This is a genomic window from Pseudarthrobacter sp. MOO14 (genome assembly GCF_058267675.1).
The window spans coordinates 3,337,916-3,394,640 of record NZ_CM177849.1 but is presented as its reverse complement, the minus strand read 5'-3'; the positions used below and the strand labels follow the sequence as shown (position 1 = coordinate 3,394,640).

Sequence of the window (56,725 nt, the reverse complement as noted above, 5' to 3'; positions counted from 1 at the left end):
TACAGGAAGGCTGCTTCGTTCGAGGTGCGGCCGCTGGTGTAGAACGTGGCCTGGTTGGGGTCCGGGAGGGACTTGAGCTTGTCAGCCATGACCTGGAAGGCGCGCTCCCACGTCACCGGGCGGTAGTGGTCCTCCCCCGCAGCCTTGTAGACGGGCTCGGTGAGCCGGCCCTGCATGCCCAACCAGTATTCGGACCGCTTCCGCAGTTCGCTGACCGGATGCTCTGCCCAGAATTCGCTGCCGACCACCACCGGGGTCGCCTCCCAAGTGACGGCTTTGGCACCGTTTTCGCAGAACTCGAACGTCTTGCGGTGGCCGGGATCAGGCCACGCGCAGCTCATGCAGTCGAAGCCGTCCTTCTGGTTGAGGGCCAACAGGGTTTTCCGCGACCGTTCCACACCCATGTGCTGGACCGCCGGCTGCATCGAGTGGTAGACGCCCGGAACTCCCGCGGCCCAGGTCTTGGGGTGGCCGGTCACCTCGAGATCGGACTCTTCCGGTTCTTCGACCTTCGGGTTTTCGCGCGCCACAACATGCTCCTTGTTCGCCGGCTCCCGGAAGGACCGGCTGGATTGGCGGATATGTCACTCCACAGTTGTTGAGCATTCCCGTGAAGTCAAGCACCAGGGCCCTGGCGTAGGCTGGTTCCCACGGCTGAAGCAGGCGGCCATTGTTTCCTTCCGTGCGGAGCCCTTTTTTCATGTCCGACGAACCTGCCCTTCGCGCCCTTGCGGCCTCGTCCTTCTCCCTGGACAACCTTCGGGAAGGCCAACTGGCCGGCATGGCCGCCCTCACCGGGGGCCGCGACGTCCTGGCCGTCATGCCCACGGGGTACGGAAAGTCCGCCATCTACCAGGTCGCAGCCCTGCACCTTCACAACCTCACCGGGCGTCCCGCCGTCGTGGTTTCTCCGCTGATCGCCTTGCAGGAGGACCAGCGTGAATCGCTGGTTGCGGATCTGGGGCCGGATGCCGCCGTCGCCATCAATTCCGCACACAGCGACGCCGACGTCCACGCCGCCTGGCAGTCGGTGGAGGACGGCAGGGCCGTGTTCGTGTTCCTGGCCCCGGAGCAGCTGGCGCGGCCGTCAACGGTGGACCGGCTCAAGGCTTTGGATGTGTCCCTGTTCGTGGTGGACGAGGCCCACTGCGTCTCCTCCTGGGGCCATGACTTCCGCCCGGACTACCTGGGCCTGGGCACGGTCCGGGAGCAACTGGGCAACCCGCCCGTGGCCGCGCTGACCGCCACGGCTTCCCCTCCGGTGCGCGATGAGATCGTGGAGCGGCTGGCCATGAAGGACCCGCTGGTCCTGGTCCACGGCTTCGACCGGCCCAATATCAGCCTGGCTGTGGTCCGGCACCACAAGGACAAGGACAAACGCAAGGCGGTGATGGGGCAGGTGGCGGACCTGGCCCGGACGGGAAAGGGCCTCCTGTACGCCGCCACCCGGAAAGACACCGAAGAGTACGCGGCGCGGCTGGCGGCAAAGGGGCTGCGCGCCGAGGCTTACCACGCCGGCCGGCGCGCCGCGGACCGGGAACACATCCACGAGCTGTTCCTGCATGACCAATTGGATGTGGTGGTGGCCACGACTGCCTTTGGCATGGGCATCGACACGCCGAATGTCCGCTTCGTGGTCCATGCCGACATTCCGGAATCACTCGACGCCTACTACCAGGAGATAGGCCGCGCCGGCCGCGACGGAAACGCCGCCGCCGCCGTGCTGCATTACCGATCGGAGGACCTGGGGCTGCGGAAATTCTTCAGCAGCCGCTCGCCCGATCCCGGTTCGCTGCTGGCGGTCCTGAAGGTCCTCAAAGCCGCCAAGGCTCCCGCGCCGAAGTCATCCCTGGCGGAACTGACGGGCCTCCCGGCCCGTCGCATCACGGCGCTGGTCAACCTGCTGGAAGAGATCGGTGCCGCAAGCAGCGGGAAACGTGGAGTCCGCCTGACCTCCAAGGCCAAACCGGCAGCGCTGGTGCAGGACGCCGTGGAGCTCGCCGAAGCCCGGCAACGCGTGGACCAGTCCCGGCTGGGCATGATGCGCGCCTACGCCGAGGCGGACGGCTGCCGGCGGCGGTTCCTGCTGGGCTACTTCGGCGAGGACATGCCTGAACCGTGCGGAAACTGCGACGCGTGCACGGCGGAAGTCCACCGAGCAGCTGCGCCTCCGGCCGGCAAGGACACGGACGACGACGGCGGTCCGGCGTACAGCGCCGGTGCACCGTTCCCGCCACAGTCCGCAGTGGTGCACAAGGAGTGGGGGCCGGGCCTGGTGATGCGGGAGGAGGGGGACGTCATCACGGTGCTGTTCGAACAGGAGGGGTACAAGACGCTGTCGCGATCCGCCGTCGTGGAGCACCATCTCCTGAAGCCCGCTTAGGTAGGCTGGGGTAACCTCCGACGAAAGGCCCGCCGCGTGGAAACCCCTGCCTACGCCTGGATCCTGACCATTGTGGTTATCGCAGGGCTGCTGGCCTTCGATTTCTTCTTCCATGTCCGGAAGGCCCACACCCCGTCCCTGAAGGAATCGGCCGTCTGGTCCGCCATCTACTTGAGCATTGCGGTGCTGTTCGGGCTGGCTGTCCTCATCTTCGGCGGGCCGGACATGGGCACCGAATACTTCGCGGGCTATGTCACGGAAAAGGCCTTGTCCGTTGACAACCTCTTCGTATTCCTCATCATCATGGCCAGCTTCAAGGTGCCGCGCGCGGACCAGCAGAAGGTGCTCCTGTTCGGCATCATTTTCTCCCTGGTCGCCCGCACCGCGTTCATCTTCCTGGGCGCCGCGCTGATCAACAGTTTCGCCTGGGTCTTCTACATTTTCGGGCTTATCCTGCTGGTCACCGCGGGCCACCTGCTCAAACCGGATGACCACGACGACGACTCCGACGGCGTTGTGGTGCGGCTCGCCAAGAAATTCCTGCCGGCCTCCGAACACTACGACGGTGACAAGCTGTTCACCGTGGAGAACGGCAAGCGGGTGCTGACCCCCATGCTGCTGGTGATGGTGGCGATCGGCGGCACGGACATCCTGTTCGCCCTGGATTCCATTCCGGCGATCTTCGGCCTGACCCAGAACGTGTTCATCGTCTTCACGGCCACGGCGTTCTCGCTGATGGGCCTGCGCCAGCTGTTCTTCCTCATCGACGGCCTGCTGGACCGGCTGATCTTCCTCTCGTACGGGCTGGCCGTCATCCTCGGTTTCATCGGCGTGAAGCTGGTCCTGCACGCCCTGCACGAGAACACCCTGCCGTTCATCAACGACGGCGAGCACGTCAACGTGGTGGAAGTCAGCACCGGGGTTTCCCTGGGCGTGATCCTCGGCGTGCTGCTGCTGACGATCCTGGCGTCGGTCTTCAGCCCCAAGGGCAAAGCCAAGAACGCTGTCTCCGGGGCCAGGCGGCACGCCGTCGAGTACCTTGACCTCAACTACGAGACCGACATGGCGGAACGGGACAAGATCTTCGCCAAGATGTGCCGCGAAGAAGACCAGATCCGCAAGCTTCCGGAAAAGTACAAGCGGCTTGTCCGGCACGAAACGGAGTTCCTGGAACTGCTGCGCAGCGCCCATGAGGAGCACGACAAGGCCCAGGTCAGGGCGGCCGCGGCCGAAAGCTGAACCAGGGCCGCCGCTGCGGGGCGGATTACCGGCCCAGCGCAGCCGCGCCGCCTGCCAGGCTGGTGATCCGGCCCCAGTCCTTGGCCGCGACGGCGTCTGCCGGGGTGAGCCAGCTGCCGCCGACGCAGGCCACGTTGGGCAGCTTGAGGTAGTCCGGCGCGGTGCCCGGGCTGATGCCGCCGGTGGGGCAGAACCGGACGTGCGGGATGGGCGCCCCGATGGCGGCCAGGTAGGACGGCCCGCCTGCAGGCCCGGCGGGGAAGAACTTCATCGCATCCAAACCGGCCTCCAGGACGGCCATTACCTCCCCGACAGTGGCGACGCCGGGCAGCACCGGGACGTCCAGGGACAGCATGTGGGTGAGCAGCGCGGGGGTGACACCCGGGCTTACCAGGAACGTGGCCCCCGCCTGGACTGCGGCGTCCGCCTGCCCCGGCGTGAGGATGGTGCCGGCGCCCACCAGGATGTCCGGCACCTCCTGGGCGATCAGCTTCAGCGAGGTCAGTGCGGAGTCCGTGCGCAGGGTCAGCTCAATGATCTTCACGCCGCCGTCCACCAGGGCACGGGCCAGGGGCACCGCATCCTGGGGGTCGTCGATGGTGACCACCGGGATGACAGGTGACACGCGGAGGACGCCTGATGCGTCAGCCATGGTGGATCTCATTTCCCAGGCCGTCCGGCCCGTTGGTGTCGATGGTGCGGCAGTCCTCAGGGAAGGTGGCTGCGGCGTGGGCAGAGGTCTGCTCGAACGTGGGGATGAGGCCTGTGCCGCCTTTGCCTCCGACCACCAGCGAGGAAGCCGCCGCACCATACCGGACCGCCGTCGGGAAGTCGTCGCCCAGCACCAGGCGTGCGGTGAGCGTGCCCACAAACGCGTCCCCGGCGCCGGTCTGGTCCACTACCGCGGGCGCCGGAATGGCCGGTACCCACGCGGACTGCACGCCGGTTTCGCCGGACCATTCGAGCTGGACGCCCGTGGCGCCGCAGGTGACAGCTACGTTGGCGGCCCCCATCGAGCGCAGCTTCGCGGCCGATGCTTCGGGCGAGGAAACTCCCAGCAGGGCTGCCGTCTCGCCCGGGAAGGAGGGCGTCACCAGGAATGCCTGTGTGGCAAGTTCGGTCAGTGCCGCCGCCGCGTCCACAGCGGTGGTGAGCCGGGGCCGGTAGTTGGGGTCGTAGACAAAGCGTTTGGCTGCGGACGCGGCCTTGACGACGGCGGCGCGCGCCGTCGTCGAAATGGCGCAGGTGATGCCGCCCGCCACCACCGCGCCGGCCGCGCCGAAGACGTCCGGGTCGACATCGTCCGGCCCAAGGGTGGACCCGACGCTGCCGCTGCGGGCGTAGGTGAATTCGCGTTCGCCGTCGGGGTCGCTGTGCACCAGGTAGACGCCCTGCTGCCCGCGACGGAACGTCAACTGGTCGGTGACGATCCCCAGCTCGGCGATCCGGGCCGCGATGGCCTGACCCAGGTCGTCGTCCGTGAGCACGGACAGCAGGCCCACGCGGGCACCCGCTGCTGCGGCGGCTGCAGCGACATTGAGGGCGTCTCCGGAGATGCCCAGCCGTGCTGGTACGCCATGGCCGAAGGGCTGGTCGGTGGCGACTTCGATGAGGATCTCCCCCATCACCACCACGTCAAAGGATTCAAAGGCTGCAGTGTTCACCAGTCGTACACCGATCCGTCCAGGCGCCGGTTGACAGGCGCGGTCTTGGGGTCGAAGGGAAACCGCGCGGAGGCGCCCCCGTTGAACTCTACGCCCAGCCCGGCGGGCCGCGCCCGGGTCCATGCACCTGTCCCTCAAGGTGCTGGAAAGCGCGCAGCCCTTTTTGTCGGCCCTCCTTGCTAGGTTTGATTCCAGGCCGGGGGAACCGACTCCGGGCCCGCAAACAGTTGGGGAGGCCACGTGTTTCTGCTGGACGCTGCCGGTCATGATGCCGGATCCGACGCGCCGCCGGACCTGGTCTTCTCCGCCAGCGACCTTGTGGCGGCCTCCGAATGTGAGTACCGCACACTCCGGATCCTGGACGAAAAGCTGGGTCGTGCTCCCAAAGCGGAGTTCCCCGTGGACGAGATGCAGAAGCGGGCCGGCGAACTGGGCGACCGGCATGAACAAACCGTGCTGGCCAGCCTGGTGGCCAAGTATGGCCCGTGGGATGCCAGCCGGGGTTCGGGTGTCTACTCCCTGGAACGCGGCCTGAACCTGCGCGGTGAGCTGCAGGCAAAACATGCTGAAACCGAACTTGCCCTTCGCTCCGGGGCCGACGTGGTGTTCCAGGCAACTTTCTTCGACGGCGAGTTCCTGGGCTACGCCGACTTCCTGGTCAACGAGGCCGCAGGCACCGGAAACCCGGGCCGGTACGAGGTCTGGGACACCAAGCTTGCCCGGCACGCCAAGGTGGGGGCCCTGCTGCAACTGGCTGCCTACGGCGACCAGCTTCTCGGGATGGGGCTGGATCCCTCCCCCGTCGTCACGCTGGTGCTGGGGACCCGTGTCGGCGACGACTGGCTCCGAAGCAGCCATTCCCTGCCGGACCTGCTTCCGGTCTTCCGCGAACGGCGCCGGCGTTTCCGGTACCTGACGGCCGGCCACCGCGCCAAAGATGCCCCTGTGCAGTGGCAACAGCCCGGCATCGTGCATTGCGGCCGCTGCGACTACTGCGCCGAGCAGGTGACCCGCCACCGGGACCTCCTGATGGTCGCCGGGATGTCCGTCGTCCAACGGCGGAAGCTTCATGCCGCCGGAGTCACCACCATTGACCAGCTCGCGGCCATGCCCGCCCCGGATGCACGGGGGTCACTGGCCCGCCTCCGCGCGCAGGCCCGGATGCAGCTGGGCTTGGACACAGCCGCAGGATCCCGCACGTTCATGAAGGACGGGCAGCCTCATACGGTCTCCTATACCGTCCTTGCGGACCACGCCGTCGGTTCGCTTCCCGCTCCGAGCGCCGGAGACATCTTCTTCGACTTCGAAGGCGATCCGCTCTGGCAGGATCCAGCCACCGGTGCCTGGGGAATCGAGTACCTTTTCGGGGTCATCGAGGCCCCCGGGACGGACGCCGCCAAGGAGCCCGCATTCCGTCCGTTCTGGGCGCATTCCCGCGCCGGTGAACGCCGCGCCTTCCTGGCTTTCCTTGACTACGTGGAGAAGCGGCGTGCGACGTACCCGGACATGCACGTCTATCACTACGCCGCCTACGAAAAGACAGCCCTGCGGAATCTTTCCCTGGTGCACCAGGCAGGCGAGGACACGGTGGACGATTGGCTTCGGCAAGGACTGCTGGTGGACCTCTACGCCACGGTCAAGCATTCCATCCGGATCTCCGAGGCCTCGTATTCCATCAAGAAGCTGGAACCGCTGTATATGGGAGACAACCTGCGGTCCGGGGACGTCAAGGATGCCGGCGCCTCCGTGGTGGCATATGCCGCTTACTGTGCCGCCCGTGATGCCGGCCGCCGGGACGAAGCCGATGCCGTCCTGGCGTCCATTTCGGACTACAACCGATACGACTGCCTTTCCACCCTGCGGCTCCGGGACTGGCTGCTGGAGATCGCCCCGACGGCGGTCCCAGACACCCGGTCCGCCCGGCTGCCGGTGAACACCGCGGAACCGGCACGGGCCGGTGGCCCGCTGGCCGCCACCACGCCTATCGGAAATCCCCCGCCCGACGACCTCCCGGACGCGCCGGACGAAACCCCCGAGGAACTGCAGCTGCGCGGGTACCTCTCGGCCCTTCCCGATGACCGGCCCTGGACCGATGATGAGCGGGCCGTCGCCATGGTGGCAGCGGCCACCGGCTACCACCGGCGTGAGCGGAAACAGTTTTGGTGGCAGCATTTCGACCGCGTCGAAGCGCCTGTGGAGAACTGGGCGGACCAGCGGAACGTGTTCACAGTGTCATCGGCGGAGGTCATTTCGGACTGGGCCCTCGCCAAACCACGGGAACGGATGCGGACCAGGGTCTTGCAGCTCCGCGGCACCATGACGGAAGGTTCGGATTTCCGGGTCGATTCCAACTGGTGCCGGCTCTATGAAGCCCCCGGGCCTGAGGGCATGGCTGCCCCGAATGCAACACCACAGGCCAAGGCCTATGCCTTCAAGACCCGCATCCACGACCTCGCGGCGGCGCCGGACAACCCGGAGCACACCATCATCACTATCTCGGAGCGGGAATCCGGAAAGGTGGCCGCGTACCCGCACCTTCCAATAGCGCTGACCGAGGACACCCCCATCCCAACAGACAACATTGAGGCCGCCATCGCGGAACTTGCCAGGACTGTCGGCTCCACCGTGCCCGGACTGCCCGCACAGCCGGGCTTGGACATCCTGCGCAAGGTGCCTCCGCGGTTCCGCAGCATGGGCGCCCCGGCCGGGGTCCGGCACCTGCCGGACGGCACCGTCGACTACGCCGGAGCCATTGCCGCATCCCTGCGGGACCTCGATACCTCATACCTGGCCGTTCAAGGACCCCCGGGAACGGGCAAGACCCACATCGGCGCGCATGTGATCGGCGAGCTGGTGCGGGCGGGCTGGAAGGTGGGGGTGGTTGCGCAGTCGCACAATGTGGTGGAAAACCTCCTCTGCCGTGCCGTCGAGGCGGGCCGCGTGGACCCTTCGCTTGTGGCCAAAAAGCTCGCCGCGCCCCACTCTGTCCCGTGGACGGCAACGGATGAGCGTGATGTGGGACGCATGCTGGCCGCACCCGGCGGCTGCCTGGTGGGCGGCACCGCATGGACCATGACCGGCAAGGAAGTCCCCGCCGGGTCCCTGGACCTGCTGGTGATCGACGAAGCCGGCCAGTTCTCGCTGGCCAACACCCTGGCGGTCTCCCGCGCGGCGAAACGCCTCCTCTTGTTGGGCGATCCGCAGCAGCTCCCCCAGGTCACCCAAGGGGCACATCCGGAACCAGTGGACGAATCAGCCCTGGGCTGGCTCGCCGCGGGGCATGCGACCCTCCCCGCAAGCCTGGGCTACTTCCTCGCCGATACCTGGCGGATGCACCCGGAGCTGTGCAGGGCAGTTTCGAACCTCAGCTACGACGGCAAGCTGCAGTCCGCACCGGCCGCGGGCCAGCGCGAACTCGATGGGCTGCCGCCCGGGGTGGAGACGGTGTTCGTCAACCACAGTGGCAATGCTTCAGCGTCCAACGAAGAGGCGGAGGAAGTGGTGCGGCAGGCGCGCCGCCACCTCGGCCTGAAGTGGACCTCCGGCCCGGACGCGGGGTCACGCCCGCTGGAGCAGCAGGACCTGATGGTGGTGGCCGCCTACAACGCCCAGGTGCATTTGGTCCGGAGAGCGTTGGCCGAAGCCGGGCTGCCGGAGGTGAAGGTGGGCACGGTGGACAAGTTCCAGGGCCAGGAAGCCCCGGTAGTGTTCGTCTCCATGGCGTGTTCGGCGGTAGCGGAGGCTCCGCGCGGCGCGGAATTCCTGCTCAACCGGAACCGCATCAATGTGGCAGTCTCGCGCGGGCAGTGGCGGGCCGTCATCATCCGCTCCCCCGGGCTCACCAGCTATATGCCGCACAAACCGGCGGCACTGGAGGAACTCGGCGCCTTCATCGGCCTCAGCCCGCGGGAGTAGTCGCGGCGGGCGCCGGGGCGCAAGCTTGGGACGGGGCGGTCAGTGCGCCCGGAAACCGCGGAAGTGTCCCCCGGCCCGGGACGTTGACCCGTCCACCCGTTCCACCCGGCCCGGGGTGCTGCCGGAGTTGAGCCACTCCAGGAGCTGCCGGACCTTGGGCTCGGGTCCTTCGGCCACGACTGACACCGATCCGTCGTCGCGGTTGGCCACCTCACCGGACAATCCCAGTTCCTCCGCTTTGGCCATGGTCCAGTACCGGAAGCCCACACCTTGGACCATGCCGAGCACCCGGGCATCCAGCCGCACGGCATCCCCAGCCGAACCGTCCTTCGGTGTCCCTGCGTGCCTGCCCATGGTGTTCCTCCTCGGGACCGGCCAACTTCCTCCCGGCCGCGGCACCTAACGCACTGAAGGCGCGGCTTCCTGCCAGGGCCGGGAGGAGATACCGGCTAGTTGATGGTGATGTCGCGGGTGGCGTGGTTGTAGCGGATGGTCACCGTGCCGCCGGCGTGGTGCAGTTCGTGGTTGGGGCCGTCAAACGCACCGAAAGCACCATAGTTTTCGTCCCACGAGCGGTTCAGGGCGATCTTGAAGGTGTAGTAACCGGCAGGAAGCTCGGCGCTCTTCTTCCAGAGCTGGTCCAGGAAGTCGAACTCCATCTGCGCTTCGTCGTACTGCGGCGCCCAGTTCTCCGGTGCGCCCAGGATGGTGTTGAAGTCACCGGCCAGTGCCACGGCCTCCGGCTGCGGGTGGGTTTCGACATCCGGACCCTCGAACGGTTCGGTTGCGGGCACCGCGGTTTCGGCCTTGGCCTTCGCCGGCGCCTTCTTCCGGACAGCCTTCACCACAGGTTCCACGGCGTCTTCGATGGCCTTGGCGGCCTTGCCCACAGCGGCGGCCGCCTTCTTGGCCGGCGCTTTCCTGGCGGGAGCCTTCTTCGTCGCTTTGGCGTCATCCTTGGCGGGAACTTCCAGGACGGAAGCAGCTGCGGAGACCGGGCGGACAAAGCCTTCGGGAGCGGTGGGGACCGGCGTGTCGGCAGGGACGGGCGTGCCGGCGTCGAGCGCTGACGCGAAGGAAACCGCGTCAGGGAAGGCAACCGTGGCGCGCATCCCGTCCTCGGTGATGGTCCAGCCGGTACGGCCCTTGACCAGCCAGCCGGCCTTGACCAGTTTGGCGGTCGCCGAGGTAAGGGTCTTGTGGCCGCGGGGAATTCCGCCGCTGAGGAGTTCGGCTTCGTGCTCGTTGAAAGGCACGCGGGCCGTTGCTTCCGCCAGGACCTGGCCAGCATTCAGTGCATCGCCGGACCACACGCCTTCGGTCAGGACATCCAGGACGGTCTTGAGACGAAGATAGGTGTTTTCTGCGGTGGACTTGGCCATGATTCCCCTTATATAAAAGCGATCGGTCTTAGGCATCTTGCCAACTGCCTATTAAATCGCGCGACTTTAATTGGTTAACTCTGCGTGTCGTGACCGACTATGAAGCGGATAGTCCCGCAAGTGAGGCGGAGGTCTCGGGTAAGGGCCGGCTGCATAACCCTCAAGCGCTGACATGGGTGCTGCCTTGCACTCCCCAGACACGCCTGCGGCTCTCAGTTTACCGGCCCGGGAGCCGCACTGTTGCCCGCGGCACAGCGGGTGCTCAGGCGGTGGCTTCCCGGCTGTTCAATTCCTCCAGCAGCTCAGCTTTCCGCTCCTCCGAGGCGAAGGAAGAGTGGATGGAATTCGCCGCCAGGCGGGCCCTGTCAAAGTCGGACAGCTCAAACACCGCGGTCAGTTGGGCGAAGTTGTCATCCACGTAACCGCCGAAGTACGCAGGATCGTCCGAATTGACCGAGACGTTCAGGCCCGCGGCCAGCATGGCGGGCAAGGGATGGTCAGCGAGCGTGTCCACTGCCCTCAACCGCACGTTGGACAGCGGGCAGACGGTGAGGGGAACCCGGGCATCAACCAGGCGCTCCACCAGGTCGGCGTCATCCATGCAGCGGATACCGTGGTCGATGCGTTCCACGCCCAGGAGGTCCAGGGCCTCAATGATGTACGACGCCGGGCCTTCCTCCCCTGCGTGCGCCGTCAGCCGGAGGCCGGCCGCGCGGGCCTTTGCATAGAGCCGCTTGAACTTGGAAGGCGGGTTTCCGACCTCGGCCGAGTCCAGGCCGATGGCTCCGATGGGAGCGTCCATGGCCAGCAGCCGCTCCAGGACTTCCATGGCCGAGTCTTCCGGAAGGTCCCGGAGGAAAGCGGCAATGAGCATGGTGGAGATGCCGTAGTCCTCCCGGGACGTGGCCAGGACCGAGGCCACGCCGTTGACGCATGCTTCCAGCGGGACGCCGCGGGACAGGTGTGCCTGGGGGTCCATCATGATTTCGGCGTGCCGGACACCGGCGGCGGCCGCCCGCTCAAGGTAGGCACGGGTCATGTCCGCGAAGTCCTGCTCGGTACGCAGCACGGCCATGTTGGCGTAGTAGAGGTCCAGGAATGACTGCAGGTCCGTGAACTCGTACTTTTCGCGGAGTTCTTCCAACCCGGAGTAAGGCAGGACAATGCCGTTGCGCTCGGCCAGGGCAAAGATGAGCTCGGGCTGAAGCGTACCTTCGATATGCAGGTGCAGTTCGGCCACCGGGAGGGGCTTGGTGGGGACCGCGGGTTCCGCGGGGACCGCTTCGGATTCGGGCCTGGTGCTGCCGCCGGCGTAGGTTTCCATCCGGACAGGATAATGCCCGGCGGCCGAATCACCACTAGAGTCAAACCAATGCAGAACGCCAAGCACACTGATGACCTGCAGGACCCGGCTCCCAGCCCCGCCGCGGACGGGTTTGTCCGGGTCCGGGGAGCGCGCGAGAACAACCTTCGGAACGTCGACGTGGATGTCCCCCGTGACGCGATCGTGGCGTTCACCGGCGTCTCGGGCTCGGGCAAGTCGTCCCTGGCGTTTGGCACCATCTACGCCGAGGCGCAGCGGCGCTACTTCGAATCCGTCGCCCCGTATGCCCGCCGCCTCATCCAGCAGGGCCACAACCCCAAGGTGGAGCTGATCAGCGGGTTGCCGCCCGCCGTCGCACTCCAGCAACGCCGCGGCGCCCCCAGCAGCAGGTCCACGGTGGGGACCGTCACTACGCTCTCCAACTCGGTGCGGATGCTCTTCTCGCGCGCCGGCACCTACCCGGAGGGCAGCCCACAGCTGGACTCGGATGCCTTCTCCCCCAATACGGCCGCGGGTGCCTGCAGGGAGTGCCACGGCCTGGGTGTGGCGCACACCGTCACCGAAGCCTCGCTGGTCCCGGACCCGTCGCTGAGCATCCGCGAGGGTGCCATCGCCGCGTGGCCCGGCGCCTGGCAGGGTAAGAACCTGCGGGATATCCTCACCCACCTGGGCTACGACGTCGACGTTCCCTGGCGGAAGCTGCCCAAGAAGCACCGGGACTGGATCCTCTTTACGGAGGAGCAGCCGGTGGTGGAAGTCACTCCGCAGCGCGACCGCGTGGCCAAACCGTACAAGGGCCGGTTCTGGAGCGCCAGGAGCTACGTCCTCCACACCCTGGCCGATTCGCAGAGCGCGTCCATGCGCGAACGCGTGCTTGCATACATGGAATCCGGTCCGTGCCCCCTGTGCGGTGGCAGCGGCCTGCGGCCTGAGGCCTTGGCAGTGACGTTCGCGGGGCGGACGATCGCCGAGCTCAACGCGGTACCACTGACAGAGCTGGCGGGCATCATCCGCCCCACCACCGAGCTGGCCTCAGCCGGGACGGCGTCCAGGAAGCAGTCTTCCGGCGAAGCCAACGAGGTGGCCGTCGCCATCACCCGCGACCTGCTGCAGCGCGTCACCGTTTTGCTGGACCTGGGGCTGGGCTACCTGGCCTTGGGCCGCTCCACGCCCACGCTCTCCCCCGGCGAGATGCAGCGGCTGCGGATCGCCACCCAGCTGCGCTCCGGGCTGTTCGGCGTGGTCTACGTGCTCGATGAGCCCTCTGCAGGGCTCCATCCTGCCGATGCAGAGCCCCTTTTGGAGGTGCTGGAGCAACTGAAATCTTCCGGCAATTCGGTGTTCGTGGTGGAGCACAACATGGACGTTGTCCGCCACGCCGATTGGCTGGTGGACGTGGGTCCGCGCGCCGGCGAGGGCGGCGGCGAGGTGCTCTACAGCGGTCCGGTGGACGGGCTGGCCGGGGTGGAGGACTCGGTCACCAGGCCGTACCTGTTCCCGGATCTCTCCGGTCAGGAAGCGGACGACGACGCCCGGGGCCGTGACCGCGAACCGGCAGGCTGGCTGGAGCTGCGGGACATCAGCCGCCACAACCTGCAAGGCCTCGACGCTGAGTTCCCCCTGGGTGTCCTGACCGCTGTCACAGGCGTCTCCGGGTCCGGCAAATCCACGCTTGTCAGCCAGGTCCTGGCCGAGGTGGCAGGAGGCTGGCTGCGTCCCGACGGGCCGGGCGCCGTTTCCACGGGCGCAGCCGACGACGGAGTGGACGAAGGGGAGCTCAGCGCCCCGCTCAGCGTCGGCCCGGTGTCCGGACTGGAACACATCGACCGGCTGGTAAAAGTTGACCAGAAACCGATCGGACGGACCCCGCGTTCCAACTTGGCCACCTACACCGGACTCTTCGACGCGGTCCGGAAAGTCTTCGCCGCCACGGACGAAGCCAAGGCCCGCGGCTACGGCGCCGGGCGATTCTCCTTCAACGTGGCCGGCGGACGCTGCGAGACCTGCCAGGGCGAGGGGTTCGTGGCGGTGGAACTGCTGTTCCTGCCCGGCAGCTACGGCCCATGCCCGGAGTGCGGCGGGTCCCGCTACAACCCCGAAACCCTTGAGGTGGAATATCACGGCCAGAACGTGGCCCAGGTCCTGGCCATGACCGTGGACGCCGCCTCCGAGTTCCTGTCGGACGTTCCTGCCGCGGCGAGGAGCCTTACCAGCCTGCGCGACGTCGGCTTGGGCTACCTGCGGCTGGGACAGCCCGCCACGGAGCTTTCCGGCGGCGAGGCGCAGCGGATCAAGCTCGCCACAGAACTGCAGCGGGCGCAGCGCGGACACACCCTCTACCTGCTCGATGAGCCCACCACCGGGCTGCACCCTGCGGACGTGCAGCTGCTGATGGCACAGCTCCACGGCCTGGTGGACGCCGGAAACTCCGTGGTGGTGGTTGAACACGATATGGCCGTTGTGGCCGGTGCTGACTGGGTCATTGATCTTGGGCCGTCCGGAGGGGACAAAGGCGGCAGCATCATGGCCGCGGGCACACCTGCGGCTGTCGCGCAGTCCGTGGAAAGCCGGACCGCTCCCTACCTGGCAACCGCACTCGGCCAGGAAACTGCCAGCCAACACCCGGCCCAGTCCCGATTTGATAACGCCAAGGCTATGTCTTAGCGTGAAATGCATGCCCGTTTGGCGGGCTTTTTGATTGCCCGGTGCTGCCTCCACCAGAACTGCCCAGCGGCAGCCACCGACGTTGACCTCTATTTGTCAGGGGTGGGCAGTAGCGCGACGATCTCCGGGGACGGAACCAGCGCTGGTGGCCCTCGGGAGCATCACATCATGAACAACACCAAATTCCGTACTGCCGCACGCCGTGGAATCACCCTTGCCGCCGTCTCAGCGGCAGGCCTGGCCCTCTCCGCCACCGCCGCAAACGCGGCAACCCCCACCTCCACCTGGGACTCACTGGCCCAGTGCGAGAGCGGTGGCAACTGGTCCACCAACACCGGCAACGGCTTCTCCGGCGGTTTGCAGTTCACCTCAAGCACGTGGGCTGCCTACGGCGGCACCGGCTCGCCGGCGGACGCCAGCCGCGAACAGCAGATCGCGGTGGCCGAACGGGTCCAGGCTTCCCAGGGCTGGGGCGCATGGCCCTCCTGCGCGTCGCAGCTCGGCCTGAGCGGCGGGGGCGGTGCACCGGTGCAGAGCGCGCCCGTCCAGAGCGCCCCGGTCAAGCAGGCCACGCAGGTGCAGAGCGCTCCTGTGCAGCAGGGACCGCGGCACGCAACGTCCGTTCCGCTCAGCGGTGAAACCTACACCCTGCAGGCCGGCGACACCCTGAGCATCGTTGCCCAGAAGCTGGGGATCCAGGGCGGCTGGCAGCACCTTGCCGACGCCAACCTGGATACCATTTCCGATCCGAACCTGGTGTTCGAAGGACAGGTCATCCAGCTCCCCGCGTAACGGCAGCGGCCTTGGCCGCACCGCCTCCCAAGGCGCCACAGACAGGTCGGCGATAGACAAATTCCGTTGACCAAAGACGACGCCGGCACGCCCCCACAAGGGGTGTGCCGGCGTCGTTCTTTTAAGCCGGTGTCCGCTGCCGCGGCGGGGACGCGCCGGTCAGTCAGGCGGCGGGCAGTTCGCGGACGATCCGCACCTTCCAGGCGGAGTCGTCGCTGGTATCCAGCAGCGCCACCGTTCCGTGCGCCAGGTTCAATGCCACCCGCTTGACGGCCAGCAGTTCCAGGTAGAGGTGCTCGTTCATGCGGCTGGGGGTGTCGATCATGTACTTCACGGCGTCGCGAACCTTGCGGTAGTTGGCGCTGCGTTCGCGATGCATGTGCAGTTCCAGCGCGGAGCGCTGCTTGAGCCGGGGCTCGTGCCGGTTCAGCAGTGTCACGGCGCTGTGTACCGCGACGACGAGGGTGAGCGAGACGGCGTAGATCCACCATCCGCTCGAGAGCAGGAACAGGGGCAGGTTTCCGATGGCGACCAACGCGATCACCACGCGCAGGGCGGCTATCCGGCGGACGGTCCGGGCGACGGCGGCCATGCCGTCGCGGAAACGGTGTTGGTCCTTCCGGGCGGCTGCGGGATCGATGGTGAACTCGTCGAGGACCAGGATGCCCTGGGCTTCGGGGCCGAGCATCTGTCCGTAGCGGGGCAGCGCCGGGCGGTCGGCGGCTGTGGACTTTTCAGGTGTAGATGTCATGAGTGAGCTTCCAAAACGCTGGGGTGGTTGCCGAGATCTTAGTGGTTTAACCTGGGAGCCGTATGTATGCGTCCATTATCTGGACAAGCTTGGTGGCGGAGACCGCGCCACGGGCCGGCCAGGGGTGTGGCCGCCGGCACAGCAATTGGCACTTCCGCCGGCTGCCGTCAGACTGAATGGATGCAAACTTTCCTCCCGTACCCTGACTTCCGCCAAAGCGCCGCAGCCCTGGACACCGCGCGGCTGGGCAAGCAGCGGGTTGAAGCGCTGCAAACCCTCCGTGCCCTGGTGATCCCCGAATACGGCTGGCAGACCCACCCGGCGATCCGGATGTGGATGGGCCACGTTCCTGCCCTCACCATGTATGGGCTCGCGATGGTGGACGAGTGGATGGAACGGGGCCACCCGGATAACACACGGGCCAACATCGCCGAGTTCGCGCCGCAGGCAGCCCACCCGGACTACGCCGCCAGGATCATCATGCCGCCGTGGCTCGGGGAGCCCGACTTCCACCTGAGCCACCGGTCCAAGCTGGTGCACAAGGAACCCAAGTTCTACGCCTCCGTTTTCCCGGACGCCATTCCGGCAATGGACTACGTCTGGCCGGAGCCGCGGCACGAGTTCCTGCCGCAGGAGCCGGACGGAGACCTGTTGTGGATCCTCCGCGACCCTCACGACGACGTCGACCCGCAGTCGCTCACCACGGTGGCACTTCCGCCGGTGAACCGAAACGCCTCCGCAGCGGCGTCAGCCGGGGACGATGGTTACGCCCCGGTCTATGTTGACGACGGTTCCCGGCGTCCGTCCCGCGCCCCGAAGAAGGCGCCGCCCAGGCCCCAGGTGAAGAAGCCCACCCGTAAACGGCAGGCGCAGGAGGAGGCATTCCGCACCCTCCCAGGGAAGACGCCCGTCGCTGTCCCGCTGGAACACGGGGCAAAGTTCGCGCTCGGCCAGGTAGTGGGCCGTCCGATCACCCTTGATGACGGCCGCTTTGGCAGGACTTTCGAGGTTTTGGAGATCATGGACCGTTCGGCATTCGCCTACCCCGCCCTGCTGCAGGACCCCCGGGTGTTCTTTCCGGTCGAGGCCCCGTAGCCATGACTGTTTTGCTGGCAGGGTGCGGCGACCTGGGCACCGAGGCGGGCCTGCGGTTCGCCGCCCTTGGCCACAGGGTCATAGGGTGGCGGCGGTCCCCCGAAAAACTGCCGGCAGCCATCGAGGGAGCCGCGGCAGACTTGGGATCCGCAGACCTGCCGCCGATCCCGGCGGACACCACCGCCGTCGTCATCGCTGTTGCGGCTGATGCCCCCTCAGAGGAGGCATACCGTGCTGCGTATGTACGCGGCGTGGCACATGTGCTGGATGCGCTGGAGCGGGACGGCGTGACACCGGAACGTGTCCTCTTTGTGTCTTCCACGGCGGTGTACGGGGACGCAGCGGGCGGCTGGGTGGATGAGGCCACGGAGCCGAACCCGGGTGGTTTCTCCGGGAAGGTGCTGCTTGAGGCCGAGGAGCTCCTGCACGGCCGGCTTTCCGGCAGGAGCGCCACCACGGCCCTCAGGCTGGGTGGCATCTACGGACCCGGCCGGACCAGGCTGATCGACCAGGTGCGGAGCGGCTCCGCCGTCATTCCGGACGATGTGCGCTACACCAACAGGATCCACCGGGATGACGCCGCGGCGGCGATCGTGCACCTGGCCACCATGGCGGATGTCCCTGCTCCGGTTTACGTCGGCGTGGACGACGAACCGGCCGATCTGGGTGCCGTACTGCGTTTCCTGGCGTCCGAACTCGGGCTGCCCAAACCCCAGGCGGGCGATGCTGGTCCCGCCCGCGGCGGCAACAAGCGCTGCCGGAACGACTTGCTCCGAAGCACCGGGGTCAACTTCACGTTTCCCACCTTCCGGGAAGGGTACAGGGACGTCATCGCAGGGAACGGCAGCCGCCATCCGTAGCCCGGCCCCGTGCCCCAGTCGGTTCCACGTCGGGCGGCACATGCCAGGCTCTAAGTGAGGCAGGGAATGGAATTCAGGCAGATCATTGAAGCCACCGGCCAGCTGGTCGATTTTGCAGGGGTTGCGGTCATGGTGGTTGGGGCGTTGGTGTCCCTCCCGCTGGCGATCCGCGGTTACCAGCCGCGGCAGGTCCCGGCCGGGGCGAAGAGACTGAGCTTCTACCGCTCCTACCGCCAGTCGCTGGGCCGTTCGATCCTCCTGGGCCTTGAATTACTGGTCGCTGCGGACATCATCCGCACTGTCGCGGTCACTCCGACGTTCGAAAGCGTCGGGGTGTTGGCCGTCATTGTGCTGATCAGGACCTTCCTCAGCTTTTCCCTGGAGCTTGAGATCACGGGTCGCTGGCCTTGGCAAAAGGACCCGGCGGCAGCCCACCCCGGAGCCTCCGCCCCTGCCGGATAAAGGCGCCTGGGACCGCGCCGTCGGGCCCATCCCTGGCAGGGGCTAATCCGCGCCTGGGAATAGAGGTTTGCGCTATGCCCCGCCGTTACCCTTGCAACGTCCGTTAGGCTTCAGCCATGGCTGAAACTCTTCGCACCAAAGCGTCCGAACTGCTCCGACTCCATCAGGCCCCTGAGATCCTTCAAGTGGTCAACGTGTGGGATGCCATCACCGCCAAAGTCATCACGGACGTCCCGGGCACCACCGCTCTCGCCACGGCAAGCCACTCCATCGCGGCCTCGCTGGGCTACGAAGACGGCGAGAACATTCCCGTCGACGAGATGATCGCCGCCGTTGGCCGCATCGCCGCCGCCTCGCATCTTCCCGTCAGTGCCGATCTGGAGTCCGGCTACGGCAACCCCGGGGAGACCACCCGCAAGGCCATCGGCGTCGGCATCGTCGGGGCAAACATCGAGGACCAGATGAGGCCGCTGGCGGATGCGGTCAACCAAATGTCAGCAGTGGTGCACGCCGCGTCAACGGAAGGGATCGATTTCGTCCTTAACGCCAGGACCGACGCCTTCCTCAAGGGCAAGGACCGGGACGCCGGCGAGGTGCTGCCGGACGCCATCGCCCGCGGCAGGGCCTTCCTGGACGTGGGTGCCACTACAGTCTTCGTGCCCGGGCTGCTGGATGAGCCTACCGTCACCGCGTTGGTCGAGGGTATTGGCTGGAACAAGGTCTCCGTCATCAACGTCCCCGGGTCCCTTCCCCCGGCCCGGCTGCAGGAACTGGGTGTTGCCCGCATCTCCTACGGTCCGTGGACACAGCGCGTGGCACTGACCGCACTGGCCGACACCGCGGCCGCGTTGCTCGCCGGCGGACAGCTTCCCGAGAACACGCGTCCCTTGAACTAGGAGCGTCGGCGGCCGTGTCCAGCGAAGGAGTCGATTGACTGTGACCGGAAGTGCAAGTGCGGCAGGAGTGTGGCCGCGGCCTCCGGAACTTCCTGCGCCGGTGTTCTCCGACCAACGCTGGCTTGAGGCCGTTTTCCTTCACTGGCGTACCCCGGAGGCGGAGGCAGCGGCGTTCATGCCTGAGGGAATCCGGCCGGACGTGTTCGACGGCAGTTCCTGGGTGGGTTTGATCGGCTTTCGCATGGAGCAGGCGGGGCTTGGGCGCGGCCCAGGCGTTCCGTACTTGGGCAGCTTCAACGAGGTGAACGTCCGGCTGTACTCCCGTGAGCCGGACGGGACCCGCGGAGTGGTGTTCCTGAGCCTGGATGCGAACCGGCTGCCGGTGGTCCTGGCCACACGGGCGGCTGCCATCCCCTACGTCTGGTCGCGTATCCGGCAACGTCCGCCCTTTCCGGACGCCAGGAGCCGAACACAGCATCCCGGCGGAGACGCTGCCGGGTCCACTGATGAATTTCCAGTCGGCTACACCGTGCGCCGGTTTGGCAGCACGGGAGCACGGAGCGACTTCGTGGTCGTCCCCAAGCTCCGGGAGCCGGCCACTGATTCCCTGTCTGTCTTCCTGACCGCGAGGTTCGGGATGCACGGCCGCTTTTTGGGCCGGACCGCCTACGTGCCGAACACCCACCAGGCGTGGCCGCTCTTCCACGCGGAGGTGCGGCAGCTAACCGATGGACTGATTGGAGCTGCCGGGATCACTGTTGACGGGCCGCCGGATTCAGTGCTCTATTCGCCGGGAGTCCGGACCAGGTTCGGACGGCCCCGCATGATCGGTGGGCCCGGATAACAGCGTGTCCGGGCTCACCGCAAGGCTGCTAAGCCAGGCCGGCTTTCCGGAGCGCCTCGGCCATGGCCGTATTGCTGCCGGGCTGGGGTTTGGGAGCCGACCGGACAGAGCCGGGCGCTCCGGCCGCTTGCTTTGGCTGTTGGCGGTCGGGGCGGCCACCACGCTCGCCGCGGTCAGGTTTTCCGCCGCGCTCAGGCTTTCCAGTCCGCTCCGTCTTACCGGCGCCCGGGCCGCGCCGCCCCGAAGCTGCCCCGCCGCCGGCCGGTTCGTCGTCGAGCCTTAGGGTCAGCGAAATCCGCTTCCGTTCCGGATCAGCCTCCAAGACTTTGACGCGCACCACTTGCCCGGACTTGACCACCTCGCGGGGGTCGGAGACGAACCGGTTGGCCAAGGCCGAAACGTGAACCAGTCCGTCCTGGTGCACTCCCACGTCCACGAACGCCCCGAACGCCGCAACGTTGGTCACCGTCCCCTCCAGGACCATGCCGGGCTTGAGGTCCGAGATCTTCTCGATCCCCTCCGAGAAGGTGGCTGCGGCGAAGGCGGGGCGTGGGTCCCGGCCGGGTTTATCCAGCTCGGCCAGGATGTCCTTGACCGTGGGGAGCCCGAAGGTATCGTCGACGAAGTTCCGGGGGTCCAGGGATGTCGCGGGCGCCGACCCGGCGGCCACCAGAATCTTCCTCGCCAGGGCATACGATTCCGGGTGCACGCTCGAGGCGTCAAGCGGTTCCGCTCCCCCGGTGATCCGGAGGAAGCCGGCGCATTGCTCGAACGCCTTGGCGCCCAGCCGCGGGACCTTCTTCAGGTCGGTCCGCTTGGAGAAGGGGCCGTGTTCATTGCGGTACGCCACGATGTTTTCACTCAGCAATGGTCCGACGCCAGCCACCCGGCTCAGCAGCGCGGGTGAAGCTGTGTTGACGTCCACGCCCACGGCGTTCACGCAGTCCTCCACCACTGCGTCAAGGCTCCGGTCCAGCTTGGACGCTGTCACGTCATGCTGGTACTGGCCCACGCCGATGGACTTGGGATCGATCTTGACGAGTTCGGCGAGTGGATCCTGCAGGCGCCGGGCAATGGACACGGCGCCGCGGAGCGAAACGTCCATCCCCGGGAGTTCGGCGGCGGCGAGCGCCGACGCTGAGTAGACCGAGGCGCCGGCTTCCGACACGACGAGCTTTTGTGGCTTTCGGTCCACGTCCGGCAGCAGCTTGATCAGTTCCGCGGCGAGCTTGTCCGTCTCGCGCGACGCGGTCCCGTTGCCGACCGCCACGAGTTCGACCGAGTGCCGGCGGGCCAAGTGCACCAGGGTGGTTAGGGCTTCGTCCCATTTTCGCGCCGGCGCGTGCGGGTACACCGTGTCCGTGGCGACGACTTTGCCGGTACCGTCCACGACGGCGACTTTCACTCCGGTCCGCAGCCCGGGGTCCAGTCCCAGGGTGGCACGGTTCCCTGCGGGGGCGGCCAGCAGGACGTCGCGCAGGTTGGCGGCGAACACCCGCACCGCTTCGTCCTCCGCAGCGGCGAACATCCGGCCCCGGAGGTCGGCGGTGAGCCGGGCAAGGACGCGGGAACGCCATGCCACCTGGGCGGTCTGCAGCAACCAGGCGTCGGCGGGACGGCCACGGTCAGCGACGCCGAGGAACCTGCCCACCGCGGACTCGTAGCGTGCCCGGGCGGCGGTCAGCGCGGCGTCGTCGGAGGGATCGGCTTCGGCGAGATCCAGGTCCAGGATGCCGTCTTTCTCGCCGCGAAGCAGCGCCAGCACCCGGTGGGACGGCATCCGGTCCGGGGCCTGCGCAAATTCGAAGTAGTCAGAGAACTTCTGGCCCTCGGATTCTTTGCCCTTCTTGACGCGGGACACCATCCGGCCCTGGCTCCACAGCCGGTCCCGCAGGGTGGCGGCAAGATCCGGATCCTGGGCCACCCGCTCCACCAGGATGGCCCTGGCGCCGGCGAGCGCGGCGGCGGCATCGCCAATGGAGTGCTCACTGTTGAGGTACTTTGCGGCCTCCCGTTCAGGGTGGAGGTCCGGGCGCTTCAGCAGCGCGTCCGCGAGCGGTTCCAGTCCGGCTTCCCGGGCAATCTGGGCCTTGGTGCGTCGCTTGGACTTGAACGGCAGGTAGATGTCCTCCAGCCTGGACTTGGTGTCCGCCGCCAGGATCGCCCTGCGGAGTTCCGGCGTCAGCTGGCCTTGCGCCTCAACCGCTTCAAGCACTGTTCGACGCCGGTCCTCGAGTTCGCGGAGGTAGCGGAGGCGTTCGTCGAGGTCGCGGAGTTGGGTGTCGTCGAGCGTCCCCGTGGCTTCCTTGCGGTACCTGGCGATGAAGGGGACTGTTGACCCGGCGTCGAGCAGTCCTACCGCCGCCTTCACCTGCCAGGCCTTGACCCCCAGTTCATCGGCGATCTGGCCGTAGATGGGGTCCTCGGCGGTCACGGCTGAGGAGGTGGAAGCGGGGGAAGGCACAGGCTGTTGGGTCACCAGAACATCTTGCCCTACCGGCCCGCATGGCTCCACCGCGGCCGGCACTGACCGGCAAGCGCCAGCAAAAGCGAGTATTCCACTCGGGCCCGCAAAGTGCTGTAGTGGTCTTGCAGTCACTGGCACCCATGCTCGAGGAAGAGGCCACCATGCGGGAACTGCTTGTCGTGTTTCAGGAGGGGTTTGAAGAAGCCAACATCACCGTGACGGTCAACGGCAAAGTTGTGCGCAGGGACATGGATGTTTCCACCAATCCGTTGCTGGGCATCGCCTCTGAAGTTTCGGTGGAGCTTCCGGCCAAGGGCGCCCAGGTGGGAGTTGAAGTCACCAACCGCGGGCTCAAGGCCATCACCAAGGTCAGCGGCAGGCCCAAAAGCGTGCTGGTCTCCATTGAGGACGGCAGGCTGCTGATGCGGGAGGGCACTGGCCGTGAGGCCGTGATGTGAGCCGGATGCCGACTCACAAAGTGGCTCTGGCAGGAGTCCATTCGTTGGAGTATCATCTGATCACCGCCGGCTTCCGAGGGAGTCCGGCGGGCCACATAAATTCTCAGCCGGAGGCCGTCGGATGGCCTCGCGGCACTGCTGCCCGGGACCAGCACCCCTGACAGCCAACGACGGCGGCACCCACGCTGGGTGCCGCCGTCGTCGTTTGATTTGGGTTGGCCGGGGAAATGCCTAGCCCTGGTACACCGGGTAGTCCGTGTAGCCGGTGGCGCCTTCTGCGTAGAAGGTGGACGGGTCCGGCTCGTTCAGCGGAAGGCTTTCCTTCCAGCGGCGGGCCAGGTCCGGGTTGGCGATGGCCGGGCGTCCCACCACCACGGCGTCCGCGTGGCCGTCGGCCACCAGGGTCACGGCTTCTTCTTTCGTGGTGATCACGCTGAAGCCGGTGTTGACCAGGAAGGGGCCGCCGAAGCGTTCGCGGAGGTCCTGGACCAGTTCGCCGGTGGGCTCGTGGTGCAGGATGCTCAGGTACGCCAGGTTGAGCGGCGCGATGCTGTCCACCAGGACCTCATAGGTGTCACGGACATCCGCTGCATCCGTTTCGGAGATGCCCTGGACGTTGTGCTCGGGGGAAATGCGCAGGCCCACCCGGTTGGCGCCGAGGGCTGCCACCACGGCGTTGACGGTTTCGATGACGAAGCGGGCACGGTTCTCCGGTGATCCGCCATAGCTGTCAGTGCGGACGTTGGAATTGGGGGCCAGGAATTCGTGCAGGAGGTAGCCGTTGGCCGAGTGCAGTTCCACGCCGTCGAAGCCTGCCTCGATGGCGTTCAGTGAGGCGTTGACGAATTCCTGGATGACCATGGGGAGTTCGTCGGTGGTCAGCGCGTGCGGCACAGGGTACGGCTTCTTGCCTTCGGGAGTGCGGACGACGCCGTCAATGGCCACCGCGCTGGGGGCGACGATTTCCAGGCCCCCGGTGATGTCCGAATGGGAAACCCGTCCGCCGTGCATGATCTGGGCGAACATGTGGCCGCCCTCGGCGTGGACGGCATCCGTTACCTTCTTCCAGCCGGCGACCTGTTCCTCGGTGACGATTCCGGGCTGGCCGGGGTATGCCTGGCCGGCGGGAGTGGGGTAGGTGCCCTCGCTGACGATGAGGCCCAGGGAAGCGCGCTGGCGGTAGTGTTCCGCCAGGAGCGGGCCCGGGACGCCCTTTTCGCCTGCACGGAGGCGGGTCAGGGGCGCCATCACCAGGCGGTTGGGAAGTTCGAGTTCGCCGAGGGTGAGGGGGGAAAACAGCATGCGCAGTTCCTTTCGAAGGCTGGAGACGTACTGTTCATGCCAACTGTAGGGCGCGTGCAACTATTCCTTCTGGGACCGGGATCACATTCTTGGACTTTGGGCGTTCGGATCCGGGAGCGGGCTCAGCGCGGTGTCACGGCACCTGGGCAACCTTGGCCTTGGGGGTTGGCGTTGCAGTCGTCCGCGTAGTTGCGGGTGAGCGAACGCCAGACGCTGATGCCTTCCGGCGGGGCGCTGAACTGGCCTTGGCCCGGGATGGGCAATGGTGGACCGGAATTCACCGAGTACGTGCCTTGGAAGGACGTCGTCAGCACCACCTGGAAATCCCCGGTTGCGGCGTAGGCGTGGCTGGTCCGCGTCTTTTCTCCCCACCGATCCTGCGGGAGGGGACCGCCCATAGACGGCTGGGGGCCGAACACAGTCCCGTCACCGTAGTTCCAGGTGTACTGGACGGGTGTTGCCACGACATGGACCTGCTGGCCGAACATGGTGATGTCGAACTGCTGCTCAACGGCCTCCGCGTAGAAATTGGTTTCGGCGCCACGCAGAGTATTGGGGCTGGGCTGGGCCACGACGCTGCCCGCATTCACAGGCAGGTTCTGGAATTGCCGTTGAATGTCCGCAGCGATCCGTGGCAGGAGATCCTCCGGTTTGGCATCGTAAAGGCAGGTGGGGCCTGAGTGGTGTGCCCAGACCGCACCGGGAACACCGCGTGGCCGCGAGAGCCACATGACCGGAATACCCTTGGCGCCGTCTTCCCTGTCCTTGCAGTCGAGCTGTCGGCCAAGGCAGGGCGTGTCGAAGTCTCCGCCGCCAAGGTGGCACTGCAGCTCGTATTTGTACTCGTTGGGGTCAGAAACAACGGCGCCGGGTTCAGGCGGAACCATGTGACCGGTTGCTGGATCCATAGTCCAACCGTCAATATCAATGCCTACTTCACCAAAGTCAGCTTCAAGACCATCGTCCGCAAATACGGGAGAGACCGGCGCGCAGATGGCGCAAAACAAAATTGCCAGTAAAACTACAAGACTTCGCGGCCCTGACTTGAGCATCAGCGTATCGGGTGCAGGTCGTTGACGCGCCAAGCGCCATCCACGTAATTGGCTAATAGTACGTTGCCGGTATTCGACCCATTGCTCGCGGCTCTGAATTCCTTGCCGCCAGTCTCGTAGTAGCTAATTGGAGACTGCAACACCTGCAATATGACCTGGAAGTTGCCGTCGCTAGACCTCTCAAAAGATGTAGTGATGGCCGGGGTAGTGATTTTTCCGCCAGCCAACCATCGACCGCCTTGATAGTTGGTGGTTAGAGAAGCGGTGAGTTTCGAGCAGTATTCGCAGTTTCGGTCCGTGACTGACTGCAATCCGGAAACGTCCCCGGTCTGATAGGCGGAATTCAGCAGATCGAACCAGTACTTAGCAAACGCCTCGAGCCCTTCCTTCGTCTCCGTCTTTGCCACATCAGGAAGCATGGGGACGGGGACGTTCTGGGCGGGGCCGGATGCGTCGGCCGGCTTGTAGACGGCGCTGGGCGTCGGGGTTGGAGTGGCCGCGGCGCTTGGCGTGGCGCTCTCCGATGCAGCCGGCGAGGTTGTGCCTGGATCTGCGGGTGATGAGCCCGCGCAGCCGGCCAGCAGGAGCGAGCCCGCAATCACAAGGGCCCCCGCGGTGGACCGCTGCGGACGGGACCAAAAAATGCGCGACGTAAAAGGCTTCTGTAGTGTCATGGGCCGCTATTCCCCCAGTAGTTTCAAGACGGCTTGCTCCGAACAGTGACTTAAGGGTAGCCCAGGTCACAATGTGGCGCTAAGACTTATCCACAGGCCAACGTCCTCGGTTCTACCACCAGCCCGCAGCGCGGAAAAGTCATAAAGGAAGCCGGCGCCATACGGCACCGGCTTCCTTCCTAAGAAAAGAATGAACTGCTATTTCGCGGCCGGCAGCACCAGTTCGCCTGTCTTGTCGGTGGACAAGGCGAGCGACGAAACGTACTGCGGTCCGCCGTCGGGGGCGTCTTGCGCTGAGCGCACCATGTCCGGCCGTTCGAATTCCATCCCGGTCACGTGGCAGAGGAGCTTGGCGTCGCTGGGGTTGCCGTCGGCGTCGAACATGGGGAGCTCAATGCCGTCATCCGTGCGCCGCAGGTAGTACCTCCCCCGGGTGAGCACCGCGAGGACCGGAGGAAGGACCAGCGCCAGGCCCACGGCGAAGATCGGCGAGTACGGCTGGATGGCGGCCCCGAACGCCCCGAAGAAGACAGCGATCGAAACACCGGCTGACACCAGCATGGACACGAATCCCACCGGGTTCACGGCGTACAGCATGCCGCGGCGGAACTCCGGCACCTTGGGCGAGATCTTGAGCAGGTACTTGTTGATAGCGATATCGGACGCCACCGTGACCACCCAGGCCATGGCGCAGTTGGCGTAGAACCCGAGGATGGTGTTGAGGAAATCGAACATGTTCGCTTCCATCAGGACAAGGGCGATCAGCAGGTTCACCACCACGAACACCATCCGGCCCGGGTAGGTCTTGGTGATCCGGGTGAAAGAGTTGGTCCACGCCAGCGAGCCTGAATAGGCGTTCGTCACGTTGATCTTGATCTGGGAGATGACCACCAGCACCACCGCCAGGGTCATGGCCAGCCAGGCCGGCATCATTTCCTGGTAGACGCCCAGGAACTGGTGAACCGGCTCGTTGGCCGTTGCCGAAGCGGCGGGGTCGAGCGTGGCGATCAGGTAGATGGCAATGAACAGCCCCACGATTTGCTTGATGGCACCGAAGATCACCCAGCCCGGACCGGCCAGGATGACAGCCCGCCACCAGGCTCCCCTGTTGGCATCGGTACGCGGCGGCATGAACCGGAGGTAGTCGATCTGCTCAGCGATCTGCGCCATCAGCGACAGGCACACCCCGGCGGCAAGCATGACGGATGCCAGGTTGGGGCCGCCGTCCCCGGACGCGCCGGTGTACGCAAAGAAGCTGTCGATGCTCGCGGGGTGGGAGAAGAGCAGGTAACCCACCGGCACCACCATCAGGAGCAGCCAGAGCGGAGTGGTCCACACCTGCAGCTTGGCAAGGGTGTTCATCCCGTAAATGACCAGCGGAATGATGATGATGGTGGACGCGGCGTAGCCCATCCACTGCGGAATTCCGAGCCCCAACTCCAGGCCTTGGGCCATGATGGAGCCTTCCAGCGCGAAGAAAATGAAGGTGAACGTCGCGAAGATGACGTTGGTGACCACGGACCCGTAGTAGCCGAAACCGGAGCCACGGGTGATCAGGTCCAGGTCGATGTTGTAGCGGGCAGCGTAGTAGGCCAGCGGGAATCCGGTGGCGAAGATGACGACGGCGGCCACCACAATCCCCAGGATCGCGTTGACCGTTCCGTAGGAAATGCCGATGTTGGCGCCGATCGAGAAGTCTGCAAGATACGCGATGCCGCCCAGCGCGCTGGTGGCCACCACCCCGGCGCTCCACTTGCGATAGGAACGCGGCGCGAACCGGAGCGTGTAGTCTTCCAGGCTTTCCTTGGTGGCGTTGAGGGCGGCGGTGTTGCCCGCCGTCGTGGTCGCCGGAGGATGTCCGACGACGGCGGCCCCGGCGGGTGCCGCGGGTTCCAGCAACTGCTGGGTATCCAGGTCCTGGCTCATATGCCTGTCTCTTTCGATGGGAGGGGAACGTCTCGAAGCGACGCTATCCAGCCGAAACGACAGGGCGGTCACGGAACTGTTTCGGCAGCGTTAAGTATTGACTGCAGGTGTCAACAAAGTCCGCGATCCCGCCTTGTATGCGGTCCACAAAAACAGCAGGCGCGCACCGAACTAGCGTCGGAAAGGAAAGGACATGAAGGCGAGCCAAAGGACAGCAATGACGAATTCCCCTCCCTTGCAGGACCACTCCATCCTGGAAACGGCCAGGCGGCAGGTCCTTGAACAGGGCGCCGGCCTGGCCCGGGAACAGCTGCTGGACGTCCTCCGCCTTCCTGACGAGGCACTCCCGGCGCTCCTGGAACTGGCCCACCACGTCCGGTTAAGGCATTGCGGCGAAGACGTGGAAGTGGAAGGCATCATCTCCATCAAGACCGGAGGCTGCCCCGAGGACTGCCATTTCTGCAGCCAATCCGGGCTGTTCGATTCCCCGGTCCGCGGCGTATGGCTGGACATACCGGAACTGGTCAAGGCCGCCAAGGAAACCGCAGCCACCGGCGCTACGGAATTCTGCATCGTGGCTGCTGTCCGCGGCCCCGACATCAAACTCATGAACCAAGTCAAGTTCGCCATCGACCGCATTAGGCAGGAAGTGGACATCAATATCGCCTGCTCCCTGGGCATGCTGACCCGCCGGCAGGTGGAGCAGCTGGCCGGCTGGGGCGTCCACCGCTACAACCACAACCTGGAAACCGCCCGCAGCTTTTTCCCGCAAGTGGTCACCACCCACACCTACGAGGAACGGCTGGAAACCTGCGCCATGGTCAAGGATGCCGGCATGGAGCTGTGCTGCGGGGCATTGATCGGGATGGGTGAAACCCTGGAGCAAAGGGCCGAACTCGCCGCGCAACTGGCGGCCCTTGGACCACACGAGGTTCCGCTCAACTTCCTCAACCCCAGGCCGGGCACGCCGCTCCAGGACCAGCCGCTCATGGACGGCAAAGACGCCCTGCGGGCAATCGCGGCTTTCCGGCTGGCCATGCCCGGTACCGTGCTGCGCTACGCCGGCGGCCGCGAACTGACCCTCGGCGACCTCGGTACCCGGCAAGGCCTCCTTGGCGGCATTAACGCCGTGATTGTCGGCAACTACCTGACCACCCTGGGCCGCCCGGCCACCGCCGACCTGAACCTCCTGGTGGACCTGAACATGCCCATCAAGGAATTGCAGAAAACCCTGTGAGCACCCCGGACCTGATCCCTTCAGCTGGGACGCCCTACTGCGAACTCTGCGGACTTCCACTGCAGCCCCGTTCCCTGCACGGGAACGCGCCCGCGGAGGAGAACGCGCCGCCCAAGCAGGAGGAGGACGACGGCGGCGACGCACCGCCGTCGTACCACCACACCAGGTGCGCGGACCTTCTCCAGCTGGAGCCGCCGCGCTTCTGCGCGTCGTGCGGCCGCCGGCTCCGGGTCCAGGTTTCCCCGCTGGGCTGGTGGGCCAGTTGCTCCCGGCACGGATTGCATGCTTCGTAAAGGGGACTCCGGACTCTGGTGCGTTTCCAGCCGGACGAGAACAATGGCGGCATGATGTTTGAACATGCGGACGGCAATCCCGTCCTGGAACTCGACGATGAGCAGTCCTGGCGGCTTCTGGCGGCCACGCAACATGGCCGGCTGGTGGTTTCCGTTGCGGGCGAACCCGATATTTTTCCGGTGAATTACGTGACGTCGAACCGGAAGGTCTATCTCCGGACGGCACCAGGGAACAAACTGGCGCAGCTGACCATCAACGCCCGGGTCCTTTTTGAGACCGATGGCATCCTGTCCGCTGAGGCGTGGTCCGTTGTGCTGCGGGGCACGGCGCGCGTGCTGAGCAACTCGGACGAGCTGGCCGCCATTGAAGAGCTCGGCCTGAAAACCTGGGTTCCCACGCTCAAAGACTTCTACGTGGAGATCACCCCCTCCTCCGTGAGCGGCAGGCACTTCGTTTTTGGCGAACAGCCGGAGCGCGAGATCTAGCACTCCTAGACTGGAAAGATGCCAGGCACCTCCAGCGCGGCCGAACCCACCGCGGACAAGCTCTCCCCGGAGAGGCGAAGCTGGAACATGTCCAGGATCCGCGGCAAGGACACCAAACCGGAGTTGCTGGTGCGCCGGCTCCTGCACGCCAAGGGCTACAGGTACCGCCTGCACGGCACCTCCGCCGGCACCAAGCTCCCGGGCAATCCGGACCTGGTTTTCGCCGGGCGCCACAAAGTGATCTTTGTCCATGGCTGCTTCTGGCATTTCCATACCTGCCGGGTGGGTCAACACGCACCCAAGGCCAATGCGGACTTCTGGAAGGCAAAACGCACCCGCACCCGTGAACGCGACGCCGATCAACTGCGCCAACTGGAAAGCGCCGGCTGGAAGGTGCTGACCGTCTGGGAGTGCGAAATGAAGGACCGTTCAGCCCTCGAAACCCACCTGCTCGAGTTCCTCGATGGCCGCCCCTGACACCGCAATCTTGAGGCAATCTTTGGTTGTTTCCGCCGCCGTCCTTGATCCGGGCAGGACAAGATCATTGGGTTGCCGGGATACGGCAGCCCGCCACCCGTCGTTCCGGAGCAGCGCCCCTATCCCCTAGCTCCTCCGGGCCAACAAGGCTGACTTGAACGCGGTGGCCGACGACGCGCTGCTGTTGATGCGCCAGTCGGTTTCCTTTTGCATGTGGAACCAGACGAAGCCCATGACGTCTGGCTGCGCGGCCAGGTAGGACACCAGGTCCGTGTTCCACGTCGGCTTGGAACCGCCCAGCTCGCTGGAGGCGGTCTCGGCAATCAGGACCGGTTTCCCCGGGGCAAGGGAACGGAGCTGGGTGATGCCCGGGGCAAAGAGGTCCACGGGTGAAACCCAGCTGCTCCAGGTTTGCGACGTGCCCCAGTTGTAGCCGTCCAGGGCCACGACGTCGACGTATCCCCCGCCCGGGTATAAACCTGCCAGGTCCGTGGACCCCCAGTAGGGCACGTTGGGCGACCACACCCACTGGACGTTGGCGGCACCCGTGGCGGCGACGACGTCGTGCACATGCCGCCAGGCGGCCACGTAGTCGCCTGGCTGGTTGCCGTTGACGCCCTCCGCCCACGGGTACCAGTTGCCGTTCATTTCATGGGCGAAACGCAACATCACCGGCTTGCCCCAGGCAGCGATTGACTGGCCCCACTGGGTGATGGTCGCGTCGAAATCGCCGGCGGCCACCCGGTCCAAAGCGTAGGCAGGCTGGTTCACCCCACCACCCCACGCCCACGGTTCCCAGGTGACCAACGGGGTGGCACCCCGGGAGCGGGCGGCGTCCATCTCAGCCACCGGAGGCGCTTGGAGGAAATCCTTGTAGATCATCAGGATGGACGGACTTTCCCCGGCAAGGGTGGCTACCTCGTCCAACTCACTGCCGGCCAACGGCCCCCCGGCGTTGGCCACCCCGAAGCGAAGGGCCGCGCTGCTGACGGTGGGAGGGGCCGGCGCCGGTTGCACTACGAACGGGGCGGATGCCTTGATGGACGAGGTCTTGGCGGCAATGGTGATGCTTCCGGTGGACGCGGCAGGAATGGTGATGCCGGTACTGAACGCCCCGGTGGAGCTGGTCTGGAACGCGAAAGTCGCCGAACCCACAATCACCGTCCCGGTAGTGGAGGCCTTGAACCCGGTTCCGGCGACGGTCACGGCGGAGCCGGCCGGACCGGACGCCGGGTTGAGGGTGATTTGAGGCGAGGTGGCCGCGCTGGCTGGTTGGACCGCGGCCACCACCAATCCGGAGGCCACCAACAAAGCCAGGACAAAAATCTTCAGCGAACGAAACACGGCAATCTATCCCCAGATTTGAAGGCGGCCAGGCCGCTTGTGTGGTAGCGCGAAAAGCACTGGCTTGATGATAGGGCCAAAAACCGCAATCTCATCAAGAAACCCGCAATTAATTTCCCAACCCCGGATGCCGCCCGGGAACAGTCCTAACCTGAACAAACACCGGTTCCCACGCCTAACCGCGTGGTTCCAGAGTCCGCAATTTCACGTGGTTCCAGAGTCCGCAGTGTCAGCCGAAAGGAGTGTCATGAGCACCTCAGATGATGCACCCAGACCGCTGGTGGACCCATCGGTCCTGGACCGTTTGCGGGAAGAGCTTGAGGAGGAAGAGGGCTACGGCCGGGTCTTCGTGGCCAACTTCATCGACTACCTCCCGGAGCGGCTGGAAAAGCTGAGGCTCGCCCTCACCACGGGTGACCTGGAAGGTTCAATGGACGCGGTCCTCAGCCTGAAGACGGCAAGCCAAATGGTCGGTGCTGAACGGCTGGCGGGCATGGCCCAGGACCTGGAAGCCGAAATCAGGGCCGAGGCCCGCCACGCTGACATGTCGGTGGCGTTGCCGAGGCTGGCGGCGACGTTCCTGCGGCCCATCACCCAGTGCAGCCGGCAGACCATCCACCGGTTACAGGCTCAGTGTTGTCCCGGCGCCAACCGGTAACCGACCCCGCGGACTGTCTGCAGCCACCGCGGCTGCTGCGGCGAGTCGCCCAGCTTCTTGCGAAGGTTTCCCATGTGGACTTCGACGGAACGTTCGTCAGCCTCGCTGATGTAGCTGCCGACGTCGTAATCCTCGTCCCGGAGCCGGCGCACCAGGTCCGACTTGGTCCGGACCGTGCGGCCCGCCTCGAGGAGCGCGTACAGCAGCTCGAATTCGGTGCGGGTCAGGTTCATTTCCGTGCCGTCGACGGTTACGGTACGGGACGCGTAGCTCAACTCAAGGCCGTTGTGGCTGAAGTTTCCACGCTCCGGGTGGGCGGCGCCGTCCGACGACGGGTCCACCGCGACGTCGCCGGAGTCCGGAACGGACCGTGGGCGCCGCATCATGGCCGCGACCCGGGCACGGAGCTCCCGGGGCCGGAACGGTTTGGTGAGGTAGTCGTCCGCACCCGATTCGAGCCCGATCAACGTATCCAGCTCTTCGGTACGCGCCGTCAACATCACAATATAGGCGTCCGAAAACTCCCGGATCTGCCGGGAAACTTCAAAGCCGTCAATGTCCGGCAGTCCCAAATCCAGCGTAATAACGTCAGGATTCAGGCTCTTGGCCATCAAAACGCCCTCAGCGCCGCCACTGGCGACGGTAACGTCAAATCCAGCCTGGGTCAGCACAGTGCGAACCAGTTCCCGAATGTCGTGGTCATCTTCGATGACCAGACCCACACGTGCCTCACTCATAGAGCCCCCTCAGTGCCAACGTCAGAAGTATAGCTGGCTGCGGATATCCTGCTGGTATGGTCTCGAACACTCCGACTTCCGCGTCTACCGAACGATGAGCGCCCCGACGGCCTGGTCATCCGGTCGGCTGCGGTTTTTCAAGCGGCCCTTCCATGAATACCGGCTGACGGACCGGGTGGCATTGAGCCAGATGCCGTTGTTCGTCACCACTCTCCTCACGGCATTCCTGGTGTGGGCGTTCTTCCCGGACACCATGGGCAATCCCCTGTTCGTCACTTTTCTCATCTCCCAGCTGGTGCTCATGGCGCTTTGCTACGCCGTCCCGTGGGACCGGCTGCCGTACACCAGTTTCCTGGCCATCCCGGTGCTGGACTTCATCTCTATTGGTGCAGGCCGCGAGGGCGGCCAGGAAAGCCTTACCGGAATCAGCCTGCTGGCCGTGTTTCCCGTCATCTGGCTCTGCGCCTCCGGGTACTACCCCAAGGCGGCACTGTGGTTCTCCTTCTTGGGTCCACTGGCCATCATCTGGGTGCCGCTGCTCCTGAAAGGCAACTACACCCCGCAGGACTTCGCCCGGTCCCTCCTGCTGCCCGTCATGATGCTGGGGATTGGAGTGTCCGTGAGCGTCCTGACGCTGAGCATGATGCGCCAGCAGAACCAGCTGGAGGACAAGGACGAGCAACTGCGGGCCAGCCTGCGCACCAGCAAGCGGCAGGAGTCGCTGCTGAACACCGTCCTGGATACCGTGCACCTTGGTGTCCTGGCGGTGGACGCCGACGGCCACGACGTGCTGATGAACCGGAAGCAACGGGCCAACCACGAGCTGGCACGGCCAAAGGATATTGCGGACCCCAACGAGTCCCAGCTCCTGGTTTTCGGCCCGGACCGGAAGACCCTGGTCCCCGTGGCGGAACGTCCGGTCCGCCGCGCCGTCCTGGGGGAAACCTTCACCGACTACCTGGTGTGGCTGGGTGAAGGAAGCCAACAACGGGCCCTGGTGACCACAGCCCGGCCCATGAAGGATTCGGACGGCCGCTTCGCCGGTTCCGTGATCGTCTTCAGCGACGTCACGGACCTGGTGAACGCCCTCGCCGCCAAGGACGACTTCGTCTCCAGCGTCTCGCACGAGTTCCGCACCCCGCTGACGTCCATCCTGGGCTACGTCGAGATCCTGCTCGCCGACGAACCGGACCAGTCGCAGCGGGAGATGCTGGAGATCATCCACCGCAATTCCGAGCGGCTCCTGACCCTGGTCTCGGACCTGTTGTCCAGCCGGAACGGCCAGTTGATCGTCACACCCCACACCGTTGACGTGGCCGAACTGGTGCAAAGCAGTGTGTCCTCGGCGATGCCGCGGGCTGCCGCGGCCGGGGTGGAACTGCGCGCCGAAACTCCGCCGCAGCTCGAGGCCCACGTGGACAGCGCCCGGATCTCGCAGGTGCTGGACAACCTGGTGTCCAACGCCATCAAGTATTCCCCCGACGGCGGCCAGGTGGTGGTCTCGCTGGCGCAGGAGGACGGACACCTGGCCTGCAGGGTATCGGACACGGGCATGGGCATGAGCCCGGAAGACGCGTCGGAGGTTTTCGCCAAGTTCTTCCGCACCAGCAACGTCCGGCGCACCGCGATCCCCGGTGTGGGACTGGGCCTGCCCATCAGCAAGGCGATCGTCGAGGCCCACGGCGGGACCATCGACGTCGACAGCACGCTCGGGAAGGGGACGACGTTTACGTTCCGGGTGCCGGTCTGACTTCGACCGGCTCAACCACCGGTGGTTGAGCTTGCCGAAACGCGGGCGACTTCGCCCCAGGACTGCCGGGCAAGGTCCCGGATGGAGTCCAGGATGTCCGACGGCGGCTGGCTGAGGTCCAGCGGGAACTCCACAATGTCGATGTCCGTGTTCAGGATCCGGCGGAGTTTCATTTCGCCCTTCCCGGCGTAGACGAGCCAGGCGGTAGGCACCGCAAGGGCGGTGCAGTGCGCCAGCATCTGGTAGTGGTCAGCGGTCAGGGAAGCACCGGCGTCGGAGGCTGCCCGGTATTTGGCGTTGTAGGCCACCACCGGGCGCCCACCCAGCAGGTGCACGGCGTCCGGACGGACGGACAAACGGTCGGAATCGCGCACGGCCTCGCTGAGCAGGGCGTTGTAGCGAAGCCGCAGCTCCCCCGGGTAGGCGGCCATCGCGCTGCGCAACGCGGTGCCCACAAAATCCTCGAACACCTGCGCCATGTCCACCACGAATGAGGCCGTCTGCTGCTTGCCCTCGCCTGATTCCGCGGAGGCGTTGCGCAGGATCAGCTCGGCCAGGCGCAGGACGGCGTGGTAGCGCAGGTTCATCTTGGTTGGCTTCCACGGCGGAACCGGCGCCCCGGACGGAAGGCGGGTGACGGCGTCGAGCTTTCCCTTCAGCTGCCGCAGCCGGCCCAGCACCTCCGGCCGCACGCCGGGCACCTGCCCCATTCGTTCCAGGGCCGCCCGCAGGATCCGGTTTTCCGCGATGTCCTCGGTGAACTCGTCGTAGGAGACCTCCAAGGGAACCAGCATTCCCGGCCGGCGTGAGATCTGGTCCGAAATCCGGATCCGCCCCTTGACGGTCCGCAAGGATTCGTCCACCGTGAGGTAGCCCTGCAGGACGCCGCGGCCCAAGGCGCGTTCGGCCAATTGGGCCAGGGATTCCGCCAGCGCACTCCACAGGTCGCGTTCTTCGTCGGCGGCCACGGCGTCCGGGCGAAAGCCCTGTTCCCCCGCGTAGCTGAGCAGGAACAGGAGCCTGCCCAGACCCAGCCGGTCCTTGGGCCGGACGTCGAGCTGCACCGTTGGGGTCCGCACGGAGCCCACCTTGCCCACCGGCTCGATCCGGTACAACCCCATGCCCATAGGCGAGGCCCTGGCCAGGCCGCTGGCGTTCAGGAAGGAGGCGCTTGGTGCGTCCAGCCGTTCCACCATGCCGCCGGACAGCTCGTCCAGGACCAGGTGCCGGACGGACGCCCGGGGGTCAGCGCGCTGCAAGGCGTCCCAGCAGCTGGTCCAGCCCGAAACGTTCCTCCAGCTGGGCCCTGGTCAGCTGGCCATGGTAGTGCTCCTCCAGCAGCGGCATGAGCTCGTATTTCCAGATCCGGCGCAGCCCGGCCGGGGTCTGGGCTGCCGGTTTCATGAAGTAGGACGGCCCGATCATCAGGTCCCGGTCCCATTCGTCGATGGCACCGTTGAGCGCATCCAGCAACAGAGCCGGGGTGGTGTCCAGCTGCCGGGCCGCCAGGAACCGGAGCAGGGACCCCTTCACCGGCTCCGTCTGCGGGTGCAGCTCAATGAAGGAGAAACGGCGCCGGATGGCGGCGTCCATCATGGCGATGGACCGGTCCGCGGTGTTCATGGTGCCGATGATGTAGAGGTTGTCCGGCAGCGTGAAGGGTTCGTTGGGGCTGTACTGCAGGTAGATCCGGTCATCGCGGTATTCCAGCAGGAAGTACAGCTCGCCGAACACCTTGGCCAGGTTGGCGCGGTTCATCTCGTCAATGATGAGGAAGTACGGCTTCTTCTCGTTCCCGGGTTTCGCGGCTTCTTCCGCCAGCCGGCGCAGGGGGCCGGCCACCAGTTTGAAGGAGACCTGTCCGTCGTCGGTCTTGTCCGGCCGGTATCCCTCGAAGAAATCCTCGTAGGCGTAGGACGGGTGGAACTGGACCAGTTTGACGCGTTCGTCCGTGGTGTCATCCGCCAGCTCCGCCGCGAGGTGCTTGGCCAGGTAGGTCTTGCCGGTGCCGGGCGGACCGTAGAGGACCACCTGGCGGTTTTCCTCGAGCAGCTCGGCGATCTCCTGGAGCGGTTCCAGCTCCATGTGCAGGGACGCGGCGAACTCGGGCGTCAGTGCGCGGAAGCCCTCATGGACGGGGGGTACGACGGCGGCGCCTTCGGTTTCGGCGTCTGGCTCGGTCTCCGCTTCTGCGGGCAGGAGCGCCTGCAGCGCCTGCACCACCCTGGTGGCGTCCACGACGATGCCGGGCGTGCTGAGCTGGCGCTGGACGTGGCGGGGCAGGCTGGTGGTGGCGTGGCCGACGTCGAACCAGCGCACCTTGCGCCGCAGCCGGCGGTTGTCGTCGTTGTACTCCGGCTCCCCCAGCACGCCACCCAGCCGCACCGTACCGGCGTGCTGGTAGAGCACCAGGTCCCCGGGCTTCATGACGGTGAGGAACGCCAGGGCAGCGGTTTTGGTGTCCTCACGCTCCACGTAGCCAAGGTGCTTGTAGTCCTCGTCCACGGCGTGTTGGACCACGCCTGCACTGACCCCCGGCTCCAGGGGGCGGAGATGTTCGACGTCCAGGGTCACTTTCTCCTCCGCGTGCCAGGCTGTGAGGAGCTCGGGGTGGTCGCCGTGGGTCCGGAGCAGCCAGGCCCGCCGTCCGGGGTCCCCGACTTTGCGCCACTGGCTGACCAGTTGCCGGGAGTACCAGTCGATGCGCTGGCCCGCCTGCTCGTCCAGGTGCAGGCGGATTCGGTGGATGTCCGCGGTGATGTCCTCTTCGCTGTCGCCGTTGGCCCCGCCCACGAGCGAGGCGAACGCGTCACGGATTTCCTGCCGCTCCACATCCGCCACCACGGGCTCGAAGTAGCTGGGCCACGCCAGGAATTCGATGCTGCGGCGGATGGCAGGCTGGTCATCCGGCGTGGAGGCCGCAAGGCGGTGGAACAGCAGGGGATCCTTGATGGCGGCCTGCACCACGGCGGCCGGCCGCTGTGCGACGTTCCGGACGAACCGGCAAAGCCACTTGAGGTGGTCCCAGATGGTCCAGTTGAATTCAGCCGTCCGGTCGCGGATCACGCCGTGGTCCGTCATGCCCGCGTAAAGCTCTTCGGGAAGCTCAAGCGGCGGCTCCAGCCAGCCGCCGGCCTCGGCGACGCGGGCGCGCTTGACCTTGAGGGATTTCACTTCGTGGGCCAGCGGCAGGGACTGCAGGAAGAGCAGCTCCACCGCCAGTTGCTTGGCTCCACGGGTGGCGCCGCCCAGGTTCTCGCGGAGGTTGGTCATCATCGGCGCCTTGGCGTCCGGAATACCCCGCTCCAGGCGGTCCAGAAGCTCTGAAGCCGCCGCGACCGACCACGTCCGGGTTCGCCCGTCCAGCGGCGACGCCTTTCCCTGCAGGCCCGGGCCCAGGACAAACCACGCTGCGTCTTCGATCTCCCTGGAGATGCCGAGGGCGCGGGTCATGGCAGCAATGGCGGTGGGGGTCATGCCCTCAAATTTACAGGGTCAAGCTGGGCGGCGGCTCCACGCCGGTTCGCTGCCGCCGCGGCCTGCCGTCCCCGCCTGCCGGTTTAGGCGCCGCCGGCAGACCGCTTCCGGCCAAAGACGAAGTACCCCATGGGTCCGATGAAGTTGACGAACGAAGCCGCCCGCCAGGCAGCCTTCGGCCCGTTGATGAGCTCCGCAGGCCGGCGGGAGATGTCCCGCTGGGCGGCAATGAGCAGGGACACCTGCACAATCGCCGTCAGGATGGTGCCCGCCTTGCCGGAAGGGGACATCTCCTTCCATGTCTTCTTCTTCCGCGCGGCACGGTTCTTAGTCCTGGCCATCAGGGTTTCCTTTCGCTGTCCGTCGTAGGTCCAGTCCAGTAGGTCCGGCCGGACTTGTACAGGGGCTTAGTGCCTGTACGGGGCCATCCGGTCCTTTTGTTCCTGGGTGAGCCTCAGTACCCTGCCCGTGGCTTCGTCCACGAACGCCAGGTGGCTGCTGGCCTTCACACAGTCCTCCCTGCTGACGGGGTCCTGGAGGACGTAGTGGATGTCGAAACTGGCCCCCTTGACGGCGCCGATCCATACCTGGACCACGGCCGGGACGTTGCGGTACTCGAGTGTCCGTACGTACCGGATCTTATGGTCAACCACCAGGGCCAAGGTTCCGGGCGGAAGGTCATTGAAGAGGGACACGTGCGGCTCGATGCCCGGCAGGCCGGCGCCCCGGGGCGGCCCGAAGGCTGCGATCCTCGCCTCCTCCAGCATGCGTACGATCTGGACGTTGTTGATGTGGCCATAGGCGTCCATGTCGCCCCACCGCATGGGCACCAGGACTTCGATCCGGCCGCCCCCGTGCGCGCTCAGCTGTGCACCGCCGTCGAATCATCCACCGGCATCTCGCCCGCATCCGCGCCGGCAAACTGGGACATGTACAGGCGGTGGTAGGCGCCCCCGGCCGCGAGCAGCACCTGGTGGTTGCCTTGTTCGACGATTCGTCCGTTCTCCATGACCAGGATGGTGTCCGCGTCACGGATGGTGGAGAGGCGGTGCGCGATCACGAAACTGGTTCGATCGCTGCGCAGTGCCGCCATGGCCTTCTGCACCAGCAGTTCCGTGCGGGTGTCCACGGAGCTGGTGGCTTCATCCAGGATCAGCAGCGAGGGGTTGGCCACGAAGGCGCGGGCGATGGTGATCAGCTGCTTCTCGCCGGCGCTGACGTTGTTTCCTTCTTCATCAATCACGGTGTCGTAGCCCTCGGGGAGCGCGCGGACGAAGCGGTCCACGAAGGTCGCCTTCGCCGCTGCCATGACCTGTTCCTCGGAGGCTTCGAGGTTGCCGTACCGGATGTTGTCGTAAATGGACCCGCCGAACAACCAGGCGTCCTGGAGCACCATGCCCACCTTGGAGCGCAGCTCCGCCCGGCTGAGGTGGGTCACGTCCACGCCGTCGAGCATGATGGAGCCGGAGTTGAGCTCGTAGAACCGCATGACCAGGTTCACCAAGGTGGTCTTGCCTGCCCCGGTGGGCCCGACGATCGCGACGGTGTTTCCAGGCTCGGCCGTAAAGGACAGGTCCTCGATGAGCGGCTTGTCAGGGGTGTAGCTGAAGGTGACGTTCTTGAAGTCCACATGGCCGTCGGTCTTGGCGGGCAGGTGCTCGGTAGCGGTTTCCGCTTCCTCTTCGTCGGCGTCCAGGAATTCAAAGACGCGCTCGGAGGACGCCACGCCCGACTGCAGCATGTTGGCCATGCCGGCCATCTGCCCCAGCGGCTGGGTGAACTCGCGGGAGTACTGGATGAACGCCGTCGCATCGCCCAGGGACATGGCGCCGGAGGCCACCCGCAGGCCGCCCACCACGGCGATGCCCACGTAGCTGAGGTAGGACACGAACTGCATGACGGGGAAGATGATCCCGGAAACGAACTGCGCTCCGAAACTTGCCTTGTAGAGTGCTTCGTTGCGTTCCTCGAACCGCTCCAGCATGTCCGCATCCCGGCCGAACACGCGGACGAGGTCGTGCCCGGAGAACGACTCCTCGATTTGGCCGTTAAGGGTTCCGGTGTTCTTCCACTGGGCCGCAAAGAGCTTCTGGCTTCGAACCCCGATCATGCCCGCGGCCACGCCGGAGAGCGGGAGGGCGATCAGGGCGATCAGGGCGAGCTGCCAGGACACGATGAACATCATGATCACGATGCCCACCACGGTCAGCACGGAGTTGACCAACTGGGCAAAGGCCTGTTGGAGTGCCTGCTGGATGTTGTCGACGTCGTTGGTCACCCGGGACAGCACGTCGCCGCGCTGCCGGGTGTCGAAGTAGTTCAGCGGAAGGCGGTTGAGCTTGCTCTCGGTGTCGTCGCGCAGCCGCCGGATGACCTTCATGACAATGCGGTTAAGCACGTACCCCTGCAGCCACATAAAGATGTTTGCAACGAAGTACATCAGCAGGACCACGGCGATCAGCGTGGTGAGCTTGTCGAAGTTGATGCCGGTCCCGGGTACCAGTTCCATCCGCGACACCATGTCCGCGAAGTTGTCCTGGCCCTGCTGGCGAAGGCCGGCGACGAACTGCTCCTTGCTCGCCCCGGCGGGCAGCTGCTTGCCGACGACCCCGGCGAAGATGACGTCCATGGCCTGGCCGAGGATCTTGGGGGCAATGACATTGAGGACCACGGAAACCACCACCAGGCCCACCACGGCGTAGATGCCAACGGCTTCGGGCCTCAGCAGGCCCATGAGGCGTTTGGCCGATGGCCAGAAGTGTTCGGCCTTCTTGGCGGGCATGGCACCGAACATGCCGCCGTCCGCTTCGGTGGGCGTGAACTCCTCCTCGACGAAGTCCTCGTCGCCGGGCTGCCCGGGCGGGACCTCTCCGGCGCCTGCCGCCGGCTGGGCGGGCAGCGGGGTTTCTTCCATGGGGCTGGAGTCCTTCTTGCGGGCGCTCATGCCATTTCCTCCACGCTCAGCTGGGATTCGACGATTTCCTGGTATGTAGGCGACGTTTCCAGCAGTTCCTCATGGGTGCCGCGGTCCACGATCCTGCCGTTGTCCAGCACCAGGATCTGGTCGGCGTCGGTAATGGTGGAGATCCGCTGGGCCACGATGATGACGGTGGCGTCCGAGGTTGTGCCTTTGAGGGCGGCCCGGAGCCGGGCGTCCGTGGCCACGTCCAGGGCCGAGAAGGAGTCGTCGAAGAGGTAGACCCGGGGCTTCGTCACCAGCGCACGGGCAATGCAGAGGCGCTGCCGCTGGCCGCCGGATACGTTGGTTCCACCTTGTGCGATCCGTGATTCCAACCCGTTCTTCTTCTCCCGGACGAAGGACTCGCCCTGGGCTACCCGGAGCGCCTCCCACAGTTCCTGGTCCGTGGCTTCGGTCTTGCCGAAGCGGAGGTTGTGCTCGATGGTCCCTGAAAACAGGTAGGGACGCTGCGGCACCAGGGCCACCCGTTTGGTGATCTCGGCACGGTCCATGCGGTCCACCGGAACGCCGTCCAGCAGTACCTGGCCCTCCACGGGGTCGTACAGCCTGGGGAGGAGGGACAGGAGTGACGTCTTGCCCGCACCCGTGGACCCGATGATGGCAATGGTCTGTCCGGGCCGGGCCGTGAAGCTGATGTTGCTGAGCACCGGAGACTCAGCTCCCGGGTAGGCGAAGGTGACGTTGCGGTACTCCACCACGCCGGCCAGCGAGGCCGGGGCCTGCGGGTCCTGGGGATCGTGGATGGAGGGTTCCACGCCGAGCACCTCGCCGATGCGGTCGGCGCAGACGGAGGCGCGCGGGATCATCATTGCCATGAAGGTGCCCATCATGACGGCCATCAGGATCTGGAGCAGGTACTGCAGGAACGCCGTCAGCGATCCCACCTGCATGGCCCCGGCGTCCACCCGCTGGCCGCCGAACCAGAGCACCGCGGCGGTGGACAGGTGCAGGATCATGCTGATGGCCGGGAACATCAGGACAAACAGTGCCCCAATCCGGAGCGAGACGTCCGTAAGTTCCCTGTTGGCACCGCCGAAACGTTCGGTTTCGAACGGTTCACGCACGAAGGCCCGGACCACCCGGATGCCAATGATCTGCTCCCGCAGCACGGCGTTGATCCGGTCGATCTTCCGCTGCATGGTGCGGAACAACGGCATGAGCCGGACCACCAGGTACCCCACCACGACTGCCAGCAGCGGAACCGATACCCAGACGAGCCACGACAGGTTGAGGTCCTCGCGCAGCGCCATGATGATGCCGCCGACGCACATGATGGGGGTGGCAACCATGAAGTTCAACCCCATCAGCAGGAGCATCTGCACCTGCTGGACATCGTTGGTGCCTCGGGTGATCAAGGTGGGGGCTCCGAACCCGTTGACGTCCTTGGCAGAGAAGCTCGTGACCTTACGGAACACCGCGCGCCGCAGGTCCCGGCCCACCGCCATGGCCGTGCGGGAGCCGAAATACACGCCGGCAATGGCCGCACCCACCTGGGCGAAGGCCACCAGGAGCATCATGGCACCGGTACGCCAAATGAAATCGGTGTCCCCGCGCGCCACCCCTTCATCGATGATCTGCGCGTTCAGGCTGGGAAGGTAGAGCGCGGCGATGGTGGATGCAAGCTGGAAAACGACGACAGCAAGGATGTACGGCGCGTACGGTTTGGAGTAGCGCCGAATGAGGGTCAGGAGCATGGTTTCACTCTAGCGATCCCCACAGACATTGACGCCGGGCATCAATGCTTTTTCTGCCCCAAAGTGGTCCATGACCAGATGGAAATGCGCAGCCCGCGCCCGGAGGGTGCTCCGGGCGCGGGCTGCGGCATTGGGTCCGCGGCACTAGGTCGGCGGGAAGGGGGCCGTGGCTGGTCCGCCGGCGGCGGGCTAGCTTCCCTGCACGGACTCCGGCCGGTCGGCGCCAGACTGCGAGGGGGCGGCGGCACTGTGCTTGCCGTGGCCTGCCAGGTACAGCGCGGCCGCAGCCTGCAGCTTGCGCTCCTTCAGGAGCTTGCGCTGGACCCTGCTGAGCTCAGCGGCCGTGGTCGCCTGCTTGGCTGCAACCTCCCGCTGCGAACGCAGCTGCTCCTGGACATCCAGGACCAGGCCGCCCAGTTCCACCTGCTGGCGGGCCAGGAGCTGTTGGGTGTCCTGCAGTTTCCGGAGCGTGTCAGCGGCGCTGGCCACGGCGTCCGCGGCCTTGTCGACGCTGTCGGCGGACCGCAGGTCCAGCCCGTCGGAGCGGAAACTCCTGGCGAAGACTTCCTCGAAGTCCTCCGTGGCAACCCTTCCGGACGCTGTCGCCGCGGCGGCAGCACCGCCGTCGTACGTCTTGGCAGGGGCAACTGCGGCACCGGCATGCGTCGAAGTCCGTGCCGCGGTTCCCAGTCCGCCGGGGACGGGCCCGTTCCCGGCGGCAGCAACCACCGGCAGCTGGCCGGTCATGGCGGTCATTCCCGCTTCACCGGCGGCATTGGCCTGCAAGGTCGCCTCCGGGGTCATGTCCACGGTCCTTCGCAGCGGCTTTTCCTTGATGAAGATGACGGCGATGAGGGCCACCACGCTGACAATGGCAGTGATCATGAAGATGCCTGCCGTGGCGTCGCCGTAGGCCGCGCGCATGATGTCCGCAATCGGCGCGGGCAGGTCCTTGAGGTCCAGCGTGGCACCGCTGCTGCCGCCGGCTTGGACGCCGATTTTTGCGAGCCCGTCGGTGGCCAGGTCCTTGACGTGGTTGGCCATGACGGCGCCCAGGACGGACACGCCGATGGCGCCGCCCACCGAGCGGAAGAACGCGACGGAGGCACTGGCGGAACCGATGTCCTTGGCCTGGACGGTGTTCTGCACGGCGAGGACGAGGTTCTGCATCAGCATGCCCAGTCCGAGGCCGAAGATGCCGGTGTAGAGGCCGGTCAGCCAGAGTTCGGTGGTGTGGTCCATGGTCCCGGCCAGGGCCAGGCCGCCGATCAACATGATGGTGCCGCCGATCAGGAAGCGCTTCCACTTGCCGTAGCGGCTGATCAGCTGGCCGGACACGACGGAACCGACCAGGTTGCCGGCGATCATGGGCAGGGTCAGCAGGCCGGCCTCGGTGGGCGTGGCGCCGCGGGCCACCTGGTAGTACTGGCCCAGGAAGGTGGAGGAACCGAACATGGCCACGCCAACGGCCACGGACGCAACGATGGCCAGGGCGGTGGTGCGCTCGGAGATGATCTTGAGCGGGATGATCGGCTGGGACACCTTGGATTCCACCAGGACCAGCAGTGCCAGCAGGAGGACACCGCCGCCCACCATTACCGCGGTCTGCCAGGACCACCAGTCGTAGTAGTCGGGGTTGCCGGCGAAGGAAACCCAGACCAGCAGCAGGCTGACGCCGGACGTGAGCAGGATGGCGCCGAGCCAGTCGATCTTGGCGGGGCGCTTAACGTGCGGAACCTTGAGCGTGATCTGGAGCAAAATCAGGGCGACGACGGCGAGCGGCACGCAGACAAAGAAGGTCCAGCGCCAGCCCAGCGGGCTGTCCACGATGAAGCCGCCGAGCAGCGGGCCACCGGCCGTGCCGACAGCCATGACGGCGCCCATGTAGCCGGAGTACTTGCCGCGCTCGCGCGGCGGGATGATGGAGCCGATGATGGCCTGCGCCAGGGCGGTCAGCCCGCCCATGGCGATGCCTTGGATCACGCGGGCGGTGAGCAGGAACGGAATGTTTTCGGAGAAACCTGCCATGACCGAGCCGGCAACGAAGATCACGATGCTCAGCTGGACCAGGACCTTTTTGTCGAAGAGGTCGGCGAGCTTGCCCCAGATGGGGGTGGTGGCAGCGTTGGCCAGCAGGGCGGCCGTGATGACCCAGGCGAAGTCGGTCTGGGTGCCCTTGAGCTCGGACATGATGGTGGGCAGCGCGTTCGCCACGATGGTGCTGCTGAGGATGGCGGTGAAGAAGGCGGCAAGGAGGCCGGTCAGGGCTTCCATGATCTGCCGGTGGTTCATGGGTGCGCCGGGTTCGTGGCGCTTGGATTGCCGCGATTCCTGTTTAGCGGAGCGCTGGCGCTGGCGCTCCTGCTCCTGGTCCGCGGCGGCGGTGACGTTGGCCATTAGTTGACTCCTGCGTGTTCGTTGGTGGTTCCGGCCGCCCTTGCCCGGATGGAATTCTTCAGGGATGCGGTGAGCTTGTTCAGCATCGCGGCGGTTGCAACGGCGTCGTCCTCGTTCCAGTCGGCGAGGTAGCCCTGCAGGGTTTCTGCCCGGTGGCGCACCAGCTCTGCGAGCTTTTCCTTTCCCTTGGGTGAGAGGGCCAGCAGCTGGGCCCTCCCGTCGTCGGGGTCCGGAGTGCGAAGCACCAGGCCGGCGTCCGCCAGTTCCGCGACGTGCCGGCTGAGGACCGGAGCGCTGACCCCCAGCCGTTCGGCGAGGTGCGCGGCACGGGTTTCCCCTTCGCCAATGAACTTGAGCACGCCTTGGAGTGCGATGCCCGTATCTTGACCTTTGACGTTGACCATGGTGACGCAGCGCAGCGCGCGCTGGAGGTCATAGATATGGCTGACGAGGTCGGCTGCGGTGGCCGGTGCGACAGACATGATCCTCCCTAAAGAATTAGTTGCTGCAAGCAACTGTACCAGTAAAAGGTTGCTTAGGGAAACGAAGTTATTGTCGTGGACGTCTCTTAAATGGCAACGCTCCCCCACGCAGCCGTTGCCGGCGCGTAAGGGAGCGTATGCGCGGAAGCCTTGGGTTCAGCGGTCCAGATGGGTGGGCGCGAACATCTTCAGGAGCGTTTCAACCACGACGACGTTGGGGCCGTCTGCGGCGAACGCTGCCTTGAGTGCGTTCCCCACATCCTCCGGGGCCACCCGGGTTGCCGGCACGCCGAAGGACTCCGCCAGCTTTACGAAGTCGGGGCGGGCCAGTTCGGTGGCCGTGGCCTTGCCGAAGGCACCCACCATGTACTCGCGCAGGATGCCGTAGCCGCCGTCGTCCACGATCAGCCAGGTGACCGGCACGTTGTGCTGCTTGGCAGTGGCCAGCTCGGCAATGGAATACATCGCCGAACCGTCCCCGGACACTGCCAGCACCCGGGCGGCGTTGGCGCCCTTGCCGGTGGTTTCCAGTCCCACCGCACCGCCGATCGCCGCCGGGAAGCCGAAACCGAGCCCGCCGGCGCCCTGGGCCGAGTGGAACTGGCCCTGGCGGGCGTCCCAACAGGACCAGCCCCAATAGGCGCTGATGGTCATGTCCCAGAACGTCTGCATGTCCGCCGGCACTGCCTCACGGATGTCCGCCATGAACTTCAGTTCCTTGCCGAGGTCCTGGGACTCGAGCCGGGCCTTGACCTTGGCGAGCGTGTCCCTGACCAGGTCCTCGGGCGAGGTGCCGTGCCAGTCCGCCTGTTCCCCGTGCGGCTCCGTCAGGGCGCCGTCGAGCGCCGCCAGCGCCTGGCCGGCGTCGGCACGGATGCCCAGGCCCGGCCGGTTCGACTCCAGGACCCGGGGTTCGGCGTCGATCTGGATGATCCGGCCGCGCGGCTCGAACGTGAAGTAGTTGGACGTGACCTCGCCGAGTGAGGAGCCGATGACCACCAGCACGTCGGCGTCCTCGAGCAGCTCCGTCATGAACTGGTCCTCGATCCAGGACTGGAGTGAGAGTTCATGGTTCCAGGGGAACGCGCCGCTGCCGCCGGGCGTGCAGATCACCGGGGCGCGGAGCTTCTCGGCTAGGGACAGCAGGGACTTTTCCGCGCGGCCGCGCCGGGTGCCGCCGCCGGCAATGATCGCCGGGCGCTTCGCCTCCGAAAGCCAGGACACGGCCTCGCGGACCAGTTCAACGCGCGGCGGGTTGTCCGCGGCCTCGGCGAGCGCATCCTCCACCGGCGGCACCATGATGGGATCCAGCAGGACGTTCTGCGGGATTTCGAGCCACACCGGGCCCTGCGGCGAGGAGATCGCCTCGGTCCAGGCGTCCTGGATGGCCGAGGGGATGCCGGACGCGTGCTGGATCAGCCGCTGGCTCTTGGTGACGTTGGCGGCCGAGGCCTTCTGGTCATCGAGCTGGTGCAGCATGCCCTTCCGGCGGGCACCGAGGCCTTCGAGCGGAATTTGGCTTGCCACCACCACCATCGGCACGCCGGTGGCATAGGCCTCCTGCAGCCCGGCCAGGGACGTCAGCGCGCCGGGGCCGGTGGAGAGGAAGAGAACGCCGACCTCTCCCGTGGCTCGGGAGTAGCCGTCGGCGGCGAAGGCCGAGTTGTTCTCCACCCGCGAGGAGACGAACTGCAGGTTGCCGCGGCCCATCGCATCAAAGAGTCCCAAGGCGTGCTGGCCGGGGATGCCGAACACCGTCTTGGCGCCCAGGGCTTCAAGCGTTTCGACGACGAGATCCCCGCCATTGCGCGCGCCTCCCCCGGGGGCGCCGGCAGGAGTGGGGTGTACAGGTTCGGTCATGGATCTACTCCTTGGCGGCGGCAGCGAAACCGGCGGGCCGGTGGGCCTCCCGGCCCAGCGCCTGGGCCTCGTAGCCGTTTGCCGCACCGAAGCGGTCCCCGGGAACGGCGTTGTCCGCCATCAGGGTCACCAGCTCGTACGCGACGTGGCTGGCCGCGACGCCGGTAATCTCGGCGTGGTCGTAGGCCGGGGACACTTCGACGACGTCGGCGCCCACCAGGTTCATGCCGCGGAAGCCGCGGATGATTTCCAGGAGTTCGCGGCTGGTGATGCCGCCGGCTTCCGGCGTGCCGGTTCCAGGCGCATGCGCGGGGTCCAGGACGTCAATGTCCACGGAGATGTAGAGCGGGCGGCTGCCGATCCGGTCGCGGACCTTGGCCACCGTCTCCAGGACGCCCTCGTAGTAGACGTCGGCGGAGGTGACGATGCCGAACCCGAAGCGGTGGTCGTCGTCGAGGTCCTTCTTGCCGTAAAGCGGGCCGCGGGTGCCGATGTGGCTGATCGCCTCGGTATCCAGGATGCCCTCCTCAACGGCGCGGCGGAACGGGGTGCCGTGGGTGTATTCGGCGCCGAAGTAGGTGTCCCAGGTGTCCAGGTGGGCGTCGAAGTGCAGCATGGCGATGGGGCCGCCGGCACGCTCGGCAGCCGCCCGAAGCAATGGCAACGCGATGGTGTGGTCCCCGCCCAGGGTCAGCAGCTTGCTGCCGGCCGCGGTCAGGTCCAGTGCGTTCTGCTGGATGGTCTCGATGGCCTCGTTGATGTTGAACGGGTTGACCGCCATATCCCCGGCGTCGGCCACCTGGATGTTCTCGAACGGGCTGACGTCCCAGGCCGGGTTGTAGGGGCGCAGCAACCTGCTGGCCTCGCGGACGTGGTTGGCGCCGAAGCGGGCGCCGGGCCGGTAGGAAACTCCGGAATCGAAGGGGACACCCACCACCGTGACGTCAGCCTTGGCCACCTGGTCCAGGCGGGGCAGCCGGGCATAGGTGGCGGCACCTGCGTAGCGCGGAATCCGGGATGAATCGATGGGGCCAAGGTTGCCGTTGGCTTCGATGCGCAGTTCTTCCAATGGAGGCCTCTCCTTCGAGGAGTTGAGGGGATTGTGTGACTGCCATCATACACTCCTGTTTCCTTTGGAGCATCAGGTGTTTACCAAACCGACCCCGGGACCCTGAGGAGCAGTCAGCGGCTGGCGGCGGGCACCAGGACCCAGAGCACCTCGACCGGCTTATCCGAGGGATTGATCCACGTGTGCGGCTCCCGCCCCGGGAACGTCACCGTATCGCCGGTACTGAGGTCGTATTCCTCGTTGGTGAGGATCAGCTTGATGGACCCCTTGATCACATGCAGCACGTCCACGTCGCAGTCCACGGCGTAGAGTTCGGACTCGCCGCGGCCGTGCGGCTCAATGACGGCCTGGATGATCTGGACCCGGCGTTCCGAACGGGCGGTCAGCAGCCGCTCTACGATGCCCTGGCCGCCGAGCGAGATGCGCGGGCCGTCATTGCGCTTGGTGAGGTGGGTTTCCGGCGCAGCGAAGAGGTCGCCAATCGAAATCGAAAGCACCTGGCAAAGTGTCACCAGTGAAGCCACGGACGGTGAGGTCAGGTCGCGCTCCACCCGGCTGAGGAACCCCTTGGTCAGCCCGGTGGCGTCCGCAACTTGCTCGATGGTGAGCCGCTGGGACTGCCGGGCGGCCCGGATCCTGGAACCGATGGCGACCGGGACGTTGCTGGGCTCAACTGGCAGTGCCTTCATCTACGAACCTTTCATGGCCGGCAGCCCGGCTCCACTCTCGAGCCATACTAATCCGCGGCGCTTTTGTGACGCGCGCATGCCACACCCGGGCCGCGCGGCGCGATTGTTCTTGACTGTTGCGGCCGTCACATCCTAGGCTTCGAAAACTCCTGTTGCCTATAAGGCAATACTGGAATCCCCAATACTGGAATCCCCTCCGTTCGTCCGCGGCGGTTCCGCGGGCCCTCGCCCCCGGTCCCATACCCGGCGCCCAACAGCTCCAAGGAGCCCTTCACATGGATGCAAGTGCCATCAACATCGCCATCGTGGTGGTGTATCTGCTCGCAATGCTGGCCTTCGGCTGGTGGGGCAAGTCCCGCACCAAGAACAACAGTGACTTCCTGGTTGCCGGCCGCCGGCTGGGCCCCTTCCTGTACACCGGCACCATGGCCGCGGTGGTCCTGGGCGGTGCGTCAACCGTGGGCGGCGTGGGACTTGGCTACAAGTTCGGCATCTCCGGGATGTGGCTCGTGGTGGCCATTGGCGCCGGGGTCCTGCTGCTGAGCCTGCTCTTCGCCGGCACCATCCAAAAGCTGAAAATCTACACCGTGTCCCAGATGCTCACCCTCCGGTACGGGAGCCGGGCAACGGAGGCCTCGGGCATCGTCATGCTCGCCTACACCCTGATGCTCTGCGCCACCTCCACCGGTGCGTACGCCACCATCTTCGTGGTCCTGTTCGGGCTTGACCGGGCCCTCGCCATCGCGATCGGCGGAGCCATTGTGCTGGTGTACTCCACCATTGGCGGCATGTGGTCCATCACCCTGGCGGACCAGGTCCAGTTCGTGATCAAGACCGTGGGCATCTTCTTCCTGATGCTCCCCTTCACCCTTAACGCCGCCGGCGGCCTTGACGGCATCCGCAGCCGCGTTGATGCCAGCTTCTTCCAGATTGACGGGATCGGCGTCCAGACGATCATCACCTACTTCGTCGTCTACACGCTGGGCCTGCTGATCGGCCAGGACATCTGGCAGCGGGTCTTCACCGCCAAGACGCCCAAGGTGGCCCGCTGGGGCGGAGCCACGGCCGGCGTCTACTGCATCCTGTACGGTGTGGCCGGTGCGCTGATCGGCATGGCCGCCAACGTGGCGTTGTCCAACGTCAAGATCGCGGCCAAGGACGACGTCTACGCCGAAGTGGCCCAAAACCTCCTGCCCGTCGGCATCGGCGGCCTGGTCCTGGCCGCCGCCGTAGCTGCCATGATGTCCACCGCGTCCGGCGCACTGATCGCCGCCGCCACCGTGGCAAGGGCGGATGTCCTGCCGTTCGTCGCCGGCTGGTTCGGCAAGGAGGTTTCCACCGGCGATTCCGAGAACCCGGAGCACGACGTCAAGGCCAACCGGGTGTGGGTCCTCGCGCTGGGCATTGTGGCCATTGTCATCGCCATCATCACCAAGGACGTAGTTGCGGCCCTGACCATTGCCTACGACATCCTGGTGGGCGGCCTCCTGGTAGCCATCCTGGGCGGCCTCGTCTGGAAGCGCGGCACCGGACTGGCAGCAGCGGCATCCATGGCAGTCGGCTCCGTGGTGACCCTGGGCACCATGATCATCCTGGAGGTCAATGCCAAGGCGCCACTGGACGGCATCTACGCGAACGAGCCCATCTACTACGGCCTGATCGCCTCGGCCATTGTCTACGTCGCCGCCTCGCTGCTCACCCGCCCCACCGACCCCCTGGTCATGCAGGCCTGGCAGCGCCGCGTGGCCGGGCAGGAGCCGGAGGAAGCTTCCGAGGAAATCCTCGCCGGCCACTGACCGGACACAGGCTTCAACGCACGACGACGGCGCCTCCTTTCGCTTCAAAGCGGAAGGAGGCGCCGTCGTCGTTGGTCCTACTCCCCTTCGCCGCGGAGCTCGTCATCATCCAGCGGGACCTCGCGGTCCTCGGCGTCGATGACGACCGGAGGGGCCTTGACCACGGGCTCTTCCTGGTCCAGGAATTCATCCTCCGCGTCCCAGCCGGCATCGTCCACCGGGGCATCCTCGGCGTAATCGTAGGCGGGGTCCGCTTCTACGGCATCCAGGTGCGGCATGTCGGGGTGCTGTCCGGTGGTGCCCATGATCCAACCTCCGTGTTTCGCCTGGCGTGCTCTTTCGGGACGGGCGAAGGCCACGCCACCCCTTCATCACAGCACCGGCGGGGCTGGGGGTCAAGGGCCGCGGCGGCACCATCAAAGGCCGCGGAATCCAGGAAGTACGGGGTGTTTTTTACGGTAAACCGAAACTCCCCAGCGAGGTTTGCCAGCCAAAAAACCGCGGAAAATCGCAGTACGCTGGCAGGGCAAAGGCGCCGCAACCATGCCCTTTCCAAACCCAGGAGTACCAGTGTCGCAGCACGCCCAGTCCGAATCCCATGCCGTCCCGGAGGCCGCCACGACCCCCCGGAGCCAGCCATCGCCGTCGAACATCAAACGGTGGCGCCAGTACCTCGCCGACGAGCGCGCCGAAGCCGCCGTCTACCGCGACCTGGCGCAGAACCGCGAAGGGGAAGAGCGGTCCATCCTGCTGGCCCTGGCTGAAGCCGAAGGCCGGCACGAGGCGCACTGGCTGGCCCTGCTGGGCGAGCACGCGGGCAAGCCGAAACGGGCATCCGCCCGAAGCCGGTTCCTGGGGTTCCTGGCCCGGCACTTCGGCTCCGTCTTCGTGCTGGCCCTGGCCCAGCGGGCGGAGGGCCGCTCCCCCTACGCCAAGGACCCCAATGCCACCGAGGCCATGGCGGCCGACGAACAGATCCATGAGGAGGTGGTCCGGGGACTGGCAACCCGCGGCCGCAACCGGTTGGCCGGCACGTTCCGCGCCGCCGTCTTCGGTGCCAACGACGGCCTGGTCAGCAACCTCTCCCTGGTGATGGGCATGGCGGCGTCCGGAGTGGCCAGCAGCGTGGTGCTGCTCAGCGGCATCGCCGGGCTCCTGGCCGGCGCCATGTCCATGGGGGCCGGCGAGTTCATTTCCGTCCGTTCCCAGCGGGAACTGCTGGCAGCCACGCGCCCCACCCAGGTCACCCTGGCGGCTGCGCCCAAGCTTGACCTCGAACACAACGAACTCCTGCTGGTGTACCTGGCCCGTGGGATGTCCCGGGAGGCAGCCGAACACCGGGTGGCCGAGCGCACGGGCCTGCTGTCCTGCGACTGCGACCCGAGCCTGTCGCTGCAGCCGGAGCTGCCGGAGGAAGAGGACCAGCATGAGGCAGTAGGCACCGCATGGGGTGCCGCGCTCTCCAGCTTCTGCTTCTTCGCATCCGGCGCCATCATCCCCATCCTGCCGTTCCTGTTCGGCCTCACCGGCGTTGCCGCCCTCGTGGTGGCGGGGTCCCTGGTGGGCATCTCCCTCCTGGCCACAGGCGCCGCTGTTGGCCTGCTGTCCGGCACGTCCCCGCTGACCCGCGGCCTGCGCCAGCTGGCCATCGGCCTGGGCGCCGCCGTCATCACCTACCTGCTGGGCCTGCTGTTCGGCACGGCGGTGGGCTAGCCGCCACCTGCCCACACTCCGTGGAGGTCTTCGGGCGCCGTTCAGCGGCGCCGGAGGACCTCCACTGCTTCGTCCACTGTGTCCACGAGGAAGATGTAGTCGGCCATGGTGCGCCCGGCGGCCAAGCTTGCCAGCATGGGCCAGGCCGGGTATTCCTGTTCCCAGTGCCGGCGCCCCACCAGCACCATGGGAGCCACCTTTTCCCGGGCACCGTAGTAGTTTTCGCAGGCGTCCTGGAAGATCTCCTGGACCGTGCCCGCGGCTCCGGGGAGGAACACGATGCCGCCGTGGCACAGTTGCAGGAGGATGGCTTCGCGGATGGCGTTGGCGAAGTATTTTGCGATGTGCGTGGCGAAGTAGTTGGGCGGCTCATGCCCGTAGAACCAAGTGGGGATCCCCAGGGACGGAGTCCCGCCCGGGTGGCGGTCGACGACGGCGGCGGCCGCGCGTGCCCAGGCCGAGACCGAGGGCCGGAACCCGGGGACGGCGGCGAGCGCGGTGAGCTCCCGCTGCAGGTCGTCGTCGGACGCCCCGCTCAGGTACGCACCCAGGTTCGCCGCCTCCATGGCGCCGGGTCCGCCGCCGGTGGCCACCACATGGCCGTCGCGGGCAAGCAGCCTGCCCAGCCGCGCCGCCTGGGCGAACCCCGAACTGCCACGGGGCGCCGCATGGCCGCCCATCACGCCGACGATGGACCGGCGGTTCCAGGGCGCGGAGCGGGTGAGCTCGTCGAGCGCATCGCCGATGGCGTGGTCGTGCAGGGCAGAGGCCAGGGTCGCGTCCACGCGATGGCGCTGGCCGGACTGGATGCTCCAGTGATAGATGCGGGCATCGGGAAGTTCCTCGTAGGGAGAGGAAGCCAGCCCGTCGTAGAGCTCGGCCGGGGAATACAGGGTGGCACGGTAGGGGTCGAACGGGACGCCTTCGAGCCGGGGAAAGATCAGCGCGCCACGGCTGCGGAGGTTGGCCTCCATGCCGTCGTCGAAGAGGCAGCCAAGGAACATGGCCCCCTCAACATCCACCCTCTTTAGGTCCGCGGCCCGCCCCCGGAGGTCCAGCGACTGGGCGTGCCAGCCATGCAGGTTGACGGCGCCGCCGGCAACCAACCGGTCGAAGCTGGCCAGGTCCTGGACTTCGAGGTTGCGGGGACGGGGGCCAAGGCTGCCGGCGAAGTTCACGGTTGCTGCCCTCCGGTCCTGGTCATGGAGCCAGCCTAGGGCACCGCAGGTGCACGGCGGGGCTCTGCCGCATGGCGCGATGGGCGCCGGGCCTCTCCCGTCCGGCCACCAGCCGCGACTTCCCTTGACGCCCGGAACCCGCCTGCTACGATCGAGCAGGATAGTATGTCCTATCAAGAGAACATATAGGCGCTCGGTACGTCGGCACGCCGCCCGGACCGACTGCCGCGCAGACACCAAAGACGAGGGACCGCACCGTGGCGAACAACCTGGGACTGAACATCGACCGTTCCTCCCCCGTACCCCTGTACCACCAAGTGGTCCAAGGGATCGAAGCCGCAATCTACAGCGGGGTTCTCGAACCCGGCAGCCGGCTGGACAACGAAATCGACCTGGCCGCCCAGCTCAACCTCTCCCGGCCAACCATGCGCAAGGCGATGGACGAACTGGTGCGTTCAGGCCTCCTGGTGCGCAAGCGCGGTGTGGGAACCCAGGTGGTGTCCAGTCAGGTGCGCCGCCCGCTGGAGCTCTCGAGCCTCTACGACGACCTCACCAACAACGGCAAAAAGCCCACTACCGAGGTCCTGAGTTTTTCCCATGTGGAGGCGGACGACGCCACCCTCACCACGCTCCAGCTTCCGGCCGGCTCCAAGGTCTACCATTTCACCCGGCTTCGGAAGGTGGCCGGCAAGCCGCTGGCCCTGATGGAGAACTGGGTGCGCGACGATATCGCCGACATGGACGAGGCCATGCTGGGGGCCGAGGGCCTGTACTCGATCCTGCGCCGTGGCGGCGTGAACTTCCGGCTGGCCAACCAGCGCATCGGCGCCGTGAATGCCAACGACTACCAGGCGTCCATGCTGGACGCGGCCGCCGGTTCCGCCCTGGTCACCATGGAACGCACGGCCGTGGATGACACCGGCCGCCGCGTCGAGACCGGGCACCACGTCTACCGGGCCGATTCATACAGCTTTGAAATGACCCTCGTACAGCGCTAGCGCAAAGGAACACCACCATGACCAACTGGGTCTACCCCCTGGGCACAGCCGCGGACGGAAAATGGGACGTTTCGATCGGCACGTCCGATTCCTCCCTCTCCGTGGAGGGCTGGGCACACACGGGACTCAAGGTGGCCACCTTGCCGGCGGGCGCCGCCGTCGACCTTCCCGCCGCAGGCGAGGAACGGATCGTGGTGCCCCTCAGCGGATCGTTCACGGTGACAGTGGACGGCACGGAATACCCGTTGGCCGGCCGCCCGGCCGTTTTCGCCGGCCCCACCGACGTACTCTATTCCGGCACCGGGCGCACCGTCCGCATCACGTCAGCCGACGGCGGGCGGGTGGCCGTTGCCACCGCCCCGGCCCGGGCCTCGTACCCCACCCGGATGGTGCCCGCCGCCGACATCCCGGTGGAACTGCGTGGTGCGGGCAACTGCTCCCGCCAGGTCCACAACTTCGGCACACCGGCAGCACTCGAGGCGGACCGCTTCATCGTTTGCGAAGTCCTCACCCCGGCCGGCAACTGGTCCTCCTACCCTCCGCACAAACATGACGAGGAGACGGACGGCGAGACCTCCCTGGAGGAGATCTACTACTTCGAAACCCAGGTGGCGGCCGGCGGCGCGGCACCTGCCGATGTGGATGCCATTGGATACCAGCGCGTCTACGCTTCGGACGAGCGGCCCATCGATGTCTCGGCAGAAGTCCGCACGGGCGACGTTGTGCTGGTGCCCTACGGCTGGCACGGCCCCGCCATGGCTGCCCCGGGATACGACCTCTACTACCTGAACGTCATGGCGGGCCCGGGGCCGGTGCGCGAATGGCTGATCAGCGACGACCCGCACCATGGCTGGGTACGGCAGGCCTGGGAGGGCCAGGACATCGATCCCCGGCTGCCCTTCGGGGCCTAACCAAAGGCCGGGCGCTTCTTTTCCCGGCCTGGCGGCCTAGCGGACCGCCAACGGTTCCGCCGCCTGCACCTCGCCGGCCGGCCGCTGTTCGCCGCGCTTGGCGGCCGCCGCTGCGAACGCCATGACCACCACTCCCGCAAGGGTGATGACAGCCCCGGCCCAGATGGGCGACGTATAGCCGAATCCCGCAGTAATGGTGACGCCACCCAGCCAGGCGCCCAGGGCATTGCCCACGTTGAACGCACCGATATTCGCCCCGGAGGCAAGCGTGGGAGCGCCGGGGGCATACTTCATGACCCGCATCTGCAGCCCGGGAACGGTGGCGAAGCCGAAGCCGCCCATCAGGACC

At 66.3% G+C, this 56,725-nt stretch carries 49 protein-coding genes (2 of these 49 cut by a window edge); 21 read left to right on the top strand and 28 right to left on the bottom strand.

All coding sequences use genetic code 11. The annotated features are described in order from the left end of the window. Window positions 1–530: the beginning of an FdhF/YdeP family oxidoreductase gene (locus AC4EEV_RS15825; RefSeq protein WP_491329405.1), read on the bottom strand. It extends 1,798 nt beyond the left edge of the window; the window shows 530 of its 2,328 coding nt (coding positions 1–530); the start codon lies at window positions 528–530; its stop codon lies off the left edge, out of view. Between the two features lie 170 nt (window positions 531–700). Here AC4EEV_RS15825 and AC4EEV_RS15820 point away from each other — a divergent pair, with 170 nt between their 5' ends. After that, complete coding sequence (locus AC4EEV_RS15820; RefSeq protein ID WP_491329404.1) at window positions 701–2,383, top strand: RecQ family ATP-dependent DNA helicase; 1,683 nt, start codon at window positions 701–703, stop codon at window positions 2,381–2,383. Window positions 2,384–2,419: 36 nt separating this feature from the next. Next, complete coding sequence (locus AC4EEV_RS15815; RefSeq protein WP_491329403.1) at window positions 2,420–3,622, top strand: TerC family protein; 1,203 nt, start codon at window positions 2,420–2,422, stop codon at window positions 3,620–3,622. A gap of 25 nt (window positions 3,623–3,647) precedes the next feature. On the opposite strand, the gene eda is transcribed toward AC4EEV_RS15815, so the two are convergent. Next, the gene (gene eda / locus AC4EEV_RS15810; protein ID WP_133832473.1) at window positions 3,648–4,274 is read right to left on the bottom strand and encodes a bifunctional 4-hydroxy-2-oxoglutarate aldolase/2-dehydro-3-deoxy-phosphogluconate aldolase; all 627 of its coding nucleotides are present in this window, start codon (window positions 4,272–4,274) and stop codon (window positions 3,648–3,650) included. Next, on the bottom strand, window positions 4,267–5,286 hold the full coding sequence (locus AC4EEV_RS15805; RefSeq protein ID WP_491329402.1) for a PfkB family carbohydrate kinase: 1,020 nt from the start codon (window positions 5,284–5,286) through the stop codon (window positions 4,267–4,269). The genes eda and AC4EEV_RS15805 overlap by 8 nt, the downstream gene beginning before the upstream one ends. Before the next feature lie 240 nt (window positions 5,287–5,526). On the opposite strand from AC4EEV_RS15805, the gene AC4EEV_RS15800 reads away from it, so the two are divergent. Beyond that, window positions 5,527–9,201: a TM0106 family RecB-like putative nuclease gene (locus tag AC4EEV_RS15800; protein WP_491329401.1), complete on the top strand. Its 3,675-nt coding sequence runs from the start codon at window positions 5,527–5,529 to the stop codon at window positions 9,199–9,201. 39 nt (window positions 9,202–9,240) lie between these two features. Here the strand turns inward: AC4EEV_RS15800 and AC4EEV_RS15795 are convergent, their stop codons facing one another. The 3 genes from AC4EEV_RS15795 to AC4EEV_RS15785 all read right to left on the bottom strand — a co-directional run bounded on the left by AC4EEV_RS15795 (window position 9,241) and on the right by AC4EEV_RS15785 (window position 11,907). After that, window positions 9,241–9,555 carry an acylphosphatase gene (locus tag AC4EEV_RS15795; protein WP_133832476.1) on the bottom strand — a complete coding sequence of 105 codons (315 nt, stop codon included), beginning with the start codon at window positions 9,553–9,555 and terminating at the stop codon, window positions 9,241–9,243. 95 nt (window positions 9,556–9,650) lie between these two features. Continuing rightward, window positions 9,651–10,583: a pullulanase X25 domain-containing protein gene (locus AC4EEV_RS15790; protein WP_491329400.1), complete on the bottom strand. Its 933-nt coding sequence runs from the start codon at window positions 10,581–10,583 to the stop codon at window positions 9,651–9,653. 262 nt (window positions 10,584–10,845) lie between these two features. Further along, window positions 10,846–11,907: an adenosine deaminase gene (locus tag AC4EEV_RS15785; RefSeq protein WP_491329399.1), complete on the bottom strand. Its 1,062-nt coding sequence runs from the start codon at window positions 11,905–11,907 to the stop codon at window positions 10,846–10,848. Between the two features lie 48 nt (window positions 11,908–11,955). On the opposite strand from AC4EEV_RS15785, the gene AC4EEV_RS15780 reads away from it, so the two are divergent. Further along, window positions 11,956–14,571 carry an excinuclease ABC subunit UvrA gene (locus AC4EEV_RS15780; protein ID WP_491329398.1) on the top strand — a complete coding sequence of 872 codons (2,616 nt, stop codon included), beginning with the start codon at window positions 11,956–11,958 and terminating at the stop codon, window positions 14,569–14,571. A gap of 168 nt (window positions 14,572–14,739) precedes the next feature. Further along, window positions 14,740–15,363 carry a transglycosylase family protein gene (locus AC4EEV_RS15775; RefSeq protein WP_491329397.1) on the top strand — a complete coding sequence of 208 codons (624 nt, stop codon included), beginning with the start codon at window positions 14,740–14,742 and terminating at the stop codon, window positions 15,361–15,363. A gap of 163 nt (window positions 15,364–15,526) precedes the next feature. Here AC4EEV_RS15775 and AC4EEV_RS15770 read toward each other — a convergent pair whose 3' ends face one another. Further along, window positions 15,527–16,114 carry a hypothetical protein gene (locus AC4EEV_RS15770; RefSeq protein WP_491329396.1) on the bottom strand — a complete coding sequence of 196 codons (588 nt, stop codon included), beginning with the start codon at window positions 16,112–16,114 and terminating at the stop codon, window positions 15,527–15,529. A 180-nt stretch (window positions 16,115–16,294) separates the two neighbouring features. Between AC4EEV_RS15770 and AC4EEV_RS15765 the strand changes: the two genes are divergently transcribed. The 5 genes from AC4EEV_RS15765 (at window position 16,295) to AC4EEV_RS15745 (ending at window position 20,271) form a co-directional block, all read left to right on the top strand. Next, on the top strand, window positions 16,295–17,209 hold the full coding sequence (locus AC4EEV_RS15765) for an MSMEG_6728 family protein (RefSeq protein WP_491329395.1): 915 nt from the start codon (window positions 16,295–16,297) through the stop codon (window positions 17,207–17,209). Between the two features lie 2 nt (window positions 17,210–17,211). Then, window positions 17,212–18,069 (top strand): SDR family oxidoreductase, encoded by an 858-nt coding sequence (locus tag AC4EEV_RS15760; RefSeq protein WP_491329394.1) that lies wholly within the window; start codon window positions 17,212–17,214, stop codon window positions 18,067–18,069. 66 nt (window positions 18,070–18,135) lie between these two features. After that, window positions 18,136–18,531 (top strand): DUF1622 domain-containing protein, encoded by a 396-nt coding sequence (locus AC4EEV_RS15755; RefSeq protein ID WP_491329393.1) that lies wholly within the window; start codon window positions 18,136–18,138, stop codon window positions 18,529–18,531. A gap of 116 nt (window positions 18,532–18,647) precedes the next feature. After that, entirely contained in the window at window positions 18,648–19,427 is a 780-nt protein-coding gene (locus AC4EEV_RS15750) for an isocitrate lyase/PEP mutase family protein (RefSeq protein WP_491329392.1), read from the top strand. A gap of 100 nt (window positions 19,428–19,527) precedes the next feature. Next, entirely contained in the window at window positions 19,528–20,271 is a 744-nt protein-coding gene (locus AC4EEV_RS15745) for a YqjF family protein (protein ID WP_491330901.1), read from the top strand. 28 nt (window positions 20,272–20,299) lie between these two features. On the opposite strand, the gene AC4EEV_RS15740 is transcribed toward AC4EEV_RS15745, so the two are convergent. Next, window positions 20,300–22,750, bottom strand: a complete 2,451-nt coding sequence (locus AC4EEV_RS15740; RefSeq protein WP_491329391.1) for a Tex family protein — start codon at window positions 22,748–22,750, stop codon at window positions 20,300–20,302. 128 nt (window positions 22,751–22,878) lie between these two features. Here AC4EEV_RS15740 and AC4EEV_RS15735 point away from each other — a divergent pair, with 128 nt between their 5' ends. Beyond that, complete coding sequence (locus AC4EEV_RS15735) at window positions 22,879–23,196, top strand: hypothetical protein (protein WP_018762229.1); 318 nt, start codon at window positions 22,879–22,881, stop codon at window positions 23,194–23,196. Between the two features lie 231 nt (window positions 23,197–23,427). Here the strand turns inward: AC4EEV_RS15735 and AC4EEV_RS15730 are convergent, their stop codons facing one another. From AC4EEV_RS15730 to AC4EEV_RS15715, 4 genes are all read right to left on the bottom strand, one after another. Then, window positions 23,428–24,498, bottom strand: coding sequence for an alkene reductase (locus AC4EEV_RS15730; protein WP_109863813.1), 1,071 nt, complete (start codon window positions 24,496–24,498; stop codon window positions 23,428–23,430). A gap of 122 nt (window positions 24,499–24,620) precedes the next feature. Then, window positions 24,621–25,406, bottom strand: coding sequence for a hypothetical protein (locus AC4EEV_RS15725; RefSeq protein ID WP_491329390.1), 786 nt, complete (start codon window positions 25,404–25,406; stop codon window positions 24,621–24,623). Between the two features lie 143 nt (window positions 25,407–25,549). Continuing rightward, window positions 25,550–26,224 (bottom strand): DUF6318 family protein, encoded by a 675-nt coding sequence (locus AC4EEV_RS15720; RefSeq protein WP_491329389.1) that lies wholly within the window; start codon window positions 26,222–26,224, stop codon window positions 25,550–25,552. Window positions 26,225–26,422: 198 nt separating this feature from the next. Continuing rightward, a complete protein-coding gene (locus AC4EEV_RS15715) occupies window positions 26,423–28,150 on the bottom strand; it encodes a purine-cytosine permease family protein (RefSeq protein WP_491329388.1) in 1,728 nt (575 codons plus the stop codon). A gap of 217 nt (window positions 28,151–28,367) precedes the next feature. On the opposite strand from AC4EEV_RS15715, the gene bioB reads away from it, so the two are divergent. From bioB to AC4EEV_RS15695, 4 genes are read left to right on the top strand one after another with little or no spacing between them, the layout of a single operon-like run. After that, on the top strand, window positions 28,368–29,387 hold the full coding sequence (gene bioB, locus AC4EEV_RS15710) for a biotin synthase BioB (protein WP_285318492.1): 1,020 nt from the start codon (window positions 28,368–28,370) through the stop codon (window positions 29,385–29,387). After that, complete coding sequence (gene bsaP, locus AC4EEV_RS15705; protein WP_491329387.1) at window positions 29,384–29,680, top strand: biotin synthase auxiliary protein BsaP; 297 nt, start codon at window positions 29,384–29,386, stop codon at window positions 29,678–29,680. The genes bioB and bsaP overlap by 4 nt, the downstream gene beginning before the upstream one ends. Window positions 29,681–29,731: 51 nt before the next feature. Then, the gene (locus AC4EEV_RS15700; protein ID WP_026264709.1) at window positions 29,732–30,166 is read left to right on the top strand and encodes a pyridoxamine 5'-phosphate oxidase family protein; all 435 of its coding nucleotides are present in this window, start codon (window positions 29,732–29,734) and stop codon (window positions 30,164–30,166) included. Window positions 30,167–30,184: 18 nt separating this feature from the next. Beyond that, complete coding sequence (locus tag AC4EEV_RS15695; protein WP_018762221.1) at window positions 30,185–30,643, top strand: very short patch repair endonuclease; 459 nt, start codon at window positions 30,185–30,187, stop codon at window positions 30,641–30,643. Between the two features lie 126 nt (window positions 30,644–30,769). On the opposite strand, the gene AC4EEV_RS15690 is transcribed toward AC4EEV_RS15695, so the two are convergent. Further along, window positions 30,770–31,987 carry a glycosyl hydrolase gene (locus AC4EEV_RS15690; RefSeq protein WP_491329386.1) on the bottom strand — a complete coding sequence of 406 codons (1,218 nt, stop codon included), beginning with the start codon at window positions 31,985–31,987 and terminating at the stop codon, window positions 30,770–30,772. A gap of 247 nt (window positions 31,988–32,234) precedes the next feature. Here AC4EEV_RS15690 and AC4EEV_RS15685 point away from each other — a divergent pair, with 247 nt between their 5' ends. Continuing rightward, the gene (locus AC4EEV_RS15685) at window positions 32,235–32,645 is read left to right on the top strand and encodes an Hpt domain-containing protein (RefSeq protein ID WP_018762219.1); all 411 of its coding nucleotides are present in this window, start codon (window positions 32,235–32,237) and stop codon (window positions 32,643–32,645) included. Here the strand turns inward: AC4EEV_RS15685 and AC4EEV_RS15680 are convergent. After that, window positions 32,618–33,382, bottom strand: coding sequence for a response regulator transcription factor (locus AC4EEV_RS15680; RefSeq protein WP_026264707.1), 765 nt, complete (start codon window positions 33,380–33,382; stop codon window positions 32,618–32,620). The two genes, AC4EEV_RS15685 and AC4EEV_RS15680, sit on opposite strands and share 28 nt — an antisense overlap. A gap of 94 nt (window positions 33,383–33,476) precedes the next feature. On the opposite strand from AC4EEV_RS15680, the gene AC4EEV_RS15675 reads away from it, so the two are divergent. Further along, window positions 33,477–35,132: a sensor histidine kinase gene (locus tag AC4EEV_RS15675; RefSeq protein WP_133832487.1), complete on the top strand. Its 1,656-nt coding sequence runs from the start codon at window positions 33,477–33,479 to the stop codon at window positions 35,130–35,132. Window positions 35,133–35,143: 11 nt separating this feature from the next. On the opposite strand, the gene AC4EEV_RS15670 is transcribed toward AC4EEV_RS15675, so the two are convergent. The 11 genes from AC4EEV_RS15670 to AC4EEV_RS15620 form a co-directional block, all read right to left on the bottom strand. Next, on the bottom strand, window positions 35,144–36,391 hold the full coding sequence (locus AC4EEV_RS15670; RefSeq protein WP_491329385.1) for a 5-methylcytosine restriction system specificity protein McrC: 1,248 nt from the start codon (window positions 36,389–36,391) through the stop codon (window positions 35,144–35,146). Continuing rightward, entirely contained in the window at window positions 36,378–38,609 is a 2,232-nt protein-coding gene (locus tag AC4EEV_RS15665; RefSeq protein WP_491329384.1) for an McrB family protein, read from the bottom strand. The genes AC4EEV_RS15670 and AC4EEV_RS15665 overlap by 14 nt, the downstream gene beginning before the upstream one ends. An 83-nt stretch (window positions 38,610–38,692) precedes the next feature. Continuing rightward, entirely contained in the window at window positions 38,693–38,950 is a 258-nt protein-coding gene (locus AC4EEV_RS15660; protein ID WP_018762214.1) for a PLDc N-terminal domain-containing protein, read from the bottom strand. 66 nt (window positions 38,951–39,016) lie between these two features. Then, on the bottom strand, window positions 39,017–39,433 hold the full coding sequence (locus AC4EEV_RS15655) for an acyl-CoA thioesterase (protein ID WP_018762213.1): 417 nt from the start codon (window positions 39,431–39,433) through the stop codon (window positions 39,017–39,019). Between the two features lie 38 nt (window positions 39,434–39,471). Then, the gene (locus AC4EEV_RS15650; protein ID WP_133832490.1) at window positions 39,472–41,553 is read right to left on the bottom strand and encodes an ABC transporter ATP-binding protein; all 2,082 of its coding nucleotides are present in this window, start codon (window positions 41,551–41,553) and stop codon (window positions 39,472–39,474) included. Next, a complete protein-coding gene (locus AC4EEV_RS15645; protein WP_018762211.1) occupies window positions 41,550–43,283 on the bottom strand; it encodes an ABC transporter ATP-binding protein in 1,734 nt (577 codons plus the stop codon). Before AC4EEV_RS15645 ends, AC4EEV_RS15650 begins: the two co-directional genes overlap by 4 nt. 189 nt (window positions 43,284–43,472) lie before the next feature. Continuing rightward, window positions 43,473–45,680 carry an MDR family MFS transporter gene (locus AC4EEV_RS15640; RefSeq protein ID WP_491329383.1) on the bottom strand — a complete coding sequence of 736 codons (2,208 nt, stop codon included), beginning with the start codon at window positions 45,678–45,680 and terminating at the stop codon, window positions 43,473–43,475. Continuing rightward, complete coding sequence (locus tag AC4EEV_RS15635; protein WP_018762209.1) at window positions 45,680–46,162, bottom strand: MarR family winged helix-turn-helix transcriptional regulator; 483 nt, start codon at window positions 46,160–46,162, stop codon at window positions 45,680–45,682. The genes AC4EEV_RS15640 and AC4EEV_RS15635 overlap by 1 nt, the downstream gene beginning before the upstream one ends. Window positions 46,163–46,318: 156 nt before the next feature. Then, window positions 46,319–48,022 (bottom strand): thiamine pyrophosphate-binding protein, encoded by a 1,704-nt coding sequence (locus AC4EEV_RS15630; protein WP_491329382.1) that lies wholly within the window; start codon window positions 48,020–48,022, stop codon window positions 46,319–46,321. 4 nt (window positions 48,023–48,026) lie between these two features. Next, window positions 48,027–49,091, bottom strand: a complete 1,065-nt coding sequence (gene speB / locus AC4EEV_RS15625; RefSeq protein ID WP_491329381.1) for an agmatinase — start codon at window positions 49,089–49,091, stop codon at window positions 48,027–48,029. A gap of 113 nt (window positions 49,092–49,204) precedes the next feature. Continuing rightward, window positions 49,205–49,780, bottom strand: a complete 576-nt coding sequence (locus tag AC4EEV_RS15620; RefSeq protein WP_018762206.1) for a helix-turn-helix domain-containing protein — start codon at window positions 49,778–49,780, stop codon at window positions 49,205–49,207. 275 nt (window positions 49,781–50,055) lie between these two features. On the opposite strand from AC4EEV_RS15620, the gene AC4EEV_RS15615 reads away from it, so the two are divergent. Then, complete coding sequence (locus AC4EEV_RS15615) at window positions 50,056–51,576, top strand: sodium:solute symporter family protein (RefSeq protein WP_018762205.1); 1,521 nt, start codon at window positions 50,056–50,058, stop codon at window positions 51,574–51,576. 77 nt (window positions 51,577–51,653) lie between these two features. On the opposite strand, the gene AC4EEV_RS15610 is transcribed toward AC4EEV_RS15615, so the two are convergent. Next, window positions 51,654–51,881: a hypothetical protein gene (locus tag AC4EEV_RS15610; protein ID WP_018762204.1), complete on the bottom strand. Its 228-nt coding sequence runs from the start codon at window positions 51,879–51,881 to the stop codon at window positions 51,654–51,656. Between the two features lie 265 nt (window positions 51,882–52,146). Here AC4EEV_RS15610 and AC4EEV_RS15605 point away from each other — a divergent pair, with 265 nt between their 5' ends. Next, on the top strand, window positions 52,147–53,289 hold the full coding sequence (locus AC4EEV_RS15605; RefSeq protein WP_133832495.1) for a VIT1/CCC1 transporter family protein: 1,143 nt from the start codon (window positions 52,147–52,149) through the stop codon (window positions 53,287–53,289). A gap of 41 nt (window positions 53,290–53,330) precedes the next feature. Here AC4EEV_RS15605 and AC4EEV_RS15600 read toward each other — a convergent pair whose 3' ends face one another. Continuing rightward, window positions 53,331–54,467, bottom strand: a complete 1,137-nt coding sequence (locus AC4EEV_RS15600) for an LOG family protein (RefSeq protein ID WP_109863827.1) — start codon at window positions 54,465–54,467, stop codon at window positions 53,331–53,333. Window positions 54,468–54,724: 257 nt separating this feature from the next. On the opposite strand from AC4EEV_RS15600, the gene AC4EEV_RS15595 reads away from it, so the two are divergent. Further along, complete coding sequence (locus AC4EEV_RS15595) at window positions 54,725–55,465, top strand: GntR family transcriptional regulator (protein ID WP_491329380.1); 741 nt, start codon at window positions 54,725–54,727, stop codon at window positions 55,463–55,465. Window positions 55,466–55,482: 17 nt separating this feature from the next. Then, the gene (gene iolB / locus AC4EEV_RS15590) at window positions 55,483–56,376 is read left to right on the top strand and encodes a 5-deoxy-glucuronate isomerase (RefSeq protein ID WP_491329379.1); all 894 of its coding nucleotides are present in this window, start codon (window positions 55,483–55,485) and stop codon (window positions 56,374–56,376) included. A 36-nt stretch (window positions 56,377–56,412) separates the two neighbouring features. Here iolB and AC4EEV_RS15585 read toward each other — a convergent pair whose 3' ends face one another. Continuing rightward, window positions 56,413–56,725 carry the end of an MFS transporter gene (locus AC4EEV_RS15585; protein WP_491329378.1) on the bottom strand. 890 nt of this gene lie beyond the right edge of the window, so only the last 313 of its 1,203 coding nucleotides appear in the window; its start codon lies off the right edge, out of view; its stop codon occupies window positions 56,413–56,415.

Excerpts from the sequence above, each read along its gene's own strand:
- AC4EEV_RS15820 (WP_491329404.1), top strand. The coding sequence starts at position 701 with ATGTCCGACGAACCTGCCCTTCGCGCCCTTGCGGCCTCGTCCTTCTCC.
- eda (WP_133832473.1), bottom strand. The coding sequence starts at position 4,274 with ATGGCTGACGCATCAGGCGTCCTCCGCGTGTCACCTGTCATCCCGGTG.
- AC4EEV_RS15795 (WP_133832476.1), bottom strand. The coding sequence starts at position 9,555 with ATGGGCAGGCACGCAGGGACACCGAAGGACGGTTCGGCTGGGGATGCC.
- AC4EEV_RS15790 (WP_491329400.1), bottom strand. The coding sequence starts at position 10,583 with ATGGCCAAGTCCACCGCAGAAAACACCTATCTTCGTCTCAAGACCGTC.
- AC4EEV_RS15785 (WP_491329399.1), bottom strand. The coding sequence starts at position 11,907 with ATGGAAACCTACGCCGGCGGCAGCACCAGGCCCGAATCCGAAGCGGTC.
- AC4EEV_RS15780 (WP_491329398.1), top strand. The coding sequence starts at position 11,956 with ATGCAGAACGCCAAGCACACTGATGACCTGCAGGACCCGGCTCCCAGC.
- AC4EEV_RS15775 (WP_491329397.1), top strand. The coding sequence starts at position 14,740 with ATGAACAACACCAAATTCCGTACTGCCGCACGCCGTGGAATCACCCTT.
- AC4EEV_RS15770 (WP_491329396.1), bottom strand. The coding sequence starts at position 16,114 with ATGACATCTACACCTGAAAAGTCCACAGCCGCCGACCGCCCGGCGCTG.
- AC4EEV_RS15765 (WP_491329395.1), top strand. The coding sequence starts at position 16,295 with ATGCAAACTTTCCTCCCGTACCCTGACTTCCGCCAAAGCGCCGCAGCC.
- AC4EEV_RS15760 (WP_491329394.1), top strand. The coding sequence starts at position 17,212 with ATGACTGTTTTGCTGGCAGGGTGCGGCGACCTGGGCACCGAGGCGGGC.
- AC4EEV_RS15755 (WP_491329393.1), top strand. The coding sequence starts at position 18,136 with ATGGAATTCAGGCAGATCATTGAAGCCACCGGCCAGCTGGTCGATTTT.
- AC4EEV_RS15750 (WP_491329392.1), top strand. The coding sequence starts at position 18,648 with ATGGCTGAAACTCTTCGCACCAAAGCGTCCGAACTGCTCCGACTCCAT.
- AC4EEV_RS15735 (WP_018762229.1), top strand. The coding sequence starts at position 22,879 with ATGCTCGAGGAAGAGGCCACCATGCGGGAACTGCTTGTCGTGTTTCAG.
- AC4EEV_RS15730 (WP_109863813.1), bottom strand. The coding sequence starts at position 24,498 with ATGCTGTTTTCCCCCCTCACCCTCGGCGAACTCGAACTTCCCAACCGC.
- AC4EEV_RS15725 (WP_491329390.1), bottom strand. The coding sequence starts at position 25,406 with ATGGATCCAGCAACCGGTCACATGGTTCCGCCTGAACCCGGCGCCGTT.
- AC4EEV_RS15720 (WP_491329389.1), bottom strand. The coding sequence starts at position 26,224 with ATGACACTACAGAAGCCTTTTACGTCGCGCATTTTTTGGTCCCGTCCG.
- AC4EEV_RS15715 (WP_491329388.1), bottom strand. The coding sequence starts at position 28,150 with ATGAGCCAGGACCTGGATACCCAGCAGTTGCTGGAACCCGCGGCACCC.
- bioB (WP_285318492.1), top strand. The coding sequence starts at position 28,368 with ATGACGAATTCCCCTCCCTTGCAGGACCACTCCATCCTGGAAACGGCC.
- AC4EEV_RS15700 (WP_026264709.1), top strand. The coding sequence starts at position 29,732 with ATGATGTTTGAACATGCGGACGGCAATCCCGTCCTGGAACTCGACGAT.
- AC4EEV_RS15695 (WP_018762221.1), top strand. The coding sequence starts at position 30,185 with ATGCCAGGCACCTCCAGCGCGGCCGAACCCACCGCGGACAAGCTCTCC.
- AC4EEV_RS15685 (WP_018762219.1), top strand. The coding sequence starts at position 32,235 with ATGAGCACCTCAGATGATGCACCCAGACCGCTGGTGGACCCATCGGTC.
- AC4EEV_RS15680 (WP_026264707.1), bottom strand. The coding sequence starts at position 33,382 with ATGAGTGAGGCACGTGTGGGTCTGGTCATCGAAGATGACCACGACATT.
- AC4EEV_RS15675 (WP_133832487.1), top strand. The coding sequence starts at position 33,477 with ATGAGCGCCCCGACGGCCTGGTCATCCGGTCGGCTGCGGTTTTTCAAG.
- AC4EEV_RS15665 (WP_491329384.1), bottom strand. The coding sequence starts at position 38,609 with ATGACCCCCACCGCCATTGCTGCCATGACCCGCGCCCTCGGCATCTCC.
- AC4EEV_RS15660 (WP_018762214.1), bottom strand. The coding sequence starts at position 38,950 with ATGGCCAGGACTAAGAACCGTGCCGCGCGGAAGAAGAAGACATGGAAG.
- AC4EEV_RS15655 (WP_018762213.1), bottom strand. The coding sequence starts at position 39,433 with ATGCGGTGGGGCGACATGGACGCCTATGGCCACATCAACAACGTCCAG.
- AC4EEV_RS15650 (WP_133832490.1), bottom strand. The coding sequence starts at position 41,553 with ATGAGCGCCCGCAAGAAGGACTCCAGCCCCATGGAAGAAACCCCGCTG.
- AC4EEV_RS15645 (WP_018762211.1), bottom strand. The coding sequence starts at position 43,283 with ATGCTCCTGACCCTCATTCGGCGCTACTCCAAACCGTACGCGCCGTAC.
- AC4EEV_RS15640 (WP_491329383.1), bottom strand. The coding sequence starts at position 45,680 with ATGGCCAACGTCACCGCCGCCGCGGACCAGGAGCAGGAGCGCCAGCGC.
- AC4EEV_RS15635 (WP_018762209.1), bottom strand. The coding sequence starts at position 46,162 with ATGTCTGTCGCACCGGCCACCGCAGCCGACCTCGTCAGCCATATCTAT.
- AC4EEV_RS15630 (WP_491329382.1), bottom strand. The coding sequence starts at position 48,022 with ATGACCGAACCTGTACACCCCACTCCTGCCGGCGCCCCCGGGGGAGGC.
- AC4EEV_RS15620 (WP_018762206.1), bottom strand. The coding sequence starts at position 49,780 with ATGAAGGCACTGCCAGTTGAGCCCAGCAACGTCCCGGTCGCCATCGGT.
- AC4EEV_RS15615 (WP_018762205.1), top strand. The coding sequence starts at position 50,056 with ATGGATGCAAGTGCCATCAACATCGCCATCGTGGTGGTGTATCTGCTC.
- AC4EEV_RS15610 (WP_018762204.1), bottom strand. The coding sequence starts at position 51,881 with ATGGGCACCACCGGACAGCACCCCGACATGCCGCACCTGGATGCCGTA.
- iolB (WP_491329379.1), top strand. The coding sequence starts at position 55,483 with ATGACCAACTGGGTCTACCCCCTGGGCACAGCCGCGGACGGAAAATGG.